Here is a 57,671-nt window from a genome sequence, read left to right on the forward strand (position 1 = left end):
ACGATGCTTGGCTATACCGAGGAGGAGATGAAGGCAAAGCTCGACGATATCATTGCGTTTGCAGAGATCGGTGACTTTATCAATCAGCCGGTTAAGACGTATTCCAGCGGTATGTTTGCCCGCCTTGCCTTCGCGGTTGCGATCAATGTGGATCCGGATATTCTGATTGTCGATGAGGCCTTAAGCGTCGGAGACATTTTCTTCCAGTCCAAGTGTTACCGGAAATTTAACGATCTGAAAGAAGCAGGAAAAACGATCCTTTTCGTTTCCCACGATATGGGCAGCGTCATCAAGTACTGTGAGAGATGTCTTCTGATTAACAAAGGAAAACAGGTGATGGTTGGAAAATCGTCGGAGGCAGTCGATGTCTACAAGAAGATTCTTGCCAACCAGTACGATGACGAGACAAAAGAAGAGGAAGAGACCGAAGAGAGTGCAGAACAGACCGAAGAGAGAACCGAAGCAGATGCATCCGGTGCCGTATCGGCAGAAAAGCCGAAAAAAGGCCTCTGGAGAGAACGCCTGATTGCGAATGCGCAGCTGGTAGAGTATGGAGACAAGGCTGCGGAGATCGTGGACTTTGCGATTATCGACCACAAAGGTATGATTACATCTTCTGTGGATAAAAACCAGAGATTCCGCATCAAGATGAAAATCAAGTTCCATGAAACGATGGAGCATCCGATTTTTGCCTTTTCGATCAAAGACCGGAAGGGAACGGAGATTACCGGAACGAATACGGCGCTGGAGGATTACACAAAAGACGTGGTGGAAGCAGGAAAGACCGTCACGGTATGCTTTGACCAGATCATGCCGCTGCAGAGCGGACAGTATCTGATGTCGTTTGGATGTACCAGCTACCATCTGGAAGAGCTGGTGATCCACCACAGACTGTACGATGCTTGCTTCCTGGAAGTCTTCTCCATGAAAGACACCGTAGGATTTTTTGATATGAACTCTACCGTGACCTACGAGTAGGATGCGGAGGATAAACGACGGGGGTTATATGAAAGAAACAATAGGAAATGTTCTTTTGAACCTGGATTATTATGACGGCGAAGATGCTTACAGCGACGGCAGCATTGAGGACCGGCTGCTGGAGATCGTCAAGACGACGCCGAAAGAGGATTACCAGAAGGTAATCCTCACAGAAAAAAGCTGGCCGATTTTTTATCACCTTTCTCCAGAACGGGAAAATATTCTGGACTGGTATGAGTGGAAAGACGATGCTTCCGTATTTGAAGTCGGAGCCGGCTGCGGAGCCATTTCCGGCGTGCTCTGCAGAAATGCAAAGCGGGTAGTGGCAAACGATCTGTCGAAGCGGCGCAGTACGATCAATGCCTACAAAAATCAGGATGCGTCCAACCTGGAGATTATGGTTGGAAACTTTAATGTTGTTGCAGAAAAAATGGAAGAACGCTTCGATTACGTGACACTGATCGGTGTTCTGGAGTATGCAAAAAGCTATATTGGAAAGGATAATCCGTATCCGGAATATCTGGAAAAGATCAATCGTCTCTTAAAACCGGGCGGAAAAATCCTGATTGCGATTGAGAACCGTCTGGGACTGAAGTATTTTGCCGGCTGCAGGGAAGACCATGTGGGCCGGGAATTTGCCGGAATTGAAGGATATCCGGGGATCGATTTTGTCGAGACATTCAGCAAACCGGAGCTGGAGCAGATGCTGCAGGAAAACGGTTTTTCGAAGTTTAAGTTTTATTATCCCTATCCGGATTACAAATTTCCGGCGGTCATTTATTCGGATGAATATCTGCCGAAGCCGGGTGAATTGAGAAAAAATCAGCGGAATTTTGATGCTGACAGGATCACACTTTTTGACGAAGGCAAAGCATTTGACGGAATCCTGAAGTCCGGTCTGTTTCCGGTTTTTTCCAATTCCTTTCTGATTGAAGTGGAGAAAAAGGAGTAAACGTATGAGGAAAGTTCTGTATACGAAATTTTCGAGAGAACGTCGGAACGAATTTCAGATTATGACCCGGATTACAGAAGAGGATGGGATCCGGCGTGTGTGGAAGCTTCCGCTGCAGAAAGAGGGAGAACTCCACATCCGGCATATGTATGAAAACTATAGAAAGCTGGAGCATCTGTACACCTATGCGGGCGTACAGATCTGCCCATGCGAACTGGATGAAGAAAAATGCGCGCTTGCATTTCCTTTTGTAGAAGGGGAAAGTCTGGAAACGCGCATTTCCCGTCATGGAAAAGAAAAAGATTTTGCATCGCTGAAAAAGGATTATGAACTGCTGTATCAGATCATTGCATCGGCAAAAGGGCAGAAATCCTTTGTGGAAACCGATGCGTTCTGTGAGGTGTTCGGCCATCCGGCATTGAAAGAAGGGCTTGCCGCAGCGGAGATTTCCAATATTGACATGATTCCAGGCAACCTTCTTCTGGATGGAGAAAAGGTCTGGGTGGCAGACTACGAGTGGGTATTCCCGTTTGCCGTACCGATTGCATTTATCTATGCGCGGAGCGTCTTTTTACAGGAGGCGGCGAGTGCACTGACGAAGGAAGAGCAGGAAGAACTGTACGCCATTGGCGGTATTTCCATGGAAGAGATTCCGGTATACTACCATATGGAAGAGTGCTTCCAGGAATTCGCGGCCGGAAAGGGTGAGCCAAATGCGCTCGCCACGTTCTATGGAAAACTGCACCGGCACAATTATCCGCTTTCTATCTGGGAAAAAGAAAAAATGATGTACCCGGTTGTGCTCACCGAAACAGCACCGGAGGAGAGAGAACTCTATTATGAGGACTGCTTCGGCTTGGATGAGCAGAAGGTGATGATGCTTGAAAAGGCAGACGCGGACGGAGAGCTTTCCCTTCAGCTGATGCAAGAGGGGGCTGTCATTAAAATCCGTTCTCTCGCGGGCGTATGCAGCGATGGAAAGACGGAACGTATCGCTTTTTCGCACAACGCCGAGCTTGAGATTATCGACGACTATTATTTCCTTGGAACGCCGGTTCTGAAATTCCGGAATGCCGGTTATGAACAGATCCGGATTGATTACCGGATTTACTACAAAGGCGATGGCGTTACGTCCCAGTTTATTCAATATATCCGTCAGAATAAAGATCTGAGGGATGAACTGAACGGGGAGATTTATCGGAAAGGCCAGCTGCAGGCAGAAATCGAAGCAGAAAAAGCGGCACTTGCACACAGGGAAGAAGAACTCCAGGAAACGAGAAAACAGAAGCAGTTTCTGGAGGAAGAGCTGGAGCGGATGCGCCAGCGTAAGGTTGTGCGTATGGCAGATAAAGTGCAGCATGTGATAAAAAGGAGTAAATAACTATGGATGTATCCATTGTCATTCCTACCAAAAATGGTGGGCATCTGTTTGAAAAAGTGCTGGATGCCGTTTTCAAACAGAAGACAGAGTATGAATATGAAGTAATTTGCGTGGATTCCGGGTCAAAGGACGGAACTCTCGATGTGATCCGCAAATATCCATGCCGTTTGTTTCAGATTGAGCCGTCCGAATTTGGACATGGAAAAACGAGAAACTATGGTGCTTCCAAAGGAAACGGAACGTATATCATCTTTATTACGCAGGATGCGCTTCCAGCGACCGATACCTGGCTGCAGAATTTCATTGATGCCATGAAGATGGACCCGGAAATCGTGGGAGGATTCGGGATTCATTATCCGTATCCGGACTGCAATCTGCTTGACAAGCGTGATCTGGACGGCCATTTTAAAGGATTTGGAGAAACTAATACGATTTTCCACCTTGATGATCCGGAACGCTACGAAAGAGAAGAAGGATATCGTCATTATCTGGCGTTTTTCTCCGACAATAACTCCTGTATCCGAAGAGATATTTTTGAAAAATATCCGTATGAGGATGTCAACTTTGCCGAGGATCAGATCTGGGCGAGAAAGATGATTGAACTCGGATTCAAAAAAGTATACTGCCCGTATGCGCCAGTATATCATTCCCACAATTTCAAACTCAGAACGTATTTCAAACGGTATTATGATGAGCAGAAGGGATTATATGAAGTTCATCAGTATATGATTGCACAGAAATGGACGCAGCTTCCGGGCATGCTGTACCGGCAGGTGAGAGGGGACTGTGTGTATATCCGTCAGCAGCCGCTCAGCAAAAAAGAGAAAATCCACTGGGCATTTTATTCCCTGTTTCGCAATTTTGACCGCTTTGTGGGCGGCTATCTCGGCGGAAAATACCATCTGTATTCCAAACGGAAACAACAGTTCCTGGATCGTCACATTTCGCAGCAGTACGATCAGAGACATGCATAGAAGAAAGGAAAAAGAAACGTGAAAAAACCAAATGTGGCATACCGTGCGTTACGGTATCTGAAGAATCATGGATTAAAAGAAACGATTGAGCGCGCAAAACAGGGCAATGAGCCGGCTGTACCGCCGAAGAACAACGTCATCGGATTTTACAGATTTGTCGTAGACAACGATCCGATCCCGTTCAATCAAAAAGAGTATGAGAAACATAAAAACGACAAGAAAAAGATCCTGAATTGGGTTGTACCGGAAATGGGACCTGGTTCCGGCGGTCATACCACCATTTTCCGTTTTATTTCCAACCTGGAGCGCCTCGGTTTCCACAGTAGAGTTTATCTCTACATGTCCCCGAATTTTCAGGATAATGCGTCCATCCGCAAATTCCTAAAAGAGTACTTCCCGCTTCTTGTGCCGGAAGTAGAAGTTTACTGCGATGTATCCCAGATGAAATTTGCACATGCAACCGTAGCAACCTCCTGGACCACCGCTTACTACGTAAGAAAATTCCAGAATACGATTTCGAAGTTTTACTTCGTACAGGATTTCGAGCCGCATTTCTATGCACACGGTTCGGAGTATGAGTTTGCAGAGAACACGTACAAGATGGGATTCCGAGGAATCACAGCAGGAGACTGGCTGCGGGATATCATGAGAAATGAATACGGCATGCAGGCAGACAGCTTCCATTTCTCCTACGATGACAAGGTATATCAGCCGAAGGAAAAGCAGGACAACGAGAAGAGAGTTTTCTTCTATGCCCGCCCGGTTACCCCGAGACGTGATTTTGAGCTCGGTATGCTGGCACTCAATGAGCTGTGCCGCAGAATGCCGGAGATCGAGGTTGTTTTCGCGGGATGGGATGTCAGCGGCTATGAGATTCCGTTCAAACACAGAAATTTAGGTGTCGTAACACCGCAGGTGCTGGCAGATTCCTATGCGATCTGTGATATGTGCCTTGTTATTTCGAATACCAACCTTTCCCTCGTACCGTTCGAGGTTATGGCCTGCAACTCGGTCGCTGTCTGCTCCAAGGGTGCAAACAGCAGTTGGATGGTAAATGAGGAAAACTCCATTCTGGTTGACTATGATCCGATCCAGATCGCAGACAGAATGGAATATTACTTCAACCACCCGGATGAGCTGGCTACAATCCGCAAAAAGGGAATGGATTTCGTAAAGGGAACCTCCTGGTACAAAGAAGCCGAAAAAGTTTACGCAAGTATGCTAAAAGGAATTGAGGAAGATGAGAAAAAACTGCAGTAAGGATGTGAGCAGAGAACGCAGAATCGAGATTCTGTTTGTATTCGGCGTATTCCTGTTTTACTTTTTGTGGTCCTGTACGCAGCGATACAATTTCTCGTCGGATGAATCAATGCGGTATCAGATTCCACAGTTCATTTATGAATATGGGAAGCTTCCGCGGGGTGACGAACCGCTGATTCGGAATGAGGATTGGGGGATTTCCTATGCATTCAATCCGATTCTCTCCTATATGGCATCTGCAGTTTTGATGAAGGGGATGAGCCTGTTTTCCACGGATGAGTGGATGCTGCTCATTTCCGCCCGTTTTGTAAATGTTCTGCTGGGAGCGCTTACTGCCTGGGTGGTCTTAAAGACGGCAAAGCTGTTGTTTCCAAGACGCTACGCATGGATGTTTACGACTCTGGTGGTTTTCCTGCCGGGCAATGTGATTTTATATTCCTATGTCAACTGCGACGCGCTTGCAATGTGTTCGACGGCCATTATCTTTTATTCCTGGGTAAAGGCGTACAAAGAGGGATGGAGCTGGACCACGTGTGCGGTATCGGCCGTTGGAATGGGAATCTGTTTCTTGTCGTATTACAATGCGTATGGATTTATTCTGATGACGTTTTTCTACTTTGTGGGAACGATGCTGACGGACCAGTCGAAACCGGTCAAAGAACGATGGAAAGAAATGATCCAAAAAGGTCTTTTTATTTTGGTGATCGTCTGTGTCATTGCTCTGTGGTGGTTTATTCGAAATGCTATTCTCTATGGAGGAGATTTTCTGGGACGCCAGGCATCGAGCGCAAGCGCGGAACTGTATGCAAGATACCAGTACAAGCCGTCGCACAGCAAGACCTTCCAGAAAAAAGGAGGCTCCATGTTGCATATGATCTTCTATAAGCCGAGTTTTCTGGAACATGACTGGCTGGTAACAGTGCTGTACAGCTTTGTCGGCGCGTTTGGCTACAATAAGATTTATCTTTCCACGATGATTATTGTTCCGTACCTCTGCTGTCTTCTTGTCGGTCTCATTCTGATGCGGAACTGTTGCCAGAGAGACTTTTTCTTCTGGAATGCAGACGGCACGCAGACGGCTCTTACCGGAAAAACGAAGAGAAAATGGAGTAAACTGGGATGGTTTACCTGGGCTAATGTGTTTGCCCTGCTGATCCCGAATTATCTGAATGCGTATTACTCCTACAGTTCTGATTTTCAGCCGCAGGGACGATACAGCATGCCGATGCTGATTCCGCTGATGTATTTCGTGACGAAGGGTGTGCAGGCGTTCCTGAAACGGGAGAAAAAACTACAGAAGTATGAAAAATTGTTCTGTATTCTGGTCTGTGTGGCGGCAGCGGCATTAGCGGCATTTACTTGGGCGAGAATCATCTATCCGATGTACTTGCAGAACTACTACGGATTGCGGTAAGCGGAACAGAGAAAGAAAGCGGTGAAACGTTTGGAAAAAATTTCAGTGCTGACAGCAAAATTAAAAAAAGCTGTTGCAGAAGAAGGAATCGGCGGTCTGGCTGGGCGTACGAAAGGGTACCTTGCGCGGGCAAAAAAAGAAAAAGAGTTTCAGAGAGAAAAATCCCGGGTCTACCGGGATATTCTCTTTATCAGTGGCTGCAATGAACAGCTGCCGCATCCACACCGGTACCGCGTGGTGCATCAGATGGAGCAGCTGGAGGCAGGCGGATATACGTGTGATACGGTTTATTTTCAGGAGCTGAAGCCCTGGATGGTACGTTGCTACGGCGCGTTCGTGATTTTCCGCTGCCCGATGACGGACACCCTGCGGGAATTTGCCACAATGGCAAAGCAGATGAACAAGCCTCTGTGGTACGATGTGGATGATCTTGTGATCGATACGAAATACACCGATCAGATTCCGTTTCTCGACCGGATGCAGCCGGAAGAACGGCAGGCATACGATCAGAATGTCCGAAACATGGGCGAGCTGCTTTCCCTCTGCGATGCGGCGGTTACGACGACAGCGGCGCTGGCAGAAGAACTGAAGCAGTACGTACCGGAGGTGCTGATCAACCGCAACTGTGCGTCAGATGAGATGCTGCTACTGTCCGAGGCGGTGTTAAAAGAAAAACAGAAAAAGAACGAAGCAGATGGAACGGCGAAAAAAGTACGCCTTGGCTATTTCAGCGGCAGTGCGACGCATCTGGACGACATCGAGATGATCGTTCCGGTGTTGAAACAGTTGCTTGGCAAAAATCCGAACCTGGAACTCCTCATCGTGGGAATTCTGGAACTCCCGGTGGAGCTGAAACTGTTTGCTTCCCAGATCCAGATGGAGGGCTTTGTCGATTACCAAAAACTGCCGGAGCGGATTGCGTCGGTGGATATCAACTTGGCTCCGCTTACCGATACGATTTTTAACCGTGCGAAATCGGAAAATAAATGGGTGGAAGCGGCTCTGGTGCAGACTGTGACAGCAGCCAGCAATCTCGGCGCTTTTGCTGAGATGGTACAGGATGGAGAAGACGGCGTACTCTGCCGAGACGAAGCGGAGTGGTTGGAAAAACTGCAGTGGCTGATCGACGACGAACCGGCACGAAAAGCCATTGCCGGACGGGCATATGGCCGGTGCAGCCGCGAGTGTGTCACAATCTTTCATGCCACCGGGATTTGCGAGTGGGTGGAGCGCCACTGGAATCTACGCTGTGCCTTTGTGCTTCCAGCGATGGAGATCAGCGGAGGCATCCGCGTTGCACTTCTTCATGCGGAAATGCTGGTAAAAGCAGGAGCGCAGGTCAGCCTCTTTACTCTGGAAGGGGAGGCGGAGTGGTATCATGAGGGTGATTTCCATTTTCCGGTGCTGTCGGCCGAGCGAGAGAAACTGCAGGGAACGCTGGATCTTGCGGTAGCGACGATGTGGAATACCGCAGAGTTCGTCGAACAGTCCAGCAAGATCCGAAAGAAAAAATATCTGGTGCAGAATTTTGAAGTTGGATTTTATCCGCCGGGAAGCCCGTACCGGATCGCAACTTCGGCGACTTACCGGATGAGGAGCCCGATGGAGTACGTAACCATTTCCAAATGGTGTCAGAACTGGCTGCGGGAGGAATACCATACCGAAGCAGCCTATCTTCCGAACGGCATCGATCCGTCCTTCTATCCGAAACGGGGGCGGGATCTGCAGGGAAAAATTCGGATTCTGATCGAGGGAGACTGCAGCGCGGAGCATAAAAACGTGGACGAGAGCTTCCGTATCGTGGAACAGCTGGATCTGGAAAAATTCGAGATCTGGTACATGTCCTACAATGGAAATCCGAAATCCTGGTACCGCGTGGACCGCTTTTTACACCGGGTTCCATATGAAAAAACACCGGAAGTCTATGCGGCGTGTGATATCCTGCTGAAAACAAGCCTGCTGGAAAGCTTTTCCTATCCGCCGCTTGAGATGATGGCGTCCGGCGGCTACGTCGTTGCTGTGCCGAACGGTGGCAATCTGGAATACCTGAAAGATGGGGAAAACTGTATTCTCTATCCGCAGGGAAATCTCGCGGAGGCAAAAGCGGCGATTGAGCGTATTCTGACAGATGCGGAACTGAGGAAAAAACTGGATACGGGAGCAGAAGAGACGGTAAAGGAAAGAAACTGGAAAAGAATCGAACCACAGATTTTAGAACAGTATCTTGGAAAATAAATAAGCAACAAAAAGGGCTGTCGCACTAGCAAATATTTCTGGCGGTAGCTCTGCGTTATACCCAAATGGCATCGAAATCGGTTGCGTTTTCGATGCCATTCTTTACTTCTTATAGGAAAGTTCGACTTCCGTCGAACTCTTGAATCAGGATCACCCGTTGGACGGGAGGTCCTGATTGCTTATAAATTAGAAGATCAGTGTCGTTTGTTTCGGTTATTGCGGCGTCTGTTTCTGCGTTTCCGTCTCTTTTTCGCGTTGTTGATCACGACAATGATCAGAATCAGAAAAGCGACACCGTTCAGGCCAAGCAGAATATAGAGCAGTGTGGAGAAAAAAGAAATTTTCTTGGTTTCTTCCGGTGTTGGAATATCTGTGCTGTCGGTTTCTTCTGATGAATCGGAGGAAACCGAAGAACTGTCGGAAACAGTACCTGGAGCGGAAACCTCGGCTGTTCCGATGAAGTGATCATCGAAAAAATACTGGCGGGTGTACGGTTCCTCAACGGAAGCGCCGTCCGGATCGGTGTAGGTTGCAGTTTCAATTTTCGCATCCTTTGGAAGCGTTACCACACCGGAAAGACTTTCCTTTTTTGCGTTCTTCAGGGTATAATGTGTAAAATTATCATAACCGAAATCAAGTACGGTACGGGTATCGTTGATATAATCGAGGTTATCACAGGTTAAAACAACGCAGACCAGCGTCATATTGCCTCGCTTGGCAGCGGTAACGAGTGTGTTGTGTGCCTCATCGGTATAACCGGTCTTTCCGGCGAAAGCACCCTTGTATCCCCACTGACCGTCCTGGAACAGCAATGCGTGGTGGTTCTGAAGATCACGCGGTGTCGAGGTCATATTGGTCGGCTGAATTGTGTAGGTCAGATCGGACTCGATGCGGCAGAAGGTCTCGTTTTTGATGCACTCCTGCATAATGAGTGCCATATCGTGTGCACTGGTGTAGTGGTTCGGATCTGGCAGACCGTTTGCATTGACAAAATGGGTATTCGTGCAACCAAGTGCAGCGGCGCGTTCGTTCATCATGGCGGCGAAACCTTCCTCGCTTCCGGCAATGTCGATGGCAAGCTGTGTGCAGACCTCATTTGCCGAGGCAAGAAGAATCGCGTGAAGAGCATCCTCCACTGTGATCGTTTCGCCAAGCTGAACGTTGATGCGGGCATTTCCCGGAATGGATTCGCTGACAGCATGTTCGCCGAAGGTAACGGTGTCGGTCATCTGCTTGTTTTCAATGATCAGCAGAGCCGTCAGAATCTTGGTGATGCTGGCAGGATAGCGCTGCTCGTCCATGTTTTTATCGTATAAAACAGCACCAGTATCGGCATCGAGTAAACAGACAGCGCCGGAATTGTTTTCCGGTCCTTCGGGCCAGGTGGTGACTGTTTTTTTATCGGTTGTGGCAAAAATCGTCTGCGGGAGGCAGGACGCGGCAAAAACAAAAGCAAGCAACAGGCATAAAAATGTGCGGGCTGCAGAATTCTTTCTAATCATAACTCACTCCTTCTGATCCAGCGGGTACAGCTGCATAAGACTGTCCGGGCAGCGGATCTCTCTAAAATGTATTAGACACACTTTTATTATTATAACATAAAGCGAGCAGGGAAGAAACACATAATTTCTTAATATTTTCAGTCGGGATTTGCAAAATGCAGTAAAATAGAGTATAATGCGAACGAGTTCATACGGAAAAAACAAAAAACCTGAAAAACAAAAACCCCAAGGAGTTAAAAAAAGTGTCAGATATGAAATGGCTCCGTTTTATACGGAAATTGAAACCTTACAACATACAGAAGGGACTGCGTTACCTGAAACATTATGGCCCAAAGGAATTCCTGATCCGTCTTTCGGAGAGGATGGAGCCGGAGGAGGTTCCGTACGGACCGTGGCGGGAGCAGTACTGCGCAAAAGAGGAGGACCTGGCGTGTCAGAAAAATCATAAATTTTCTTATTGTCCGAAGATCAGCGTTGTTGTTCCGGCTTACCGTACGCCGGAAATTTTTCTGCGTCAGATGATCGAATCCCTGGAAAAACAGAGTTATGAAAACTGGGAACTGGTGATCGGAAATGCCAGCCCGGAGGATGAGACGATGGCGCGCATCCTGAAAGAGTATACCGGAAAAGATCCGCGCGTAAAGAACGTTCCGATTCCGGAAAATATCGGCATTGCAGAGAATACAAATGCAGCGCTTGCCGCAGCAGCGGGAAATTTCGTCGGTTTTATGGATCACGACGATCTGCTTGCGCCGGATGCACTCTTTGAAATTGCCATCCGTCTGGAAAAAGATCCGTCCATCGATGCTTTTTATACCGATGAGGACAAGGTACGGACCGATCTGTCCGAGTATTTCCAGCCGCATTTCAAACCGGATTTCAATCTGGATCTGCTGCGGTCAAACAATTATATCTGCCATTTCTTCGTTGTACGGCGGGAGATTGCGGAGAAAACCGGCGGCCTTCGTCCGGAATACAATGGGGCGCAGGATTATGATTATATCTTCCGCTGCACGGAAATGGCGGGAAAAATTGTACACATTCCGAGAGTTTTATATCACTGGAGGGTCCACAGCGCTTCCACCGCAGACAATCCGGCAAGCAAGCTGTACGCGTATGAGGCTGGAAAAAAGGCAATTGAGGGAAACCTTGCGCGCTGCGGCGAAGAGGGAACCGTCACACTGCGTTCGGATTATGGCTTCTACGATGTAGATTATAAACTGCAGGGAACGCCTCTGGTTTCGATTCTGATCCCGAACAAGGATCAGGCCGATACGTTACGCACCTGTCTGGAATCCATTAAGAAGTGCATGTATCCATCCTATGAGATTCTGATTATTGAGAACAACAGCACTGAGGAAGCAACGTTTTCCTATTACAAAGAACTCGAAGCACAGGGCATCCGTGTCCTGAAGTATCCAAAACAGGGCTTTAACTATTCTGCGATCAATAATTTCGGCGTCAAAGAGGCAAAGGGAGAGTATCTCCTGTTTCTCAATAACGATATGGAAATCATCACACCCGATTTTATGGAAAAGATGGTATCCAATCTGCAGAGACCGCAGATCGGGGCGGTCGGCGCGAAGCTGTATTACCCGGACAACACGGTGCAGCATGCGGGTATCATCATCGGTATCGGCGGCATTGCGGGCCACGCCTTTTTAGGACTGGCGCGCGGAAGAAGCGGCTACCTGCATAAGGCATCGCTCCAGATGAATGTGAGTGCGGTGACAGCAGCGTGCATGATGATGAAAAAAGAGGTCTTTGAGGAGGTCGGCGGCTTTGAAGAAGAACTGTCCGTCGCTTTCAATGATGTTGATCTGTGCCTGCGCATTGGAAAAGCAGGTTATAAAATCGTATACAATCCGCACGTGGAGCTGTACCATTATGAATCGAAATCCAGGGGAGCAGAGGATGACGAGAAGAAGGTGCGCCGCTTCCAGTCGGAAATCGAATTTATGCGCAGCCGCTGGATTGGGCTGTTAAAGGCAGGAGATCCCTGCTACAATCCAAATTTAACGCTGGCATCGTGGAACTATGGACTGCGTGCCGATGGCAGGGGAGTAAAACCATGGACAAAGTAGCAGTTGTAATACCAAATTATAATGGATACCGATATCTGGAGACATGCTTTGCGGCGCTTGCAAAGCAGACCTTTACGGAATTTACCACATATTTCGTGGACAATGGTTCACAGGATGAGAGCTGTGCGTTTCTGCGGGAACACTACCCGGAGACGAAAATCATCCAGCTCGATGATAACTATGGCTTCAGCCGTGCGGTCAACGAAGGCATCCGCCAGTCGAAGGAGCCGTATGTGATCCTTTTAAACAACGACACCGAAGTGTTCCAGGACTTTGTCGAGCGCCTTTATGAGGGAATCTGTAAAAGAAAGAATGCGTTTGCATGCAGCGCAAAGCTGATTTCCTATCAGGAGCGTGATAAAATCGACGATGCGGGAAATTACTATAATATGCTGGGATGGGCATTCGCAAGAGGAAAAGGAAAACCGGTCAGTGAATTTGAAACGTCCGACCGGATTTTTGCGGCCTGCGCCGGAGCAGCGATCTACCGCCGGGAATTTCTGGAAAAGACAGGACTTTTTGACGAAGAACATTTTGCTTATCTGGAAGATACCGACATCGGCTATCGTGCGCGGCTTTTGGGCTACGAGAACTGGTATGAGCCGTCCGCGAAGGTTTACCACGTCGGAAGCGGAACGAGCGGCTCCCGGTATAACCTCTTTAAAATCCGTTATTCTTCCAGGAACAATATTTATCTGATCTATAAAAATATGCCGGTTTTACAGATTTTGCTTAACCTGCCGGCCTTTATCCTCGGCTTTTCGGCAAAACTGGTCTTTTTTGCATCGAAGGGATATGGAAAAGAATATCTGGCAGGAATCAAGAATGGTTTTTTCATCTGCCGGAAGCCGGAAAACAGAGCAAAAAAGATCCGTTTTGAGTGGAAGCGCCTCGGCACGTATTTTGTCATCGAATGGGAGCTTTTTATCAATGTGTTCCGGAGATTTCTGGAGAGGGCATAAGGATTCTTTCAAAAGATTACGAAAAAGTTAAAAAGTTTACGGAAATAAGAAGAATGTTAGAAAAATATGATTGCTCTTTTTTGGAACTTATTGTATAGTTAGGGGTAGGGAATTTTTAAATCCCGAAAAAAACAGATAAGGTGAACGAATTTGATCAACGATAATCAGAAATATTTTGACCGGATGCACGTTCTGATCGATGCCCTGGTGCTCGCACTTTCCTACGTACTGTCCTGGTACTGCTATGTGCGGCTGGGCGTTATGAATAATCATCCGGAGAGGGGAATTCTACCGCCGGCGACGTATATGATGGCACTGCTCTATATCGTGCCCGGCTATCTGCTGCTTTACTATGCATTCAATCTCTATGCATCCAAGCGTTTTCAGGGAAGACGTCTGGAATTTGCCAATATCTTAAAAGCGAATACGGTTGGATTTCTGGTCTGGCTGGCCAGCCTTTACATGGTGCGCCAGGTTCACTTTTCCCGTGGTATGCTCTGCATCTTCTTTGTGCTGAATGTGACACTGGAAACGATCGTAAGAAATCTGATCCACTATATCTTAAGCAATATGTGGAAACACGGCCGCAACCAGAAGCAGATTCTGATGGTCGGCTACAGCCGTGCGACCGAGGAATACATTGACCGGATCATTGCAAACCCAGAGTGGGGCTATCTCGTCCGCGGAATCCTCGATGACCATGTCAAAGCGGGAACGATGTACCGCGGTGTCAAGGTTCTTGGAAGAATCAACAATCTTTCAGTCATTCTGCCGGAAAACAAACTGGATGAAATTGCCATTACCCTTGGCCTGAACGAATACTTCCGCCTGGAGGAGATCGTTGCCATGTGTGAAAAATCCGGCGTACATACCCAGTTTGTGCCGGATTACCACAACATCATTCCGACAAAGCCGTACACAGAAGACCTGCAGGGACTTCCTGTCATCAATATCCGCTATGTGCCGCTTTCCAACACGTTCAACGCGATGCTGAAACGGATTGTGGATATTTTCGGCGCGTTCGTGGCGATCATTCTGTTCTCACCGGTGATGCTGTTTTCCTGCATCATGATCAAGCTGACCTCACCGGGTCCGCTGATCTACCGTCAGACACGCGTCGGACTGCACAACAAACCGTTTGAAATGTACAAGTTCCGTTCGATGGAAGTTCAGACGGAGGAGAAAGAAAAGAAGGCATGGACCGTGAAGAATGACCCGCGTGTGACGGGATTTGGAAAATTCATGCGCCATACCAGCATTGATGAGCTTCCACAGCTCTTTAACATCTTAAAAGGAGATATGAGCCTGGTCGGACCGCGGCCGGAGCGACCTTTCTTTGTGGAAAAATTCCGGGAGGAAATCCCGCGTTATATGGTAAAACATCAGGTGCGTCCCGGTCTTACGGGGTGGGCACAGGTGAATGGATACCGGGGAGACACTTCCATCCGAAAGCGTATTGACTGTGATCTGTATTATATTGAAAACTGGACGCTGGGACTTGATTTTAAAATTCTGTTCCTGACCTTTTTCAAAGGATTTGTGAATAAAAACGCTTACTAAAAGATAAGGGGAAAAGAGATGTCGAAGAAGAATTACAAAAAGAGCAGAAAATACAAAAAAATGCGCCGCAGAAAAATAATTTTCGGAATTGAAATCACCGTTCTGCTGATTCTTTCCGGAATTCTGTTCGTCTACGCATGGATCAACCGTTCGATGGATAAGATGAATCAGGATACGCTGGACAGCTCCCAGATTCAGATCAACAGTGAAGTAAAGGCAAATACCGATCTCTCACAGATGTCCGGTACACAGGTCATCGCGCTGGTCGGCGTGGATGCCAGAGGTGTGAAAGGCTCCGAGCTGGCAGAAAGCATGAACAGTGACACTATTATTCTCTGTTGTATTGATCACGACAAGCAGGAAATCCGTATGGTGTCGATTATGCGTGACACCTGGATGAATATGGCGAAATATACCGATGAATATTATGAGTTTGACAAAGCCAATTCCGCCTATAACCGCGGCGGTCCGGAGAGTATGCTCTCCATGCTGAATACAAACCTTGACCTTGCACTGACCGATTACGTTACCGTAAACTTCAAGGCACTCGCCGATGCGATTGATGTCTTGGGCGGTCTCGACATCGAGATGACAAATGCAGAGTGTGTTCATGCAAACAACTACAACAGAGAGGTATCGGAAGCACAGGGCGTAGAGTATGAAGCTATTCCGTATGATGAGGACCTTGGGGATGATTACAGCGAAGTACGTCATGTCAGCGGTGCACTTGCAACCTCCTATGCGCGGATCCGTTACGGCGGCGGCGACGATGCGAAACGTACGAGCCGTCAGCGAATCGTCATCAATCTCATGGTACAGAAGATTAAACAGAATCCGACCAAGATTCCGGAGATTCTGGATAAAGTGATGGGAAATGTCAGCACCAGCCTTACCAAAAACGAAATTCTGGAGCTTGGCATGCATGCAGTAACGTACAAAATGGGAACATCTTATGCATATCCGTTCCAGCTGTGTTATGGAGAAAATGTAGAAAGCGCACTTGGCGTTGATGTCGTAATTCCGGTTACACTGGAACACAATGTAAAGGAACTGCACGCTTATCTGTATCCGGCGATGAGCTATGATCCATCTGCAGCCGTGATAGAGTACAGTGACTATATTGCAAGAGAGAGCGGCTACGATGATGATATGATTGAGTATGTACTGAATCAGGGACCGGGCGCTGCAACAGATTCTGTGGTAGCAGGAGATTAAAATACAGGGAGAATACGACAAGATGAGTCAATATACCGTTGATGTCATGATACCAACGTATAAACCAGGGCAGGAGTTCGCAGAACTTCTGCCCCGCCTTTTAAAACAGACTTACCCGATCCGTTCGATCCGGGTCGTGAATACGGGGAAAAAGTTCTGGAATCCGGCGTGGGAGCAGCTTTCAGACAAGATTATGGTGGAGCATATTCAGCCGAGCGAGTTCGACCACGGCGGAACGAGAAGGGAGATGGCAGAAAGTTCAGATGCGGATCTTCTACTTTTTATGACCCAGGATGCCATGCCGTACGATAATGCGTGCGTGGAACATCTGGTGGAAAAATTTTCACTGCCGCATGTGAAGGCGGCCTATGCGCGGCAGCTTCCGCGGGATGACTGCCGTACACTGGAACGGTTTACGAGAGGCTTTAACTATCCGGACGAGAGTGATATCAAGGATGCCGGTGATCTGCCAAAACTTGGTGTTAAGACTTTTTTCTGTTCCAATGTCTGTGCAATGTATGACCGCAGGACATATGAAGAGCTGGGTGGATTTGTAGAAAGCACCTTGTTTAACGAAGATATGATCTATGCCGGGCATCTTGTGCAGGCGGGCTATGCGATTGCCTATGCGGCAGATGCGAAGGTGGTACATTCCCACAATTACGGTTGTCTGGCACAGCTTCACCGCAATTTCGACCTCGGTGTATCCCAGGCACAGCATCCGGAGATCTTTGATGCGTATCCGTCTGAGAGTGAGGGAATCCGTATGGTGAAAAAATCGGCATCCTACGTCTGCAAAATTCATAAGCCGTGGCTGCTCGTCACTTTATTCTTTCAAAGCGGATTCAAATATGTGGGCTACTTCCTCGGAAAACGATACAAAAGCCTTCCGGACAGTGTAATCCGCTGGTGTACCTCAAACAAAACATGGTGGGAATATCACGGAAAGATACGAAAAAAACGAAATAGAAGATAAGTGAAAGTAAAAAACAAAAATAAAAAGATCTTGTAAGTAAATACGAAATGCTCCATAAGGTTGACAGAGAACGGAGCAGAGTGGTAAAAAAGTAAAGAACAAGAAATTAGAAGGCGGCATAACCTGAAAACAGAACAAGGGTGCCGCCTTTTACTGTTAGGAGGAAAAAATCTATGTGTGGAATTGTTGGATATATTGGAACCTGCCAGGCTGCCCCGGTGCTGCTGGACGGATTGTCAAAGCTGGAGTACCGCGGATACGATTCGGCCGGAATTGCTGTATACGATGGAAACAAAATTCAGATGCAGAAAGCAATGGGCCGTCTGAAGGTGCTTGAGGAAATGACACAAAATGGAGCGACACTTCCGGGTACCGTAGGAATCGGACATACGAGATGGGCAACGCATGGGGCACCTTCCGATCTGAATGCACATCCGCATTTCAATAAAGACCACTCGATTGTCGTTGTACACAATGGAATTATTGAGAATTATCTGAAATTAAAGAAAAAACTGATGTCCAAAGGATATGAGTTCCTTTCGGAGACAGATACCGAGGTAATTGCCCATATGCTGGATTACTATTATAACGGCGATCCGCTTGCAACGATCACAAAGGTTATGCACCGTATGGAGGGATCGTATGCACTGGGTATCCTGTTCCGCGACCATCCGGATGAGGTGTATGCGGTCCGTAAAGACAGCCCGCTGATCGTTGGTACAAGTAAGAGCGGAAACCTGATTGCATCCGACGTTCCGGCTGTACTGAAATATACAAGAGATGTCTATTTTCTGGAAAATGAGGAGATTGTCAAGCTGACCCGAGACGGCCTTCATTTTTACAATATCGATGAGGAGGAGCTGCAAAAGGAGCCTACGCACATCGAATGGGATATGAATGCCGCAGAGAAAGGCGGCTATGAGCATTTTATGCTGAAAGAGATGCATGAGCAGCCAAAAGCCGTAAAAGATACGCTGACCCCACGCATCAAGAATGGTGACGTAGTGATCGAGGAGCTTGGCATGACGGACGAAGAGATCCGTGCAATCAGCAAGATCTTTATTGTTGCCTGTGGTTCTGCATATCACACCGGTGTAACCGCAAAATACATCTTCGAAAAGCTGGCAAGAATCCCGGTTGAGGTAGATCTGGCAAGCGAATTCCGCTACCGTGATCCGATTCTGCCGGAAAATACGCTCGTGGTCATCGTCAGCCAGTCGGGTGAGACGGCCGATACCCTCGCGGCTCTCCGCCTTGCAAAAGAAAAGGGCGTGCGTACCCTTGGCATCGTAAATGTAGTTGGAAGTTCGATTGCAAGAGAGGCAGACAATGTCATGTACACCTGGGCCGGTCCGGAGATCGCTGTTGCGACAACGAAAGCGTACAGCACACAGCTTATCGCGCAGTATCTTCTGGCGATGAAGTTTGCCAAAGTACGCGGAACCGTTTCACAGAATGACTTCGATGCAATGATCCAGAGCCTTGAGCGCCTGCCGGAGCAGATTTCCCTGCTGCTGTCCCACAAGGAGAACGTACAGCGTTTTGCCAACCGTTATCTTGCGGCAGAACACGTCTTTTTCATCGGACGCGGCATCGACTATGCAATCTCGATGGAGGGCTCCCTGAAGCTGAAAGAGATTTCCTACATCCATTCCGAGGCGTATGCAGCCGGTGAGCTGAAACACGGAACCATTTCCCTGATTGAGGACGGACGCCTTGTCGTAGCCGTGCTGACCCAGCCGGAGCTCTACAAGAAAACGATCAGCAATATTCAGGAAGTGAAGACACGAGGCGCGTTTGTTATGGCGGTAACGACCGTTGGCAATACAGAAGTGGAAAAAGTAGCCGACTACGTAGTTTACTTGCCGGAGACAAATCCGATTTTTGCAAACTCCCTGGCGATCATTCCGCTGCAGCTCTTTGGCTACTACGTATCGATCGGCAGAGGCCTCGATGTGGATAAACCGAGAAACTTGGCGAAATCCGTTACGGTAGAATAAAAACCGCAGCATAAAATTCCTCTTTTTTCAAAATTATCACAGTTTCAACACAATTCTAACGTACAATAGGCAGTAGAAAATGAAGAAAGAAATAAGAGCACTGTGTATTGGTGCCTGAGATAGAAAAGAGAAAGAGGGATCAGCCATGAGTGAAGAATTCAAAAAAGAAGAAATAAATGGTGAGGCAGCAGAGGAAACCAAAGCTGCAGAGCATACAGAAGAAGTAAAAGCAGAAACGACAGCAGAGCAGAGTGCGGCAGAGACGGAAAAACCGCAGGAAACCGCAGAAGCGCCGAAGGCGGAAGAAAAGAAAAAGACAACCTACAGCTGGGTGAATCCGAAAATCAGCGGAAAGACCGGCGAGGAGAATAACAGCGCTTCCTACACCGGAAAACCGGACCCGTCGGAGGCAAAGGCAGAGCAGACATCTTCTGCAAAGACAGAACATTATCAGTACCAGTCACAGACACAGAGTGCTCCGAAGCAGGAAAAACCACAGTTTTCTGCCGTTCCGCAGCCGCAGGATCACAAAAAGAAAGCGAAAAAACCAATGTCAGCCGCAAAAAAATGGGGCATGACACTTGCCATGGCAGCGTGCTTCGGACTCGTGGCAGGCGGTGTTTTCATTGGGACTGCAGCAGTCGGTACGAAAGTGATCGGTACAGCAACAGAGCAGAAGCAGGAAGTTACAATTCCGACGACCACCACAACAACGGCAGCAGACAGCAGTGATACCTCCGATACCGTAAAAGCAACCGGCGAGATGTCCGTGAAAGATGTTGCATCGAGTGCGATGCCGTCTCTGGTAGCAATTTCTACGACAACGGTGGAAGAAGTTGAGACATTCTTCGGAACCACAAGCCAGGAAGTTCCTGCAAGCGGAACCGGAGTTATTGTCGGACAGAACGACGATGAGCTCCTGATTGCGACAAACAACCACGTTGTCAGCGGTGCAACGTCTCTTTCCGTCAGCTTTATCGACGATGAGACGGTAGAAGGCCAGATCAAAGGTACCGATGCGGACAATGACCTTGCTGTTGTTGCAGTAAAACTTTCCGACATCAAGGACGAGACAAAGAGCCAGATCAAAATTGCCGTGATGGGAAATTCCGATGACCTTGAGGTCGGTGATCAGGTTGTGGCAATCGGAAATGCACTGGGAACCGGCCAGTCCCTGACGAGCGGATATATCAGTGCAAAAGACCGTACGATCTCCAGTCAGGATGAGAGTACCGGCGAGACGATTACTTCTGAGGGACTGATCCAGACCGATGCAGCCATCAACCCTGGAAACAGCGGCGGCGCCCTTCTGAACATGAACGGTGAGCTGATCGGCATTAACGAAGCAAAATACAGCTCCACACAGGTCGAGGGCATGGGCTTTGCGATCCCGATTTCGAAAGCGGAGCCGATTCTGCAGAACCTGATGAACCTGACAACAAGATACAAAGTCAGCGATGATGAGGCTGCTTATATCGGAATCAACATGGCGGATGTCAGCGCAGATGTTTCCCAGAACTACGGTATTCCGACCGGTGTCTGCATCATGAGCGTTGTGGACGGCAGCCCGGCAGCCGATGCGGGCTTCAAGAAAGGCGATGTTATCACCACGTTTGATGGAAGAAGCATCTCGAACGCCAAAGGCTTAAAAGAGACACTGACCTATTATGCGGCAGGCGAGACTGTAGATGTCACCGTACAGCGCGCGGATAACGGTGAGTACAAAGAAGTAACACTGACGCTGACCCTTGGCTCTGCAGCAGATATGCCGCAGACGAGCGGAAGCAGCAACGGAACCACAAACGATGGAACCGGAAGATCCGATCAGAATGACCAGGGTATTCAGAATCCGTTTGGCAACAGATAAAAACTCGAAATAACTATTTCCTAAGAGAAAAAAGACGGACAGCACAGGAATATGAACGCCTGGCTGTCCGCCTTTTTCTGCATTTTTTGATATAATTTTTTGAATTCGTAAAATTCTTAAAAAAGTTGGTAATTTTTAAGAAAGTTTTTACTTGTGACCCTATGGCTTTTGGGCTATAATCAAGCTAGACCAAGCGATCTATTACAGAAAGGAATTTGAAAAATCATGTCAGAAGAGAAAGACAGAGTGGACGGTACCGCGGACGAAACGAAGGCGGAAACAAAAAGCTCTGACCATCATACAGAAGATACTTATGAAAAAGTCTGCTTCATGTGCCGCAGACCGGAGAGCAAAGCCGGAAAGATGATTACCCTTCCGGGAAACATCAATATCTGCCCGGACTGCATGCAGAAGAGCTTTGATACCATGAACCAGAACCCGGGCCAGATCAATGAGATGATGAATAATATGAACAACATGCCGAATATCGGCATGTTCGATCTCTCCGGGCTTTCCAACCAGATCCCGAACCGGCAGCGGGTAAAGAAAAAAGAAGAAAAGAAGAAAACAAAAGAATTTTCCATCAAGGACATTCCGCCGCCGCACCGGATCAAGGCGATGCTTGACGAATACGTCATCGGCCAGGAACGTGCAAAGAAAGTCATGTCGGTTGCCGTTTACAACCATTACAAACGTGTCTTTGCACCGCAGGACGGAAATATCGAGATCGAAAAATCCAACATGCTGATGATCGGACCGACCGGTTCCGGAAAAACGTATCTGGTGCAGACACTGGCACGCCTCTTAGATGTGCCGCTTGCCATCACGGACGCCACATCCCTTACCGAAGCGGGTTATATCGGCGATGATATTGAAAGCGTGGTATCTAAGCTTTTAGCGGCCGCAGACAACGATGTGGAGCGCGCGGAGCACGGTATTATCTTCATCGACGAGATCGACAAGATTGCGAAAAAGAAAAATACAAACCAGAGAGACGTCAGCGGAGAAGCCGTACAGCAGGGAATGCTGAAGCTCCTCGAGGGCAGCGACATCGAAGTTCCGGTGGGAGCCAACAGCAAAAATGCGATGGTTCCGCTCGAGACCGTCAATACCAGAAACATTCTCTTTATCTGCGGCGGTGCCTTCCCGGATCTGACGGACATCATCAAGGAGCGTCTGAACAAGACAGCTTCCATTGGCTTCCAGGCGGATCTGAAGGACAAGTATGATGGGGATAAGAACCTGCTGTCACAGGTGACCTTAGAAGACCTTCGGACTTTCGGTATGGTGCCGGAGTTCCTTGGCCGTCTGCCGATCGTATTTACGCTGGAGAGTCTCAATGAGGATATGCTGGTCGAGATCTTAAAAGAACCGAAAAATGCGATCCTGAAGCAGTATAAGAGACTGCTCGAACTCGACGAGGTGAAACTGGAATTTGATGATGATGCACTTCGCTCTATTGCAAGAAAAGCGCTGGAAAAAGATACCGGTGCGAGAGCACTCCGTTCGATCATCGAGGATTTCATGCTGGATATCATGTATGAGATTCCAAAGGACAGCAGCATCGGAGAGGTTATCATCACAAAAGACTATATTGAAAAGACCGGCGGGCCGACGATTCTCCTGCGCGGCCAGGAAGTTCCAAAGTTAGAGCAGAAATAAGGTAACTGGAAAACACAGCGGAGCAGACGTGAAACTGGCGTTTTCTTGAAATAAGAGATAAGAAAGAGAGGGTTTTAACTATGGCAGAGGATTTTTTTGGAAATTTAAGTAAAACACTGAAAAAAACAGTGGATACTGTGGGAAAGAAAACAGATGAATTCGTAGAAATTCAGAAGATCCGCACCCGTCAGCATGCGCTCGAGGATCAGATTGAGAAGAATTACCAGGATATCGGACAGATCATCTACAACCGCTATTTGAACGGCGAAGCATTCGACGAGAATCTTGCCGGCTTCTGCAAAGATATCACCGATCTGGAAAAAGAGATTGCAGACTGCAAGGAAGATGTGGCAAACAAGAGAGGCCGCATCGTATGCCCGGCCTGCGGCGCAAGTGTTCCGAAAGATGCAGCTTTCTGCATGCGCTGCGGTGCTGCTATGCCGGAGAAGGAAGATGAGCCGGAGGATGCCGAGTTTGTACACGTAGAACCGGAAGAAAAAGCAGAAGAAACCGAAGCAGCAGCGCCGGAAGAAGAGCCTGAAAAAGAAGCAGAGGTACCGGAAGAGGAATGATCTGGATCCTGCTGCCGGGAGCGGTTTTCCTTGCAGACGGATGCCTGAAAAAGAAGGCAGAAGAGGAGTTAAAGGAAAATGAGCAGATCCCGGTCTGCAAAGGACATATTGTCCTGCGGAAATGTCATAACCGCGGCGTAGCGGGCGGCGGCTTCGCGGACAGCACGAAGAAGGTGGAAATTCTCACCTTCTTTTTGCTGTCCGGACTGTGGGCGCGTCTCGGAGCGCTGGCGGGCAGACGTAAGTGTAAGGCGAAGAAGCTTGGGCTTGCGCTTACGATTGGCGGCGGCATGTCGAACTGGTATGACCGGCATAAGAGAGGTTACGTGACCGACTATGTCAGCTTCCGGTTTGGACCGGAGAAGTTCCGCAGACTTGTGTTCAATGTTTCTGATTTCTGTATTTTCTTCGGACTTGCGCTGCTGACGGCAATTTCCTGCCGGGAGTCCAGGTGATGCAGGATCTCACGAAAAGCCCTGCGGATGGCGGGCTTTTCGGGGCAAAAAAGAAAATTTGAAATTTTTTGAAAAAATTTGAAAAAAGCTGTTGACAGATTCGGAATCATCTGGTAATATATGTTTTGTTGAGCGGCACATGAGAGCTGCAAGACAAGAAATGCAGGAGTGGCGGAATTGGCAGACGCGCAGGCTTCAGGTGCCTGTGGTCGCAAGATCGTGTGGGTTCAAGTCCCATCTCCTGCATTATTTTTCGCTTTGCGTATCAAGAATTGGTCCGATGGACCAATTCGGATTACCCTGCCTGGAATGATGCAGAAACTTCCCGGCAGGGTCTTTTTATTTCTGTGCGGAGAAGATGTGCAGACGGGGAAAGAAAAACAGACGAATCTCAGACAGTGTAAAATTGTTTAAAATTATCGCTATTATCCATATTTTTCATAAAATCAAAAAAATTAAAATTTTTTCAAAAAAGGTGTTGACTTTTCTTTAGAAAGCTGTTATTATCTATCTTGTCAAGCGGACAACCGCTAAGACAACTAAGAAATGCAGGAGTGGCGGAATTGGCAGACGCGCAGGCTTCAGGTGCCTGTGGTCGCAAGATCGTGTGGGTTCAAGTCCCATCTCCTGCATTATTTTTTTGCTTTGCGTATCAAGAATTGGTCCGGTGGACCAATTCGGATTGCCCTGATGGGAAGTGTGGAAACTTTCCGTCAGGGTATTTTTATTTTTCCAGAAAAGAAATTTCCGTAATTCGACAAAAATAGTTGAAATGTTTCCCTGGTTGTGATAGAATCTGAAAGATTAAAGTATGAGATGCATATTTCATACAAACTCAAAACCGAACGAAAAAGAAAGGAAAACGGTGGAATGATGAAAGCTTTTCTAATCTTAGAAGACGGGCATGTCTTTACCGGAACCAGCATTGGTTCACAAAAAGAAGTGATCAGTGAAATCGTATTTAATACATCCATGACTGGATATCTCGAAGTGCTGACCGACCCATCCTATGCGGGACAGGCAGTATGTATGACGTATCCTCTTATTGGAAACTATGGAATTTGTTATGATGATCAGGAGTCCTTAAGACCCTGGCCGGATGGCTATATTGTAAGAGAATTATCCCGTCTCCCCAGCAACTTCCGTTGCCAGGACACCATTCAGAATTTCCTGAAAAAGTTCGATATTCCCGGAATCGCCGGAATCGATACTCGTGCTCTCACCAAAATTCTTCGTGAAAAAGGTACCATGAACGGTATGATCACGACCAACGAAAATTATCACCTCGATGAAATTATTCCAAAATTAAAAGCGTATAATACCGGAAAAGTTGTAGAAAAGGTAACCTGCTCTGAAAAATCAGTTTTAAAAGGAGAAGGCTTTAAAGTTGCACTTCTGGATCTTGGCGCAAAGAACAACATCGCACGTTCCTTAAATGAGCGCGGATGCGAAGTGACCATTTATCCGGCGCTTACTACAGCAGAAGAGATCCTCGCCGCAAATCCGGACGGAATCATGCTGTCCAACGGCCCTGGAGATCCGAAAGAATGCGTATCCATTATCAAAGAGATTAAAAAACTGTACGATTCCAATGTACCGATCTTTGCAATCTGTCTTGGACATCAGCTGATGGCACTGGCTACCGGCGCAGATACCCACAAGATGAAATACGGCCACCGCGGCGGAAACCACCCGGTCAAGGATCTGGCAACCGGAAGAGTTTACATTTCTTCCCAGAACCACGGCTACGTCGTAGATACCGATACCCTGGATCCGAATGTGGCAGTTCCGGCCTTTGTGAACGTCAACGACGGCACCAACGAGGGACTCAAATACGTCGGCAAAAACATCTTTACCGTACAGTTCCATCCGGAGGCATGCCCTGGCCCGCAGGATTCCGGATACCTGTTTGATCGATTCCTTGAGATGATGGGAGGTAACAAATAATGCCAAAGAATCCGAATATTAAAAAAGTTCTGGTTATCGGTTCCGGTCCGATCGTCATCGGACAGGCAGCAGAGTTCGACTACGCAGGAACACAGGCGTGCCGTTCCCTGAAAGAAGAGGGAATGGAAGTTGTTCTTCTGAACTCCAACCCGGCAACCATCATGACCGATAAAGACATCGCAGACCGCGTTTACATCGAGCCGCTGACCGTAGAAGTGGTAGAGCAGCTCATCCAGAAGGAAAAACCGGACAGCGTTCTTCCGACTCTGGGAGGCCAGGCAGGACTGAACCTTGCGATGGAACTCGAAGAAAAAGGCTTCTTAAAAGAAAACAACGTACGCCTGATCGGTACCACAGCACAGACCATCAAAAAAGCAGAGGACCGTCAGGAATTCAAAGATACCATGGAAAAAATCGGCGAGCCGGTAGCGGCATCCCTGGTTGTCCATGATGTACAGGCTGGTATCGATTTCACCAACAAGATCGGTTATCCGGTTGTACTGCGTCCGGCTTACACCCTCGGCGGAAGCGGCGGCGGTATCGCTTACAACGAAGAAGAGCTGATCGAGATCCTCTCGAACGGACTCCGTCTTTCCCGTGTCGGCGAAGTACTCGTTGAAAGATGTATCGCCGGATGGAAAGAGATCGAGTACGAGGTAATGCGGGACAGCGTAGGAAACTGCATCACCGTCTGCAACATGGAGAACATCGACCCGGTCGGCGTTCACACCGGAGACAGTATTGTCGTAGCACCGTCCCAGACCCTGGGAGATAAAGAGTATCAGATGCTGCGTACTTCCGCACTCAACATCATCACCGAGCTCGGCATCACCGGCGGATGCAACGTACAGTATGCGTTGAATCCGGACAGCTTCGAGTACTGTGTTATCGAGGTAAATCCGCGTGTCAGCCGTTCTTCCGCACTGGCTTCCAAAGCGACCGGTTATCCGATTGCAAAGGTTGCTGCAAAGATCGCACTTGGCTACACTCTGGATGAGATCCCGAACGCCATTACCGGAAAAACCTACGCAAGCTTCGAGCCGATGCTGGATTACTGTGTTGTAAAAATCCCGCGTCTGCCGTTCGATAAGTTTATCAGTGCAAAACGTACCCTGACCACACAGATGAAGGCAACCGGTGAGGTTATGAGTATCTGCAACAACTTCGAGGGCGCGCTGATGAAAGCCATCCGTTCCCTGGAACAGCACGTAGATTCCCTGATGTCCTATGACTTCAGCCACTTGTCCAAAGACGAGCTGATCGAAGAGCTTCACATCGTAGATGATATGAGAATCTGGAGAATCGCAGAGGCGATTCGTCAGGGCATCTCCTACGACGAGATCCACGAGATCACCAAAATCGATGTATGGTTCATCGATAAGCTGGCTATCCTCGTTGAGATGGAGCAGGCATTACAGGCCAAAGAGCTGGATGAGGATCTTCTGCGCGAAGCAAAACGCCTTGAGTTCCCGGATTACCTGGTGGCAAAACTGGCAGGAAAGACCGAAGAAGAAGTAAAAGCGTTAAGAAAACAGTATGATATCACCGCAGCTTACAAGATGGTAGATACCTGTGCCGCTGAGTTCGCAGCAACCACACCGTATTACTATTCCGTATACGGCGGCGAAAACGAAGCTGTCGAGACAAACGACAGAAAGAAAGTCCTCGTCCTTGGTTCCGGCCCGATCCGTATCGGACAGGGTATCGAGTTTGACTTCTGCTCCGTACATTGTACCTGGGCATTCAAGAAAGAGGGCTATGAGACCATCATCATCAACAACAACCCGGAGACCGTCAGCACCGACTTCGATATCGCAGATAAACTGTATTTCGAGCCGCTGACACCGGAAGATGTAGAAAATATCGTCAACATCGAGCATCCGGACGGAGCCGTTGTACAGTTCGGCGGCCAGACCGCGATCAAGCTGACCGAAGCACTCCTGAAAATGGGTGTGCCGATCCTTGGAACATCTGCAGAGAACGTAGATGCCGCAGAGGACCGTGAGCTGTTCGATGAGATCTTGGAGCAGTGTGAAATCCCGCGTCCGAAGGGACACACCGTATTCACCGCAGAAGAGGCGAAAAAAGCAGCCAACGAGCTCGGCTATCCGGTACTCGTCCGCCCGTCCTACGTCCTTGGAGGACAGGGTATGCAGATCGCCATCAGCGATGAGGACGTCGATGAATTTATCGGCATCATCAACCGGATCGCACAGGAGCATCCGATCCTGGTTGATAAATATCTGCAGGGCAAGGAGATCGAGGTTGATGCAGTCTGCGACGGCACCGATATTCTGATTCCTGGTATCATGGAGCACATCGAGCGCGCCGGCGTTCACTCCGGAGACAGTATCTCCGTTTATCCGGCACAGAGCATCAGCCAGCATGCAAAAGACACTATCGTAGAGTATACGAAACGTCTGGCAAGATCCCTGCATGTCATCGGTATGATCAACATCCAGTTCATCGTATGCGGTGAGGATGTTTACGTCATCGAGGTCAACCCGCGTTCTTCTCGTACCGTGCCATACATCAGCAAGGTAACCGGAATCCCGATCGTGCCGCTGGCAACGAAAGTCATCCTCGGCCACACGATCCGCGAGCTTGGCTACGAGCCGGGACTGCAGAGAGAGGCAGATTACATTGCCATCAAGATGCCGGTATTCTCCTTCGAGAAGATCCGCGGCGCAGATATCGCCCTTGGACCGGAGATGAAATCCACCGGTGAGTGCCTTGGTATTGCAAAGACCTTCAACGAGGCTCTTTACAAAGCATTCCTCGGCGCCGGAATTAACCTGCCGAAATATAAAAACATGATCATCACCGTAAAGGATGAGGATAAAGAGGATATCGTTCCGATCGCACAGAGATTCCAGGCTCTCGGCTACAAGATCTATGCGACGAGAAATACCGCGAAAGCCCTGAACGAGAACGGCGTCAATGCGATCCGCACCAACAAGATCGAGCAGCCGTCCCCGAACCTGATGGACCTGATCCTCGGCCACAAGATCGATCTCGTCATCGATACTCCGTCCCAGGGTGTTGAGCACTCCAAAGACGGATTCGTCATCCGCCGGAACGCGATCGAGACAGGTGTCAACGTACTGACCTCTCTGGATACCGCAACCGCACTCGTAACCAGTCTGGAAAATACAGATGTGAAGAAGCTGACCCTGATCGATATCGCAACGATCGACAAGAGATAAGCATGATAGAAGCATAAAGCAAAGAAAAGCTCTCTGCTGCAGAAACAAAGCGGCAGAGAGCTTTTTTGGCCGAATGTGGGTTTGAATGGATTTTACAAAAAAAGAAAACGTGACGCGCTTGTGTTTTTAGCATAAGTATGATAGATTTTTAATAGAATGCCAGAAAAGGGCATCCAATTCAAAAAGAGAAAGGTACATATCGTATGAACATCATTGAGTGGTTAAAGGTTATCCTGCTGGGTATCGTAGAGGGCATTACCGAGTGGCTTCCAATCAGCAGCACCGGCCACATGATTCTGGTAGATGAGTTTATTAAGCTGAATGTGACAGCTGATTTCAAGAATGTTTTTGAAGTTGTCATCCAGCTCGGTGCAATCCTTGCGGTTGTCGTCATCTATTTCTGGGATCTCTGGCCGTTTCATGGTAAAAGTAAAGCCAGAAGCCGGAGCTATTTTGCCAATCCAAGCGACAACAAGGTATTTGGCGCTGTTCAGAACTTTGTAGACAGTTACTGTTATCTGGACAAAATCATCATGTGGTTTAAGATTGTTGTATCATGCCTGCCGGCAGCTGTCATTGGTCTGGCATTCAACGACTGGATCGAGGCACATCTGATGAATTACGTGGTTGTAGCCCTGATGCTGATTATCTATGGTGTGTTATTCATCGTTATTGAAAATTACAACAAGACGAGAACTCCGTCTGCAACGAAAATCAAAGAAATTACCTGGAAAAATGCACTGTATATCGGTGTTTTCCAGCTCCTTTCCATCGTACCGGGAACTTCCCGTTCGGGGGCAACCATCATCGGCGGTATCCTGCTGGGATGCTCGAGAGAGCTCGCATCGGAGTACACGTTTTTCCTTGCCGTTCCGGTTATGTTCGGCGCGAGCCTTTTAAAACTGGTAAAACACGGCTTTGCCTTTACCGGTGTTGAGGTGGCGATCATGATCGTCGGCATGCTGGTGGCATTTGCGGTATCGATTTTTGCCATCAAATTCCTGATGCAGTACATCAAGAAGCACGATTTCAAAGCCTTCGGCTGGTACCGTATCGTACTCGGTGTGATTGTGCTGCTGTATTTCGTAATCAAAACCGTAATTTTGAAAGCATAAAATCGAACAATTCCGAAAATTTACCGGGAAAAATAGAAGAAGAAGTATCGTAAAATGAAAAAAATTGTGCGATACTTCTTTTTTTACGCGAAAATTACAAAAAACCCTGTAAAAAGTAACCAAAAGCTGATATAATAAAACATAACAGGGGCACAGACGATACAGTTCACCCGCGCCATTCGCAAAACTGCGCTTTCAGCGCTTTCCGCTGCTGCGCAGCTCCTTTTGCTCATTTCTCGGCGCTCCCTTCGTGTGTTCTTGCAAACAAATTTTCATGCAAGCATGAAATTTGCCCGCCAGAACACACGAGTGAACTGTAAATTAAAAAAAATACCGAAAATTTGCCATATTTTTATTGACTAAAGATATTCTTATGGTAAAATAAATGTGTGCGCCCGAGAATATCTTTCTTTTCGGTGCAATCAGTATAGGGTGAACGTATCATCCAGGGCAATCTGGAAATACTTTACTATAACCTATCAAAATTACAAGTAGGAGGAAAAGTAACAATGGCAAAATGGGTTTACATGTTCACTGAAGGTAATGCAGACATGCGTAACCTTCTCGGTGGAAAAGGCGCAAACCTGGCTGAGATGACAAACCTGGGACTTCCTGTACCACAGGGATTCACGGTAACAACCGAGGCTTGTACACAGTACTATGAGGATGGCAGACAGATCAACGACGAGATCATGGGTCAGATCATGGAAGCAATCGATAAAATGGAAGGAATCACAGGAAAGAAATTCGGAGACGCTAAGAATCCGCTGCTCGTTTCTGTACGTTCCGGAGCAAGAGCTTCCATGCCAGGTATGATGGATACCATCCTGAACCTTGGTCTGAACGAAGAGGTTGTTGAAACTCTGTCACAGGCTTCCGGCAACCCACGTTGGGCTTGGGACTGCTACAGAAGATTCATTCAGATGTTCTCTGACGTAGTTATGGAAGTTGGTAAAAAATACTTCGAAGAGCTGATCGACAAGATGAAAGAGGAGAAAGGCGTAAAACAGGACGTAGATCTTGACGCAGATGACCTCAAAAAACTGGCTGAGCAGTTCAAAGCTGAGTACAAAGCTAAAATCGGTGAGGATTTCCCGACCGATCCTAAGGTACAGCTGATGGAGGCTGTAAAAGCCGTATTCCGTTCCTGGGACAACCCGAGAGCAAACGTTTATCGTCGTGACAACGACATCCCGTATTCCTGGGGTACCGCTGTTAACGTACAGATGATGGCATTCGGAAACATGGGAGATGACTGTGGTACAGGTGTTGCCTTCACCCGTGATCCTGCTACAGGAGAGAACGGACTGTTCGGTGAGTTCCTTACCAACGCACAGGGCGAGGACGTAGTTGCCGGTGTTCGTACACCTATGCACATTTCTGAGATGGAAGAGAAATTCCCGGAAGCTTTCAAACAGTTCAAAGAAGTTTGCAAAACTCTGGAAACACACTACAGAGATATGCAGGACATGGAGTTCACTGTAGAGCACGGTAAACTGTACATGCTGCAGACACGTAATGGTAAGAGAACAGCAAAAGCTGCTCTGAAAATCGCTTGCGACCTTGTAGATGAGGGAATGAGAACAGAGGAAGAGGCAGTTGCAATGATCGATCCTCGTAATCTTGACTCTCTGCTTCATCCGCAGTTCGATGCAAAAGCACTGAAAGAGGCTACTCCAATGGCAAAAGCACTGGGAGCATCTCCGGGAGCTGCTTGCGGTAAAATCGTCTTCACAGCAGATGATGCTGTTGAGTGGGCTGAAAGAGGAGAAAAAGTTGTTCTGGTTCGTCTTGAGACATCCCCAGAAGATATCACAGGTATGAAATCTGCACAGGGTATCCTGACTGTTCGTGGTGGTATGACCTCTCACGCAGCTGTAGTTGCCCGTGGTATGGGAACCTGCTGCGTATCCGGCTGCGGTGATATCGTAATGGACGAGGCAAACAAGAAATTTACACTGGCTGGAAAAGAGTACCACGAGGGAGACTGCATCTCTCTGGATGGTTCTACAGGATGCATCTATGACGGACTGATCCCGACCGTAGACGCTACCATCGCTGGTGAGTTCGGAAGAATCATGGGCTGGGCAGACAAATACAGAACCATGAAAGTTCGTACAAACGCTGATACTCCGGCTGACGCTAAAAAAGCTCGTGAGCTTGGAGCAGAAGGTATTGGTCTTTGCCGTACAGAGCATATGTTCTTCGAAGGCAACAGAATCGATGCATTCCGTGAGATGATCTGCGCTGAGACCGTAGAAGAGAGAGAAGCAGCACTTGCTAAGATCCTTCCGGAGCAGCAGGGAGACTTCGAGAAGCTGTATGAAGCTCTGGAAGGCAACCCGGTTACCATCCGTTTCCTGGATCCGCCGCTTCATGAGTTCGTTCCGACTGAGGAAGAGGACATCAAGAAACTGGCTGACGCTCAGGGCAAAACTGTTGAGCAGATTAAAGCAATCATCGCTAGTCTGCACGAGTTCAACCCGATGATGGGTCATCGTGGATGCCGTCTTGCTGTAACTTATCCGGAAATCGCTAAGATGCAGACAAGCGCAGTAATCCGCGCAGCCATCAACGTGAAGAAAGCTCATCCGGATTGGAATGTAAAACCGGAAATCATGATCCCACTTGTTGGCGATATCAAAGAGCTGAAATACGTTAAGAAATTCGTAGTAGAGACCGCTGACGCTGAAATCGCAGCAGCAGGCAGCGACCTTGAATACGAAGTTGGTACCATGATCGAGATCCCGAGAGCAGCTCTGACTGCAGATGAGATCGCAAAAGAGGCAGACTTCTTCTGCTTCGGAACCAACGACCTTACTCAGATGACTTACGGATTCTCCCGTGACGATGCTGGTAAATTCCTGAACGCTTACTATGACGCTAAGATCTTCGAGAACGATCCATTCGCAAAACTTGATCAGGACGGCGTTGGCAAGCTGATGAAGATGGCTATCGATCTTGGAAGACCGGTTAACTCTTCTCTGCACGTAGGTATCTGCGGTGAGCACGGTGGAGATCCGAGCTCCGTAGAGTTCTGCAACAAACTGGGTCTGGACTATGTTTCCTGCTCACCGTTCCGTGTGCCGATCGCCCGTCTGGCAGCAGCTCAGGCAGCTATCGCTCAGAAGAACGCTTAATTTAAGCAGAATCTGTCCGAATCAGGATTTTCATGCAGTAGCATGATTTGTGTTCAAACGTAAGGAGACCCCGGCGGTCTGTAGAAATACAGGCGCCGGGGTCTTTTTTAGCAATCGTTTAAAATCAAAGTGGGAGGGAAAACGGATGCAGAATGAAACAGCCAAAGAAAACCTGCTGCGGCAGATCCGGGAATACCGTCCGTACAATGAGCAGGAAGAGCGGGATCGGGCGATTCTGCTGAAATGGATGGAGAGCGGATGCGATATTTTGACGCGGGAAAATGAGACCGCACATCTGACTGTCTCCGCCTGGGTCGTAAGCCCGGATCGGAAGCAGGTGCTGATGGCGTATCACAATATTTACCATTCCTGGGCATGGCTCGGCGGCCACGCGGACGGAGATGCGGATCTTTGCAGCGTGGCGGTAAGAGAAGTGAAGGAGGAATCCGGGATTGAAGAGGTGAAGCTCTTATCGGATCAGCCATTCTCGCTCGAAATCCTGTCGGTGGACGGCCATGTGAAGCGCGGAAAGTACGTGACGGCACATCTCCATCTGAATGTGACATATCTCATGGAAGCAGATCCGGTACAGGAAATCCGCTGCAAGCCGGATGAAAACAGCGCAGTCGGCTGGATTCCGGTGGAGCAGATCGCAGAAAAATCGACAGAGCCGTGGTTTGTGGAGCGTGTGTATGGCAAGCTGTGTGAGAAAGTGAAAAGAGATTTCTGTGAAGTGTAATATGCAATCCGCGTATGAACTGCCATTTAGAATAAGCATTAGACAAATGAGCTGTTAGATGTCTAAAATAGAGACAGAAAGAAAAATGGCAGGAGGGGTTTTATGTTTACAAATCAGGATTTGAAAAAGCTGATTATTCCGCTTTTCCTAGAGCAGCTTCTGGTGGCTCTGGTCGGAATTGCGGACGTGTTTGTTATCGGATTTGTCGGAGAGGCGGCGGTTTCCGGTGTGTCACTGGTCAATGCGTTCAAAAGGTAGACTTAAGCTTCCAGAAAACGATCCTCTTTTTCTGACGACAGAAAAGTTGTTGGGAAAAGGGGATTTTTGGGGTAAAAGGGATTATTTCGGCGCGTTGAAAATCATGCCGGGGTATGGTAAAATGGACTCCGAAAAACAGCAAAAGGAGGACGTGACAGAAGATGAATGATATGAAGCGTCTGCTCTCGTATGCAGGTCCCTACAAGCGGGATATGATTTTCGGAGCAGTGCTGGTATTGGTAGAAACGTGTTTTGAACTTTTTATTCCGATTCTGATTTCCAATCTGATTGACATCGGCGTTGCGAACGGCGATATCCCTTACATTTACCGCAAGGGAATCCAGATGGGAATCTGCGCGCTCTGTGCGCTTGTGACCGGAATTTTATACGCGCACTTTGCGGCGCGGGCGACGTACGGCTGGGGAGCTGAGATCCGGAAGGCGGAGTATGAGAAAATGCAGCAGTATGCATTTTCCAACCTCGACCACTTTGCGGTATCATCCCTGATCACCCGTATGACGACGGATGTTACCGTCATCCAGAATATGGTAAGCGCCGGCTTCCGCCCGATCACGCGCGGACCGTCGCTTCTGATTATGGGAATCGGCCTTTCATTCTATATGAATCCGCGGCTGGCATTTGTATTCCTTGTATGTACCCCGCTTCTTGGCTTTATTCTCTCCCTGATTGTGCGGAGAGTTGCCCCGATGTACACAAAACTGCAGTCCATGGTGGACCGCCTGAACAATGTTGTCCAGGAGGGGCTGACCGCGATCCGTGCCGTCAAAGCTTTCGTGCGGGATGAGTACGAGGAAGACAAATTCAACGAGGTCAACACCGACCTGACCGCAGCGAGCGAGCAGACGTTCCACTACGCCGTGCTGAATCTGCCGGCATTTCAGGGCGTCATGTATACCGCGATCGTGCTGATTCTGTGGTTCGGCGGAAATATGATTCTGAAAAAACAGCTTGCCGTCGGAAACCTGACCGGATTTCTAAGCTACGTCATGCAGGTCATGAACTCGATGATGATGATTGCAAACGTCTTCCTGCTCCTGACCCGTTCCATGGCGAGTGCACACCGGATTGTCGAGGTGCTCGATGAGAAAATCGTGCTCACCTCGCCGGAAAATGGTGTAGCAGAAGTGACAGAGGGCAGCGTGGAGTTTGACAACGTATCGTTTAAATACAAAGAAGAAGCAAAAGAGTACGCACTCTCCGATGTTACGCTGAAGATCAAAGCTGGTCAGACGGTAGGAATCCTCGGAGGAACAGGTTCTTCGAAAACGACGCTGGTGCAGCTCATTCCGCGTCTGTATGATACCAGCCGCGGCACCGTCCGCGTCGGCGGAAAGGATGTGCGCGCGTACGATCTTGCCGCTCTCCGCGATGCAGTCAATATCATTCTGCAGAAAAACGTGCTGTTCTCCGGAACCGTGCGTGAAAACCTGAAATGGGGCAATGTGGATGCATCCGATGAGGAGATCTGGGAAGCATGCCGCGCGGCGTGTGCGGATGAATTTTTGAACCGCATGCCGGACGGCCTCGACACCGTGCTCGAGCAGGGCGCAAGCAACCTCTCCGGAGGCCAGAAGCAGCGTCTCTGCATCGCGCGTGCGCTGATCGGAAAGGCAAAAATCCTGATCTTCGATGATTCGACAAGTGCGGTCGACACGGCAACGGAGAAAAAGATCCGCGAGGCACTGGCGGCGCGGAAGAATGTCACAAAAATTATCATTGCGCAGAGAGTAACATCCGTCATGAATACGGATCAGATCATCATTCTTGATGACGGAAAAGTACACCGGATCGGCACGCACGCTGAACTGCTGGCGGATGACCCGATTTATCAGGAAATTTACGCCTCACAGATGAAAGGAGGAGACGAAAATGGCAGCGAGAGCTTATAGCGGAAAGAAACCAAAGAACCTGAAACACACGCTGCGCGTCTTCCTGTCTTATCTGGGACGGCACAAAAAAATGCTCGCAGTCGTAGCGGTACTGGTAACAATCAGCGCGGGAGCCAACCTCTTTGGAACGTATATGATCCGCCCGGTTGTCAACGGACTGGCGGACGGAGATGTGCACACACTGCTGCGCGGCGTGCTGATTACGGCACTCATTTTCGGGTGCGGCGCACTCGCAGCATACGGCTACACGCAGACCATGGTAAAAGCAGCACAGCAGGTTGTATTTGATATCCGCCGCGATCTGTTCGAACACGTCCAGACACTGCCGCTGCAGTTCTTCGACAGCAGACGCCACGGCGATATCATGAGTCTTTTCACGAACGATATCGACACGATGGCAGATGCCCTGAACAACAGTTTTGCGATGGTTATCCAGAGCTTCATCCAGATTGTGGGAACACTGACCTTGCTGTATATCCTAAACTGGCGGCTCTCGCTGATTGTAACGGTGTGCTACGGTATCATGTTCTGGTATATCAAGTTCAGCGGAAAGCGCAGCAAGGGTTATTATACGAAGCAGCAGAACAGCCTCGGAGAACTGAACGGCTATATTGAGGAGCTGATCACCGGACAGAAAGTCGTCAAGGTGTTCCACCACGAAGAAGAGAGCTTTACGGAATTCTGCAAAAAGAATGAGGAGCTCCGGAAAGCGGGAACCGGCGCGCAGGGGTATGCGGCGACGATGGTTCCTGTCGTTGTCAGCATTTCGTATGTCAATTATGCGATTGTGGCAGTGCTCGGCGGCCTTCTCGCCCTGCACGGAAAAGCCGATATCGGAAGCCTGGCAAGCTACCTTGTCTTTGTCCGCCAGGCGGCGCTTCCGATCAACCAGTTCACCCAGCAGAGCAACTTCCTTCTCTCAGCGCTCGCCGGTGCGGAGCGTGTCTTCGACGTGATGAGCCTGGAGCCGGAAATCGATGAGGGAAAAGTGGAACTGGTCAACGTAAAAGAAGAGAACGGCGCACTTGCCGTCTGCGAAGAGACAACAGGCCGCTGGGCATGGAAGCGCCCGGACGGAACGATGACGGAATTAAAGGGCGATGTGCGTTTTGAAAACGTGGATTTCGGCTACACGGCAGACCGTCTGATCTTAAAGAACATCAGCCTGTATGCCAAACCAGGCCAGAAAATTGCTTTTGTCGGTTCCACAGGAGCCGGAAAAACGACGATCACGAACCTGATCAACCGTTTCTACGACGTCCAGGGCGGCGCGGTTGTCTACGACGGCATTGACGTAAAAGATATCGAAAAAGACGCTCTGCGCCACTCCCTCGGTATCGTTCTGCAGGATACCCATCTGTTCACGGGAACCGTAGCAGAAAACATCCGTTTTGGAAAACTCGATGCCACGCAGGAAGAAATTGAACATGCGGCCAAAATTGCGAATGCGGATTCCTTCATCCGCCGTCTGCCGAACGGCTACGACACGATGCTGACCTCCGACGGAGCCAACCTCTCCCAGGGCCAGCGCCAGCTTCTCGCGATTGCCCGTGCCGCCGTTGCCGATCCGCCGGTGCTGATTCTTGACGAGGCAACATCTTCCGTTGACACCAGAACCGAGGCGCTGATCGAAAAAGGAATGGACCAGCTCATGGAGGGCAGAACCGTATTTGTCATCGCCCACCGCTTAAGCACCGTGCGAAACGCCAATGCGATCATGGTGCTGGAGCAGGGAAATATCGTAGAGCGCGGCGACCACGACGCACTTCTGGCACAGAAAGGAAAATATTATCAGCTCTATCATGGAATGTTTGAGCTGAGTTAAAAAGAAAGGAGTAAAGAGTATGAGAAAATATAACCGTATTTTTCTGATCGTCCTGGATTCTCTCGGAATCGGGGCGATGGCGGATTCGGAGAAGTTTGGGGATGTCGGTGTCAATACCTTCGGCCACATCTGGGAGAGTCAGGGAGGCCTTGAAATCCCGAACCTGCGCCGCCTCGGCATGGGAAATCTCTGCGGTGTGACAGAGGATGAGGCAAAGGGTTACGCCAGAAGACTGAACGAGGCGAGCAACGGAAAAGACACCATGACCGGCCACTGGGAGATGATGGGAATTTACACGACAAAGCCGTTCGTTACGTTCACCGACCACGGATTTCCGAAAGAACTGATCGACGAGCTGGAAAAACGAACCGGCAGAAAGATCATCGGCAATAAGGCGGCGAGCGGAACGGAGATCCTCGATGAGCTGGCAGAGCGCGAGATCGAAAACGGAGAACTGATTGTCTATACCTCGGCGGATTCCGTACTGCAGATCTGCGGCAACGAGGAGACGATGGGACTGGAGACGCTGTATCATTACTGCGAGATTGCCCGTGAGCTGACCATGAAAGACGAGTGGAAAGTCGGCCGTGTCATTGCAAGACCGTACGTCGGAAAGAAAAAAGGAGAGTTCGTCCGCACCGCAAACCGTCACGACTACGCTGTCAAACCGACGGGAAAAACCGTGCTCAACGCGATGCAGGAGGCAGGATATGATGTCATCAGTATCGGAAAAATCAACGATATTTTCTGCGGCGAGGGCATCACGGAGAGTCTGAAATCCAAGAGCAGCGTCCACGGCATGGAGCAGACGATTGAGACGGCAGGAAAAGAGTTTACCGGACTGTGCTTTGTCAACCTCGTCGATTTCGATGCACTCTGGGGCCACAGAAGAAACCCGGAAGGCTACGGAAAAGAGATTGAAAAATTCGATGTGAACCTTGGAAAGCTGCTGGAGCAGTTAAAAGACGACGATCTGCTCCTGATCACGGCAGACCACGGCAACGACCCGACTTATACCGGAACGGACCACACCAGAGAACAGGTGCCGCTCCTTGCGTACTCACCGTCTATGAAGGAGAGCGGCCTTCAGGAGACGAAGGACACCTTCGCTGTGATCGGCGCATCCGTTGCAGAGAACTTCGGCGTAAAAATGCCGGAGGGAACGATCGGAACATCGATCCTGGAATCGTGGAAATAAGGAAGCGATGGCGTTTTCAGCTGAGGCGGTAAGAACCTTTCGAAAGTTTCACAAGCTGTCCTTCTTCGAGCAGCTTCTTTAAAACCCGCTGGAGCTGGCGGCGGCTGCAGTGGAGCTGCATGGCCATCTTTTCCACGCCGGAAAACGTCTGATCCGGACAGCGCTCTGAGAGATAAGAGAGGAAGGATTCCTCGAGCGTGGAAAAATTCGACTGGGAGCTGGAATAAAGCATCAGCTTTTCGGTGACAGAGTTTAAAAGATATCGTAAAAAGCGGTTGTCGTTCAGCAGAAGCTCTTTCGTGGAAGCGAGCGGCAGAACAATACAAAGCGCGGTGGTGCGTGCCTCGATCTGGTGCGTATCATCGCGTTTTCCGCAGAATTCCATATCGCCGATGCAGGTAAAGCCGTCGAGATAGCCGATCGGGTAGCTCGTGCCGTCGGCGCGGTTGGCGCTGATCTCGATGGAACCGTCCACGAGGAACGAGAGGTATTCCTCCGGATTCAGCGTGTCGAGCCGTTCGCCCTTTTCAAACTGATACAGAGAAAATGCGAGATCCGGGGTATCGAAAAGAGATGGGATCTCATGTTTCTGAAGATAAAAGTCCAGCAGAGCCGGATCAAAAATTCGTTTCATAGGAAAATCCTTTCACAGAAAAATTTTTTGGAAAACTTTTTCTTTATTGTGACATATGACACAAGAAAAAGCAAGAAAGTCTGCTAAGATAAACCAGAATGAAAAAGGTTACAGTTTGCTGGGTACCAGTGAACTGTAACCGAAAAAGAGGAAAGGGGAGTTTTCAAAATGGAAAACGAATTATTTGAGAAAACAAAAGTGTCCAAAGCATATATGACGCTCGCACTTCCGGTCGTGCTCGGCATGGTCGTGTCGCTGATCTATAATATGGTAGATACTTTTTTCATCGCGCGGACCGGAAACACGGCACTGATTGCCGGCGTATCGCTCGGCACACCGATTTTCACGCTGATGATTGCACTCGGTGACATCTTCGGCGTCGGCGGCAGTTCCGTCATTTCGCGCCTCTTCGGTAAAAAAGAGTACGAGGACGGAAGACGGATCAGCGTATTCTGCTTTTACGCAGCGATTGCTGTCGGCATTGCGGTCAGCATCATCCTGCTTGCCGCCAAACAGCCGATCCTTGGCCTGCTTGGCTGTGATGAGACGACGTGGCAGTATGCGGGGGACTATTACCAGTGGATTGCACTCGGCGCACCGTTTATCATCCTGCAGCTGACGCCGAACAATCTTCTTCGGACCGAGGGCTTCGCAAAAGCCTCGATGATCGGAACAATGCTGGGAGCCGTCGTCAACATCATTCTTGACCCGATCTTTATTTACACGCTCGGCATGGGAGCAGCCGGAGCAGCGATTGCAACGGTGATCGGCAACATCTGCGGTGATATTTTCTATGTTATCTTTATGATAAAGAAATGCCGCTATCTCTCCGTCGATTTCCGAAAACTGAAAATGACCGGAGCAGAGGTGCTCGCCGTTCTTGCCATCGGCATTCCGGCATCCGTCACAAACTTCATGCAGAGCATCGGCGTGACGCTGACGAACCGATTTTTGCAGCCGTATGGAACGGACAAAGTTGCAGCGATGGGAATTGCTTTGAAAATTATTATGATTTCTGTTCTTGTGATGGTCGGCTTCGCTTTTGGCGGACAGCCGCTGGTCGGATACAATTATGGAGCGAAAAATAAAAAACGTCTCAGTGAGACGATCCGCTTTGCCTTCCTCCTGGAAGTGCTGACCGGTGCCGGAATGGCGGTTGTGCTCGGTGCGGCGGCTCCGCTTCTCGTGGGACTGTTCTTAAAAGAGGCGGATGTCATTGCAGCGGCCCAGCAGATCCTCCGCGTCCAGCTCATTGGTATGCCGTTTGTTGGTATCGTACTCGCATCGACCTGTATTTTCCAGGCGATCGGAAACGGGGCAGGAGCAATGATTCTTTCAGCAGGACGTCAGGGCGTGATTTTTGCCATTGTAATTTTCTGCGCTTCAAAACTTGCCGGTTTTTCCGGTGTTATTGCCTCCCAGCCGGTTTCTGATTTTCTGACCGCATCGGTGGCTGTGATGATTCTGCTTCAGTGGAAAAAGAAAGAATTTGCAAAATAAGAAAGAACAGCAAAGCGGCTGCGGCACAGCGTTCCGGAACGGGAACCTGCCGCAGCCGCTTTTGGCGTGCGCAAAAAAACAGAATTCCTGCACAGGCGGCCGCTATGTCAAAAACACGTAAAAGTGATGAAAAAACGTCTCTTAATTCGGCAGTATTACGGGATTGCATTCTGAGAAAACAAGATATAAAATGGCATGAGATTCGACAAAAAGGGGAAGCAAAAACATACGACAATAGGGAGGACATCACATGGCAACAAAGAAAAGTGCAGTAAAAGATCTGACAAACGGCAGCCCGGTAAAACTGATTCTGGGGTTTGCACTGCCGCTGCTGCTCGGCATGCTGTTCCAGCAGTTTTACAGCATGGTCGATACGATTATTGTAGGAAAATTCTTAGGCGCGAAAGCGCTCGCGGCTGTTGGCAGTACAGGTTCGATCAACTTCATGATCGTGGGATTCTGTATGGGAGTCTGTAGCGGATTTGCAATTCCGGTTGCGCAGATGTTCGGGGCAGGAGACCGGAAAGCGCTGTGCCGGTATGTAGGAAATGGAGCCGTCCTGGCCGGTATTCTTTCCGTGGTGATGACCGTTCTTGTCTGCATCTGGTGCCGCGACATTCTGATTCTGATGAAAACCCCGTCCGATATTCTGGACGGTGCATACGCTTACATCTTTGTTATTTTCCTCGGAATTCCGCTTATGGTGCTCTATAACCAGACATCAGCAATCATGCGGAGCCTCGGCGACAGCCGCTCCCCACTGATTTTCCTCGGTATCTCTTCAATACTGAATATCGTGCTAGATCTTGCGCTGGTCCGCCCGATGGGAGTAGCGGGAACCGCGTGGGCGACGATTATCGCGCAGGGAGTCTCTGGATTCCTGTGTCTCTTTTATATGAAGAAAAAATTCACCATCCTTGCTTTTACGAGAGAGGACTGGAAGCTGCATAAGCATTATGTGCTTAATCTGTGCAATATGGGAATCCCGATGGGACTGCAGTATTCAATCACCGCGATCGGAAGTGTTATTTTGCAGACCGCTGTCAACGGCCTTGGTTCCACTGCGGTTGCATCTGTTACGGCTGCCGGTAAAATTTCCATGTTCTGCTGCTGTCCGTTCGACGCGCTCGGCTCCACTATGGCGACGTATGCCGGACAGAACGTCGGTGCGAAGAAGATGGATCGTGTCAACACCGGTATTTTGACAAGTTCCATTATTGGAAGCGTGTATTCCGTGGTCATTTTAGGAGTCATGTTTCTGTGGTCCCGCCAGATTTCGCTTCTCTTTGTAGATGCATCTGAGACGGTCATCCTCGACCAGGCGCGTCAGATGCTGCTGATCAACATGGTATTTTACATTCCGCTGACCCTTGTCAATGTCGTACGCTTTACCGTGCAGGGCATGGGCTTCAGCAAATTTGCAATCCTTGCCGGCGTCTGCGAGATGATCGGCCGTTCGGTGGTAGCCTTTTTCCTGGTTCCGTATTTTGGTTACACCGCAGTCTGCTTCGCAAGCCCGGTGGCATGGATTCTCGCCGATCTGTTTCTCGTTCCGGCGTACCTGTACTGCGCAAAAACGCTTCGTTCTCTTTTTGAGAAAAATGCGCAGATGATGTAAGCCGTGCCGCAAGATGGACAAGCTGTTTCAATTCTGGTATAATGGAGCCTGGATTTTAGGAAAGCTGAAAAAGAATCCCATAGAAGAGAGGAAGATATCCTATGAAACAGTCGGTATTAGAATATAAGAAACTTCTGGAGCAGGAAGGCCTTCTGGTGGAATTTGCAGAGCCGGAAGGAAAAGAAGGAGAGGACAGACCCGTTACCCTCGTAACGTATTTTTCGGGCGGAGCGGATCAGGGAACGCTGTTTCTCTGCAAAGGAGCTGCATTCAAAGAGGCATACTTAAAAGACGCCGTAAACCGCGGTGCTGTTGCCTATGTAAGTGAAAAAAAATACGAAGCGGGAAAAGAAATTCCGGCGCTCATCGTCAACGATGCCAGAAAAGCACAGTTTGTGCTGGGTGAGGCGTTTTACGATTATCCGGCAAAGTCGCTGCATGTCACGGCGCTGACCGGAACAAAAGGAAAGACAACGACAGCCTACTACCTGCAGTCGATGCTCGATGCCTGCCTGAAAAAACAGGGCGGAAACGGATGTGCACTGTTAAGTTCGATTGAATATTACGACGGAAAGACGAGAGAAGCATCAACGCTCACCACGCCGGAATCCCTGGAGCTGTGCCGTCATATGCGCAATGCCGTAGATGCAGGCCTTTCCCATATGGTGATGGAAGTATCCTCCCAGGCGCTCAAATACGAGAGAGTCGGAAACACGCATTTTGATACCGCCATTTTCCTGAACATCTCCAAGGACCACATCAGCCCGACGGAGCACAAGGATTTTGATGATTATTTCCAGTCGAAATTAAAGATCTTCGACCGCTGCACCTGCGCCTGCGTGAACCTGGACAGCGACCATATCGGGGAAATCCTGAAAGCTGCGGCAAAATGTGAGCGCGTCGTTACGTTTGGATCGAAAGAAAATGCTGTAATCCGCGTGAGTGATATCAAGCCGGGCAGAGGAAAATTCTATTTCCATGTGGCAGGACCGGATTTCTCGGAAGATTTTACCCTGCCGGTGCACGGAGCCTTCAATGTGGAGAATGCCGTAGCTGCCATTGCGGCTGCCTGGTCGATGGGAATCCCGGTTTCGCTGATCAAGGAAAGCCTCCTTGACGTCACCGTTCCGGGAAGGATGGAGACGTATGAGAGCAGCGCGGGCGAGGTCACGGCGATCGTGGATTTCGCGCACAATGGCCTGAGTTTTGAAAAAATGTTTGATACCGTAGCACTCGAATACCCGGGAAGCCGCGTAAGCGTTGTGTTCGGAACCCCGGGCGGAAAAGCATTCAACCGCAGAAAAGATATGGGTGAGATTTCCGGAAAACGGGCGGACCGGATTTTCCTCGTACCGGATGATCCGGGAAACGAAGATCCGCAGGCGATCTGTGAGGAGATCGGCGGGTACATAGCAAAGGAAGGTGCATCCTTCCAGATCCGCATGGACCGCGGAGAAGCAATCCGGGAGGCGATTCTTGGCGCCGTACCGGGAGAGGTTGTTCTGATCCTTGGAAAAGGCGCGGACGTGACGATGCACGTCGGAAACGGAAATGTGCCGTACCGGTCAGATGCCGTCTATGCAAAAGAGGCGCTTGCCGAATATGGAAATGCATTTGCCGAAGCGGCAACGGCTCGTGAAACAGAAGAATAGAAGCAAAAACAGAAAAAAACAGAGCAAAAAAGACACGGAACAGAAAAATCCGTGTCTTTTTTGCGTCTGGCGGCAGCAGAAATGAAAATCAGACAGGAAATTTGGCGGATACATCCTACAAAATGTAGAAAAGAAGGACAGAAACTAGCCCGTATGACGAAAAGTTGTTAAAAATATAACGAACGAAAGTTAGACGTGTGAAACTAAACACAGAAAGCAAAAACCCGGGAACCATGCGGAAAAAGACGAATTCTGCGGGATGAAGGACAAAGCTGTAAGTTTTTGGAAAGAATTCTTGTGAAAAAGAACAAAAAATGGTATAATTGTATTGAAATATATCCAGAACACCCCTTCTGGAAGCGTACGGGCTCAGTGAGAAAAAAGATTTCACGAAAATGCTCGAAAAAAACACTTGTTAAATTCTTGTCATAGTGCTATGATAAGGAAAGTGAAAAATTTATCAATCACAAAAACCAACTAGGGGTATTTTAGAAAGGAGTATTTATGAGCAGCAAGATTACCATCATTGGAGCTGGAAGCGTTGGATCTACGATCGCCTATACACTGTCGAACGAAGACATCGCGTCTGAGATTGTTCTCATCGATATTAACAAGAAAAAAGTAGAGGGAGAGGTTATGGATATCGCGCAGGGTACCTGCTTCCGCGATCCGGTCTCCATCATCGCAGGTGAGTATGAGGATGCCAAGGACTCTGATATCGTAATTATTACTTCCGGTATTGCAAGAAAGCCTGGCCAGACCCGTATTGAGCTGACCCAGACCAACGTAAACATCTTAAAATCCATCACACCGGAAATCGTAAAAGCGGCTCCGAATGCCATCTACATCATTGTAAGCAACCCGGTTGATATCATGACCTACGTGTTTACAAAGATCTCCGGACTTCCGGAAAACCAGATCCTTGGTTCTGGTACCATGCTGGATTCCGCGAGACTTCGCTGCGGACTGTCTGAACACCTCAACATTGCCCAGAAAAACATCCACGCTTACGTATTCGGTGAGCACGGCGATACTTCCTTCATTCCGTGGAGCGGCGCTTACGTTTCCGGTGTCAGTCTGGACGAGTACTACGAGACCGTAGAAAAAATGGGCAGGAACGTAACCAAGATCGACAAAGATGCTATGCTGGAGTACGTAAGAACTTCCGGCGGACAGGTTATTGCAAACAAAGGAGCTACTTTCTATGCAGTATCTGTTGCAGTATGCAAACTGGTAGCAACCATTCTTTCTTCTTCCGATTCTGTAGCAACCGTATCTTCCATGATGCACGGTGAGTACGGCATCGAGGATGTATGCTTAAGCACACTGACCCTCGTTGGACCGAAAGGCGTACAGGGCAAGATTCCGATGCGTATGACAAAAGAGGAAGTAGAAAAACTCAAAGCAAGTGCCGACGCATTAAAAGCAGTTATCGCACAGATCGAGCACTAAGAGCGGGCAATAAGCTCAAAACATAAAATTTATGGCAGTGGCAGAAAGTGCGAAAGAGCGGTATCTCCCACTGCCTTAACGTGCGCCTGAAGAAATTTTCCGCCGGGTGTACATAAAAAGAGTACCGGAAACTTTTCCGGTGCCGGACAGAAGATACCGCAGGCAAAATGGAAACCAATAGGAGTAACAAGAAAGGAGCAATTCCATGACCTACAGTTATTTTCCGGGCTGTACGCTGAAGAACAAAGCAAAAGATCTGGATCACTATGCCAGAGAATGCGCAAAAGTTCTGGGATTTGAACTGGAAGAAATTGAAAACTGGCAGTGCTGCGGAGCTGTGTATCCACAGGCATCCGATGAAATCGCTACCAAACTTTCTTCGGTTCGCGCCTTAGCAGACGCCAAAGAAAAAGGACAGGATCTGATCACAGTCTGTTCCGCCTGTCATCACGTGATCAAACGCGTAAACGATGACATGGCGAATGTAGAAGACATTCAGACAAAAGTAAACAACTACATGGCTCTTTCCGAGCCATATCTTGGCGAAACGAAAGTACTTCATTATCTGGAAGTGCTGCGTGACGTCGTTGGATTTGACAAGATCAAAGAGAAAGTGGTAAACCCATTAAAAGGAAGAAAAATCGGCGCATATTACGGCTGTATGCTGCTTCGTCCGAGCACCACAATGCAGTTTGACGATCCGGAAAATCCGACAATCATTGAAGACTTTATCAAGGCCCTTGGCGCAACACCGGTCGTATATCCGATGAGAAATGAGTGCTGCGGCGGCTACATATCCCTCAAAGAAAAGAAAATGGCATCCAACATGGTAGACCAGATCATGGCATCCGCATCCTACAAAGGAGCAGAAGAACTGATCACTGCATGTCCGCTTTGCATGTACAACCTGCGCAATAACGGAACAAAAGAAGGTCTTCCGGTTACCTACTTTACCGAGCTTCTTGCAGAAGCACTCGGCATCAAAGAGGAGGTGCAGGCATGAAAATTGCAACATCCGATGAAATCCGTGCCATCGCCGGTGTGGATACCAGAAAATGTATGAAATGCGGTAAATGTTCCGCATCCTGTCCTGCTTATAACGAAATGGACATCCGTCCGCATCAGTTTGTATCTTACGTACAGAACGGCGATGTGGAAGCACTGATGAACTCCAAGTCCATCTGGAAATGCCTCTCCTGCTTCGCATGTGTAGAGCGCTGTCCAAGAGACGTAAAACCTGCCAAACTGATCGAGGCAGTTCGTCTTTCCGTGATCCGTCAGAGAGGAGAGAATTATCTTTCTCCGGATGAAATTCCGGCTCTTCTGGATGATGAGACTCCGCAGCAGCTTCTGATGAGTGCATTCCGTAAATATAGAAAGTAAAAAACAACCCATCCACAGAAAGGTGAGAGAAAAGTGCAAAGAATAGGAGTATTTGTCTGCCACTGCGGTACAAATATTGCGGCTACGGTTGATGTCAAAAAAGTTGTTGACGTCATCAGCAAAGAGCCGGGTGTTGTTCATGCAGAGGATTATCAGTATATGTGTTCCGAAACGGGTCAGCAGAAAGTGATCGATGCCATTCAGAACGAGCATCTGACCGGCGTTGTCATCTGTTCCTGCTCTCCGCGTATGCATGAAGGAACGTTCCGCAAAGCAGCAGAAAAAGCGGGCCTGAACCCGTATCAGCTGGAGATTGCAAACATTCGTGAGCAGTGTTCCTGGATTCATAAAGACATGGAAGAGGCTACCGAGAAGGCCGTAATTCTGGCCCGTGCAGCCGTTGCTAAAGTTATGCTGGATACCCCGCTTACCCCGGGCGAGAGCCGCGTTGTAAAACGTGCGCTGGTGATCGGAGGCGGTATCGCAGGTATTCAGACTGCACTGGATATCGCAGATGCAGGCTATGAAGTAGATATCGTAGAGAAGACCCCGAGTATCGGCGGAAGAATGTCACAGCTTGACAAGACATTCCCGACCCTCGACTGTTCTTCCTGTATCCTGACTCCTCGTATGGGAGAGGTAAACGCGCATGAGAAGATCAACATCTATACCTACAGTGAGGTAGAGAGCGTTGGCGGATTCGTCGGTGATTTCAAAGTAGACATCCGTAAGAAAGCAAGATACGTAGATATGGACAAATGTACCGGATGCGGACTCTGTCAGGAGAAATGTCCTTCCAAGAAGAACCTGAGCGAGTTCAACAGAGGCCTGTCCAACCGTACTGCAATCTACACACCGTTCGCACAGGCAGTTCCGAACGTACCGGTTATTGATACTGCAAACTGTATCCACTTCAAAACCGGAAAATGCGGTATCTGCTCCAAAGTCTGTGCAGCAGGTGCAGTAAACTACGACCAGAAAGATGAAGTAATCACCAGAGAGTACGGCGCAATCGTTGTGGCAACTGGTTTCGATACCATCAGTCTGGACAAGTTTGACGAATATTATTACAACCAGAGCAAAGACGTAATTACCTCCCTTGAGATGGAGCGTCTGATGAATGCTGCCGGCCCGACAGGCGGTAAAGTAGTACGTCTTTCCAACGGCGAGCATCCGAAGGATATCGTATTTATCCAGTGTGTCGGTTCTCGTGACGTGACTTGCAGAGGAAAGAGCTACTGCTCCAAGATCTGCTGTATGTACACCGCAAAACAGGCTATGCTGGTGCGTGACCATTATCCGGATGTCAATGTACATGTCTTCTACATTGATGTTCGTACCCCGGGTAAAAACTTCGATGAGTTCTATCGCCGTGCGGTAGAAGAGTTTGATGTAGACTACATCAAAGGCCAGGTAGGAAAAGTATCCGAGGCTCCGAACGGACGTCTTCTGGTACAGGGTTCCGACCTGCTTGACAACCGTCAGATCAAAATGGAAGCAGACCTTGTTGTCCTTGCAACTGCCATCGAGCCGAGCAAAGATGCAAGAAAACTGGCTACCATGCTGACCGCAAGTATGGATACCAACGATTTCTTTACTGAGGCACACGCAAAGCTGCGTCCGGTAGAGTCCCCGACCGCAGGTGTCTTCCTCTCCGGCGTATGCCAGGGACCGAAAGATATCCCGGAGACCGTTGCACAGGCAGGAGCTGCTGCTGTCAAAGTAGTCGGACTGCTGGCAAAAGACAAACTGACCACCAACCCGTGTACAGCAGAATCCAATCCGCTGTTCTGTAATGGATGTGCATCCTGTGAAAAAGTCTGCCCATACGGCGCAATTTCCTACGAAGACCGTCAGGTCAACGACCATGGAATCCGTGAAACCAGACATGTGGCAGTCGTTAACGGCGCACTTTGCCATGGATGCGGTGCATGTACCGTTGCATGTCCGTCCGGCGCTATGGACCTGAAAGGATTCTCCAATAGACAAATTCTCGCGGAGGTAGATGCAATATGCCGATAGATAACAACGAAAACAAAGAATTTAAGCCAGTCATCGTGGCATTCTGCTGCAACTGGTGCTCCTACGCAGGAGCAGACCTGGCAGGTTCCAGCCGTCTTTCCTATCCGGCAGACGTAAAGATCATCCGTGTTCCATGTTCCTGCCGTGTCAATCCGCTCTTCATCTTAAGAGCATTCCAGAAGGGCGCTGACGGAGTCATCCTCTGCGGATGCCATCCGGGAGACTGCCATTACAGCACAGGAAACTATTATGCAAGAAGACGTATGACCCTGCTGTTCTCCATGCTGGATTACATGGGCGTTGAGAACGGACGTACCCGTGTGGAATGGGTATCCGCCGCAGAAGGTGTGAAATTCTCCCAGACCATGAACGAGTTCATCAAGCAGGTTACAAGCCTTGGTAAGAATGTCAGATTGGAGGATTTACGATGCAAGAAAAATTAGTATCCCGCGCAAAAGAGCTTCTGTCTGACGGTACCGTAGTCCGTGTTCTTGGCTGGAGAAAAGGTGACACTGATTTCAGTGCAGAGCCTGCATTCTTCGAGACTGCCGAGAGCCTTTCCGAGTTTACCTACGACGGATTCTGCGGCGCAAACCTTAGCAAATACATGATTAAAGCATCGAAAGAAGAAGGAAAAACACTCGTTTTCTTAAAACCGTGTGATACTTACAGCTTTAATCAGTTAATCAAAGAGCATCGTGTGGATCGCGAGAAAACCTATATCGTCGGCATCGGCTGCGATGGAAAACTCGATATCGAAAAGATCCGTGAAGCAGGATGCAAGGGTATTACCGCTGTAACAGAAGACGGCGATACCATCAAAGTGGCAACTGTTTACGGCGACAAAGAGCTCGCAAGAGAGGATGTTATCCTGGAAAGATGCAAAGCCTGCAAGGGCGGAAAACACGTTGCCTACGACGAGCTGGCAGAGAACTGCGACGAAGAGAAACCGGCAAAAGAAGGCCGTTTTGAACTGGTTGAGAAGCTCGAGGCAATGGCTCCGGAAGAGCGTTTCGCATTCTGGCAGAACGAACTGTCCCGCTGTATCCGCTGTAATGCATGCCGTAACGTATGTCCGGCCTGCAGCTGTATCAAATGTGTCTTCGATAATGACCGTTACGATACCGCACAGAAAGCAAATACGACTACATTTGAAGAGCAGATGTTCCACATTATCCGTGCATTCCACGTTGCCGGACGCTGCACCGACTGTGGCGAGTGTTCCCGTGTATGTCCGCAGCACATTCCGCTGCACCTGCTGAACCGTAAATTCATCAAAGATATCGACGAGTTCTACGGAGAGTATCAGGCAGGCGCCGATACCGACAGCCGTGCACCGCTCACCAACTTCACACAGGAAGATGTAGAGCCAAGTATCGTTAAGGAAAGGGGTTAAGGGATGTATCAGATTAGCAGAGAAAAAATGCCGGAGCTCCTTGCCGCTGTTGCAAAGGAGATGGATCTTTTCCTTCCGGTACAAAACAATGGAATTACCAATTTCGGTTTCTGGACCGAGGACGCAGACGTGGATCTCGATACCTTAAAAACCGTAAAATCCCCGAAAGATGCCTTTTTCCCGCAGAGTGAAATTCTTTACTCCTGCTATCAGAAGGCAAATAAAACCAGCATTGAACCGGCTGCATTAAAAGACGCACCGTTTGCTATCTTCGGCGTTCGTCCGTGCGATGTCAGAGCGTTCGATGTTCTGGACCGCGTTTTCTTAAGCGAGCCTGCAGACGTTTACTATGCAGCAAGAAGAGAGCACGGCATCGTTGTTTCCCTGGCTTGTCATGAGCCGGAAGACAGCTGCTTCTGTAAAACCTTCGGCATCGATGCTGCAGAACCGGCAGCAGATGTTGCTATGTGGCAGGTAGCTGACGGTTATGCATGGGAAGCAAAAACCGAAAAAGGCCAGAAACTGACCGAGCTTGTAAAAGCTTACCTGACCGAGCAGGATCTTACCAAAGAAGTAGAGGCTGAGAAAGAAGCAATCCGTACTCTGATCGACAAGATGCCAAACAGCAACCTTTCCCTCGAGGGATGGGGCGTTGGCAAGACAAAAGAACGTTTTGACGATCCGAAGTGGAAAGAACTTTCCGATGCCTGCTTAGGCTGCGGAACCTGTACGTTCTCCTGCCCGACCTGCCAGTGCTACGATATCAAAGACTTTAACACCGGAAACGGTGTACAGCGTTACCGCTGCTGGGATTCCTGCATGTACTCTGATTTCACCATGATGGCAGCAGGAAACAACCGTACCACACAGCTGCAGCGTTTCCGTCAGCGTTTCATGCACAAACTGGTATACTTCCCGGACAACAACGACGGAATGTATTCCTGCGTCGGATGTGGACGCTGCGTAGAGAAATGCCCGCAGTCGCTGAACATTGTCAAAGTAATCAAACGCATGGGAGGTACCAAGTAAATGTGCAATTGTAGTTGTGGAAGCGAAGAAAAGAAAAACGCTTTGCTGCCGCAGGTCGGTATCATCACAGATATCCGCCGCGAAACACCGGACGTAAAAACATTCCGTATCGTTCGTCCGGACGGCACCAAGCTGTTTGAACATATGCCTGGCCAGTGCGCAATGCTCTGTGTACCGGGTGTCGGAGAGGCACTGTTTTCCATTACCTCTTCCCCGACAAACAAAGAGTACCAGGAGTTCTCCATCAAGGAGTGCGGTACTTTAACGAATTATCTTCACAACATGTCCGTAGGAGATGAAATCCTGGTTCGTGGACCGTATGGAAATCATTTCCCGGTAGAAACCGTATTAAAAGGACAGGATCTGCTGTTCATCGCCGGAGGTATCGGACTTGCTCCACTGCGTTCTGTTATTAATTACGTACTGGACAATCGTGATAACTACGGTACCGTAGATATCGTTTACGGTTCCCGTTCCAAAGACGATCTGGTACAGTTAAAAGAGATCCAGGAAGTATGGGCGAAAGCAAAAGATGTCAACGTGCATCTGACGATTGACCGTGAACAGGAAGGCTGGGACGGCCATGTAGGATTCGTTCCGAATTATGTGAAAGAACTGAACATGTCCGTTGACAAAACAGCTCTGATCTGCGGACCGCCGATCATGATCAAATTTGTCCTTCAGGGACTTCAGGAGCTGGGCTATGAGAAAACACAGGTTTACACTACTTTGGAGCTTCGTATGAAATGCGGTATCGGAAAATGCGGCCGCTGCAACATCGGAGATAAATATGTCTGCAAAGACGGCCCGGTTTTCCGCTGCGACGAGATTGACGAATTACCGAACGAATATTAAACGGAGGTTGAAGAAAATGCAGGAAATGGTAAATATTTACGTTTACGGCAAGAAGTATTCCGTACCTGGCGATCTGACCATTATGACCGCTATGGAGTATGCCGGATATCAGTTAAAACGCGGATGCGGATGCCGTCACGGATTCTGCGGTGCATGTGCGACCATCTACAGAATCAAAGGAAAGAATGAGCTGAAAACCTGTCTGGCATGTCAGACACAGGTAGAAGACGGTATGTATATCGCAAGCCTTCCGTTCTATCCGATCGACAAGAGAACATACGATATCGAAGAGATCAGCGCAGAGCAGAGAGTCATGATGGATCTGTATCCGGAAATCTACAGCTGCGTTGGATGTAATGCATGTACCAAAGGATGTCCGCAGAGCCTGAACGTTATGCAGTATATTGCATACGCACAGAGAGGCGACTTCAAGAAATGTGCAGAAGAGTCCTTCGACTGCATCGGCTGCGGAATCTGTGCATCCCGCTGTCCGGCTGGTATCTCCCATCCGATGGTAGGAGAGCTGGCAAGACGTCTGAACGGAAAATACATTGCTCCGAAGTCTGAACATGTAAAGAACCGTGTAGCAGAGATCAAAGAAGGAAAATTCGATGATCTGATCGAGCAGGTTATGCAGAAACCGATCGAAGAAATGCAGGAACTTTACAACAACCGTGAGATCGAGAAATAAGGAGGGAATTTCGAATGTATACACTGGCCAATATGCAGGACTCTATTAAAAAGGTAGAAGCTACCAGAGCCCAGAGAATGGCAACAGAGCCAAGAAGAATGACAGCGGATGAGAAAGATGCCCTTCTTGCAGCATATCATCCGGACTATAAAGAGGAAGGCTTCATCACCCTGAAAGTCGGCCCGAACAAAGGTGAGAAAGTTCCGACAGAGCTCGGCTATCTGCTGGAGTCCAACAGCCGTATCCTCGGTGTTGACATCGACCTTGACAAAGTAGATTATGACGTAGATGTACTGGTTATCGGTGCCGGTGGAGCAGGTTCTTCTGCAGCTATCGAGGCTCACGAGGCTGGCGCAAACGTTATGATTACCACCAAACTGAGAATTGGTGATGCAAACACCATGATGGCAGAAGGTGGAATCCAGGCAGCGGACAAAGAAAACGATTCCCCGGCACAGCATTATCTGGATGCGTTCGGCGGCGGACACTTTGCTGCAAGACCGGAACTGCTCCGCAAACTGGTTATGGAAGCTCCGGATGCAATCTCCTGGCTGGAAAACCTGGGCGTTATGTTTGATAAAGATGAGAATGGCCGTATGGTAACTACGCACGGCGGCGGAACTTCCAGAAAACGTATGCATGCATGCCGTGACTACTCTGGAGCAGAGATCATGAGAACACTGCGTGATGAAGTCATCAACCGCGGTATTCCGGTAATCGAGTTCTCTTCCGCAGTAGAACTGATCAAAGACGATAAGGGACAGGTTGCAGGTGCTGTTCTCCAGAACATGGAGACTGGCGAGTACCAGGTAGCAAAGGCAAAAACAGTTATCATTGCAACCGGTGGTGCAGGACGCCTTCACTACAACAACTTCCCAACCTCCAACCATTACGGTGCAACCGCTGACGGTCTGATCCTTGGATACCGTGCAGGCGCTCCGCTTCTGTATCAGGATACCATTCAGTACCATCCGACCGGAGCTGCTTACCCGGCTCAGATCTTCGGTGCTCTGGTAACCGAGAAAGTACGTTCTCTGGGCGCAATGCTCGTAAACGTAGACGGCGAAGCATTCATGCATCCGCTGGAAACCCGTGACGTATCTGCAGCAAGTATCATCCGCGAGTGCTCCGACGACCGCAACGAGGGCGTTGAGACTCCACAGGGCAAGGCTGTATGGCTGGATACTCCAATGATCGAGCTGATCCACGGAGAAGGCACCATTGAGAAGAGAATCCCGGCTATGTTCCGTATGTTCATGCAGTATGGCATCGATATGAGAAAAGAGCCGATCCTGGTTTACCCGACGCTGCATTATCAGAACGGTGGACTGGAAATCAACGGCGAAGGCTTTACCAACACCGTAAGCAACCTGCTCGTAGCAGGTGAGGCAGTTGGAGGAATCCACGGAAGAAACCGTCTGATGGGTAACTCTCTGCTGGATGTTATCGTATTTGGCCGTGATGCAGGAAAAGCTGCAGCAGCAAAAGCAAAAGACGTAACACTTGGAAAGATGAATCTGGATCATGTGGAGAAATATGCTGAGACCTTAAAAGAGGCAGGCATTGACACCGGTATGGTATCTCCGCAGCTTCTGCCGGATTATGCAGGAAAGAGACACCTGTAAAATGCAGTAACCGCGAAAAAGCGTGGCCCGGGGCAGAAATACTGTCCCTGGACACGCTTTCCGTGCTGAAAATCCATTGGATGATCGGTATGATAAAATAGCAAGGAAAGAAAGGTGGAGAATCCCATGCGTGAAATTCAGGCTAGTACCATTACGGATGTGGTAGAGAAACTTTGTATCGAAGCAAACTACCATCTTCCGGAAGACGTAAAATGTGCCATCACAGGCTGCCGTGCCTGCGAGGATGGCGAGATTGCAAAAGGTGTTCTGGACAAAATCGTAGAAAATTATGAGATCGCAGACGCACAGAACGTGCCGATCTGCCAGGATACCGGAATGGCATGTGTTTTCCTGGAAATCGGACAGGATGTGCACATCGCAGGAGGAGATCTTGCAGAGGCAGTCAACGAAGGTGTCAGAAGAGGATATGACAAAGGATACTTAAGAAAATCCGTTGTCAAAGATCCGGTCAGAAGAGGAAACACCGGCGACAATACACCGGCTATGCTCTACACCGAGATCGTTCCTGGCGATCAGATCAAAGTAACCGTAGGCCCGAAAGGCTTCGGAAGCGAAAATATGAGTATGATCCGTATGTTCAAACCGTCCGCAGGTCTTCAGGGAATCAAGGATTTCATCCTGGAAGTTGTTGAGACAGCAGGCCCGAACCCATGCCCGCCTATGGTAGTCGGCGTTGGTATCGGCGGAACCTTCGATAAATGTGCACTGCTTGCGAAAAAAGCACTGATGCGCCCGATCGATTCCGAGAACCCGGATCCGTTCTACGCAGATCTGGAAAAAGAAATGCTGGAGAAAGTCAACAAACTCGGCATCGGACCGCAGGGCTTTGGCGGAAAAACCACAGCCATCGGCCTCAATATCGAGACAATGCCGACTCATATTGCGGGAATGCCGTGTGCAGTCAACATCAACTGCCATGTTACCCGTCATAAAACGGAGGTGATCTGATCATGGAAAAACATATTCAGCTGCCTTTAACAGAAGAACTGGCAAAAACACTGCATGCCGGAGATACCGTATATCTGACCGGAACTATCTATACTTCCCGTGACGCCGGACATAAGAGAATGTGTGAAGCGCTCGCAAGAGGAGAAAAAATCCCGTTTGATCCGACAGACGCTACGATTTACTACGTAGGACCGACCCCTGCAAAACCAGGCCAGGTCATCGGATCTGCAGGTCCTACCACCAGCGGCCGTATGGATGCGTATGCTCCGACCATGATGTCCGTAGGCGCAAGAGGAATGATCGGTAAAGGCGCACGTCTTCCGGAAGTTGTAGAAGCCATGAAGAAATATCATGGCGTATACTTCGGAGCCATCGGCGGAGCCGGCGCACTGCTTGCAAAATGCATCAAAAAAGCAGAGCTGATCGCATACGAAGATCTTGGCGCAGAAGCACTTCGCCGTCTGGAAGTAGAAGACATGCCGCTTTTTGTTATCATCGACTGCGACGGAAATAATCTGTATGAGATGGGAAGAAAAGAATACTTAGAAGCGCATAAAGAAGACTAAAGGTTACATTTGTAACGACGAAATACAAGAGAGACCATAGACCCGTCTGATTATTTCAGACAGGTCTCAAGCTGAAAAGACATCAGGGCATTAACACTTGCAAGCGACTTTCGGCAGAAAAAGAAATGAAAGAGGAAGAAAAACATGACTGTAGAAATGATAAGCCACTTACTGGAAGCACTGATGATCCTGTGCTTTGGCCTGTCCTGGCCGCTGTCCATTTATAAATCCTGGACTTCAAGAACAGCAAAAGGAAAGAGCCTTTACTTTGAGGTGTTCATCTGGATCGGATATATTTTCGGTATTGCTAACAAATTTATCAGCTATATGAACAATCCGGACAAAGACTGGATCTTTTTCCTTGCATGGGCTTTCTATTTCCTGAACATTGCAGAGATCACCGTAGATATGGTGCTGTACTTCCGCAATGTAAAACTGGATAAGAAAAGAGAAGCAGAGAAATAAAGCAGCGGAATACAGTTAAACTTACAGAATCCCCGGCGGTGCGGCATTTGAGGCGGCATCGGCGGGGATTCTTATTTCTATACGATGACTCACACTGCGAAAAGAAAACATTGCGGGAACGCAGAAAGCAGGGTATACTTGTGTATAGAATCTGCTTGACTTAAAGTGCACTTCATAGTTTAAAATAAAGAAAGCTGGAGATTTGCGGTGTCAGAAAAGAGAAGGTTCTGACAAAGCAGAGGTTTCGGCTTTCTTTTTATGTTGTATCGTATTTGGGTGTGAAAAAAAGGAAAAAACGAAAACGAGGTGAATGCTTTGGAGGCAAGAGAGGTATTAGAAAAAGTAAAAAACAACGAAATCTCGATCGAGGAGGCAGAGAAATATTTCAAAAAAGAGCCGTTCGAGGAGATGGGATATGCTAAGCTGG

At 48.8% G+C, this 57,671-nt stretch carries 45 protein-coding genes, 2 tRNA genes and 1 pseudogene (2 of these 48 cut by a window edge); 46 read left to right on the forward strand and 2 right to left on the reverse strand.

Annotation, left to right across the window (positions count from 1 at the left end):
- The 7 genes in view from DWZ44_RS05255 to DWZ44_RS05285 are tightly spaced (at most 28 nt apart) and all read left to right on the forward strand, a layout consistent with a single transcriptional unit that may run on beyond the window.
- Positions 1 to 978: the 3' portion of an ABC transporter ATP-binding protein gene (locus DWZ44_RS05255; protein ID WP_117801715.1), read on the forward strand. 354 nt of this gene lie to the left of the window's left edge; the window shows 978 of its 1,332 coding nt (coding positions 355-1,332); the start codon falls outside the window, past its left edge; it ends in the stop codon at positions 976 to 978.
- 28 nt (positions 979 to 1,006) lie between these two features.
- Entirely contained in the window at positions 1,007 to 1,930 is a 924-nt protein-coding gene (locus tag DWZ44_RS05260) for a class I SAM-dependent methyltransferase (RefSeq protein WP_117804382.1), read from the forward strand.
- Between the two features lie 4 nt (positions 1,931 to 1,934).
- Positions 1,935 to 3,311: a hypothetical protein gene (locus DWZ44_RS05265; RefSeq protein WP_117804383.1), complete on the forward strand. Its 1,377-nt coding sequence runs from the start codon at positions 1,935 to 1,937 to the stop codon at positions 3,309 to 3,311.
- A gap of 2 nt (positions 3,312 to 3,313) precedes the next feature.
- On the forward strand, positions 3,314 to 4,285 hold the full coding sequence (locus tag DWZ44_RS05270) for a glycosyltransferase family 2 protein (protein ID WP_022462975.1): 972 nt from the start codon (positions 3,314 to 3,316) through the stop codon (positions 4,283 to 4,285).
- Between the two features lie 18 nt (positions 4,286 to 4,303).
- Positions 4,304 to 5,545, forward strand: a complete 1,242-nt coding sequence (locus tag DWZ44_RS05275; RefSeq protein WP_242991109.1) for a rhamnosyltransferase WsaF family glycosyltransferase — start codon at positions 4,304 to 4,306, stop codon at positions 5,543 to 5,545.
- The gene (locus DWZ44_RS05280; protein WP_117509230.1) at positions 5,526 to 6,959 is read left to right on the forward strand and encodes an ArnT family glycosyltransferase; all 1,434 of its coding nucleotides are present in this window, start codon (positions 5,526 to 5,528) and stop codon (positions 6,957 to 6,959) included. Before DWZ44_RS05275 ends, DWZ44_RS05280 begins: the two co-directional genes overlap by 20 nt.
- 21 nt (positions 6,960 to 6,980) lie before the next feature.
- Complete coding sequence (locus tag DWZ44_RS05285) at positions 6,981 to 9,194, forward strand: glycosyltransferase (protein WP_416388055.1); 2,214 nt, start codon at positions 6,981 to 6,983, stop codon at positions 9,192 to 9,194.
- A gap of 194 nt (positions 9,195 to 9,388) precedes the next feature.
- Here DWZ44_RS05285 and DWZ44_RS05290 read toward each other — a convergent pair whose 3' ends face one another.
- The gene (locus DWZ44_RS05290; protein ID WP_117509229.1) at positions 9,389 to 10,696 is read right to left on the reverse strand and encodes a D-alanyl-D-alanine carboxypeptidase family protein; all 1,308 of its coding nucleotides are present in this window, start codon (positions 10,694 to 10,696) and stop codon (positions 9,389 to 9,391) included.
- A 251-nt stretch (positions 10,697 to 10,947) separates the two neighbouring features.
- On the opposite strand from DWZ44_RS05290, the gene DWZ44_RS05295 reads away from it, so the two are divergent.
- From DWZ44_RS05295 to DWZ44_RS05400, 21 genes and pseudogenes are all read left to right on the forward strand, one after another.
- Positions 10,948 to 12,780, forward strand: a complete 1,833-nt coding sequence (locus DWZ44_RS05295) for a glycosyltransferase family 2 protein (protein WP_117509228.1) — start codon at positions 10,948 to 10,950, stop codon at positions 12,778 to 12,780.
- Positions 12,768 to 13,742: a glycosyltransferase family 2 protein gene (locus tag DWZ44_RS05300; RefSeq protein ID WP_117509227.1), complete on the forward strand. Its 975-nt coding sequence runs from the start codon at positions 12,768 to 12,770 to the stop codon at positions 13,740 to 13,742. Before DWZ44_RS05295 ends, DWZ44_RS05300 begins: the two co-directional genes overlap by 13 nt.
- Positions 13,743 to 13,892: 150 nt before the next feature.
- Positions 13,893 to 15,302: an undecaprenyl-phosphate glucose phosphotransferase gene (locus DWZ44_RS05305; protein WP_117509226.1), complete on the forward strand. Its 1,410-nt coding sequence runs from the start codon at positions 13,893 to 13,895 to the stop codon at positions 15,300 to 15,302.
- 18 nt (positions 15,303 to 15,320) lie between these two features.
- Positions 15,321 to 16,517 carry an LCP family protein gene (locus DWZ44_RS05310; protein ID WP_117509225.1) on the forward strand — a complete coding sequence of 399 codons (1,197 nt, stop codon included), beginning with the start codon at positions 15,321 to 15,323 and terminating at the stop codon, positions 16,515 to 16,517.
- Between the two features lie 22 nt (positions 16,518 to 16,539).
- On the forward strand, positions 16,540 to 17,493 hold the full coding sequence (locus DWZ44_RS05315) for a glycosyltransferase family 2 protein (RefSeq protein ID WP_117509224.1): 954 nt from the start codon (positions 16,540 to 16,542) through the stop codon (positions 17,491 to 17,493).
- Positions 17,494 to 17,666: 173 nt separating this feature from the next.
- Positions 17,667 to 19,493 carry a glutamine--fructose-6-phosphate transaminase (isomerizing) gene (gene glmS / locus DWZ44_RS05320; protein ID WP_117509223.1) on the forward strand — a complete coding sequence of 609 codons (1,827 nt, stop codon included), beginning with the start codon at positions 17,667 to 17,669 and terminating at the stop codon, positions 19,491 to 19,493.
- A 145-nt stretch (positions 19,494 to 19,638) separates the two neighbouring features.
- The gene (locus DWZ44_RS05325; RefSeq protein WP_242991108.1) at positions 19,639 to 21,360 is read left to right on the forward strand and encodes a trypsin-like peptidase domain-containing protein; all 1,722 of its coding nucleotides are present in this window, start codon (positions 19,639 to 19,641) and stop codon (positions 21,358 to 21,360) included.
- A 225-nt stretch (positions 21,361 to 21,585) separates the two neighbouring features.
- Positions 21,586 to 23,022, forward strand: coding sequence for an ATP-dependent Clp protease ATP-binding subunit ClpX (clpX, locus tag DWZ44_RS05330; RefSeq protein WP_055219393.1), 1,437 nt, complete (start codon positions 21,586 to 21,588; stop codon positions 23,020 to 23,022).
- A gap of 80 nt (positions 23,023 to 23,102) precedes the next feature.
- Positions 23,103 to 23,594 (forward strand): zinc-ribbon domain-containing protein, encoded by a 492-nt coding sequence (locus tag DWZ44_RS05335; protein WP_117509222.1) that lies wholly within the window; start codon positions 23,103 to 23,105, stop codon positions 23,592 to 23,594.
- Positions 23,591 to 24,049, forward strand: coding sequence for a signal peptidase II (locus DWZ44_RS05340; protein ID WP_117509221.1), 459 nt, complete (start codon positions 23,591 to 23,593; stop codon positions 24,047 to 24,049). Before DWZ44_RS05335 ends, DWZ44_RS05340 begins: the two co-directional genes overlap by 4 nt.
- A gap of 162 nt (positions 24,050 to 24,211) precedes the next feature.
- A tRNA-Leu gene (locus tag DWZ44_RS05345) sits at positions 24,212 to 24,295 on the forward strand.
- 302 nt (positions 24,296 to 24,597) lie between these two features.
- A tRNA-Leu gene (locus DWZ44_RS05350) sits at positions 24,598 to 24,681 on the forward strand.
- Between the two features lie 241 nt (positions 24,682 to 24,922).
- A complete protein-coding gene (locus tag DWZ44_RS05355; protein ID WP_055219571.1) occupies positions 24,923 to 25,996 on the forward strand; it encodes a carbamoyl phosphate synthase small subunit in 1,074 nt (357 codons plus the stop codon).
- Positions 25,996 to 29,202, forward strand: a complete 3,207-nt coding sequence (gene carB, locus DWZ44_RS05360; protein WP_022462958.1) for a carbamoyl-phosphate synthase large subunit — start codon at positions 25,996 to 25,998, stop codon at positions 29,200 to 29,202. Before DWZ44_RS05355 ends, carB begins: the two co-directional genes overlap by 1 nt.
- A 203-nt stretch (positions 29,203 to 29,405) precedes the next feature.
- Positions 29,406 to 30,317: an undecaprenyl-diphosphate phosphatase gene (locus DWZ44_RS05365; RefSeq protein WP_117804384.1), complete on the forward strand. Its 912-nt coding sequence runs from the start codon at positions 29,406 to 29,408 to the stop codon at positions 30,315 to 30,317.
- A 509-nt stretch (positions 30,318 to 30,826) separates the two neighbouring features.
- Entirely contained in the window at positions 30,827 to 33,457 is a 2,631-nt protein-coding gene (gene ppdK / locus DWZ44_RS05370) for a pyruvate, phosphate dikinase (RefSeq protein WP_022462956.1), read from the forward strand.
- Between the two features lie 145 nt (positions 33,458 to 33,602).
- Positions 33,603 to 34,196 carry an NUDIX hydrolase gene (locus DWZ44_RS05375; RefSeq protein ID WP_117804385.1) on the forward strand — a complete coding sequence of 198 codons (594 nt, stop codon included), beginning with the start codon at positions 33,603 to 33,605 and terminating at the stop codon, positions 34,194 to 34,196.
- A gap of 102 nt (positions 34,197 to 34,298) precedes the next feature.
- Positions 34,299 to 34,442: pseudogene (locus DWZ44_RS05380) on the forward strand (MATE family efflux transporter); the annotation flags it as partial.
- A 182-nt stretch (positions 34,443 to 34,624) separates the two neighbouring features.
- Positions 34,625 to 36,364 (forward strand): ABC transporter ATP-binding protein, encoded by a 1,740-nt coding sequence (locus DWZ44_RS05390; protein ID WP_334294013.1) that lies wholly within the window; start codon positions 34,625 to 34,627, stop codon positions 36,362 to 36,364.
- Positions 36,345 to 38,189, forward strand: a complete 1,845-nt coding sequence (locus DWZ44_RS05395) for an ABC transporter ATP-binding protein (RefSeq protein WP_055219380.1) — start codon at positions 36,345 to 36,347, stop codon at positions 38,187 to 38,189. The genes DWZ44_RS05390 and DWZ44_RS05395 overlap by 20 nt, the downstream gene beginning before the upstream one ends.
- A 19-nt stretch (positions 38,190 to 38,208) precedes the next feature.
- On the forward strand, positions 38,209 to 39,387 hold the full coding sequence (locus tag DWZ44_RS05400; protein WP_117804386.1) for a phosphopentomutase: 1,179 nt from the start codon (positions 38,209 to 38,211) through the stop codon (positions 39,385 to 39,387).
- A gap of 16 nt (positions 39,388 to 39,403) precedes the next feature.
- On the opposite strand, the gene DWZ44_RS05405 is transcribed toward DWZ44_RS05400, so the two are convergent.
- Positions 39,404 to 40,021 carry a hypothetical protein gene (locus DWZ44_RS05405; protein WP_055219376.1) on the reverse strand — a complete coding sequence of 206 codons (618 nt, stop codon included), beginning with the start codon at positions 40,019 to 40,021 and terminating at the stop codon, positions 39,404 to 39,406.
- Positions 40,022 to 40,189: 168 nt separating this feature from the next.
- On the opposite strand from DWZ44_RS05405, the gene DWZ44_RS05410 reads away from it, so the two are divergent.
- From DWZ44_RS05410 to larB, 18 genes are all read left to right on the forward strand, one after another.
- Entirely contained in the window at positions 40,190 to 41,521 is a 1,332-nt protein-coding gene (locus DWZ44_RS05410) for an MATE family efflux transporter (protein WP_117804387.1), read from the forward strand.
- Positions 41,494 to 41,796: a hypothetical protein gene (locus DWZ44_RS18060; protein WP_147326094.1), complete on the forward strand. Its 303-nt coding sequence runs from the start codon at positions 41,494 to 41,496 to the stop codon at positions 41,794 to 41,796. Before DWZ44_RS05410 ends, DWZ44_RS18060 begins: the two co-directional genes overlap by 28 nt.
- A complete protein-coding gene (locus DWZ44_RS05415; RefSeq protein ID WP_055219374.1) occupies positions 41,772 to 43,139 on the forward strand; it encodes an MATE family efflux transporter in 1,368 nt (455 codons plus the stop codon). Before DWZ44_RS18060 ends, DWZ44_RS05415 begins: the two co-directional genes overlap by 25 nt.
- Positions 43,140 to 43,240: 101 nt before the next feature.
- A complete protein-coding gene (locus tag DWZ44_RS05420) occupies positions 43,241 to 44,791 on the forward strand; it encodes a Mur ligase family protein (RefSeq protein ID WP_117804388.1) in 1,551 nt (516 codons plus the stop codon).
- Between the two features lie 504 nt (positions 44,792 to 45,295).
- Complete coding sequence (locus DWZ44_RS05425) at positions 45,296 to 46,243, forward strand: L-lactate dehydrogenase (protein WP_055219369.1); 948 nt, start codon at positions 45,296 to 45,298, stop codon at positions 46,241 to 46,243.
- 205 nt (positions 46,244 to 46,448) lie between these two features.
- On the forward strand, positions 46,449 to 47,246 hold the full coding sequence (locus DWZ44_RS05430; protein WP_022461168.1) for a CoB--CoM heterodisulfide reductase iron-sulfur subunit B family protein: 798 nt from the start codon (positions 46,449 to 46,451) through the stop codon (positions 47,244 to 47,246).
- Positions 47,243 to 47,626, forward strand: coding sequence for a 4Fe-4S dicluster domain-containing protein (locus DWZ44_RS05435; RefSeq protein ID WP_055219367.1), 384 nt, complete (start codon positions 47,243 to 47,245; stop codon positions 47,624 to 47,626). The genes DWZ44_RS05430 and DWZ44_RS05435 overlap by 4 nt, the downstream gene beginning before the upstream one ends.
- Positions 47,627 to 47,659: 33 nt before the next feature.
- Positions 47,660 to 49,648, forward strand: a complete 1,989-nt coding sequence (locus DWZ44_RS05440; RefSeq protein WP_055265381.1) for a CoB--CoM heterodisulfide reductase iron-sulfur subunit A family protein — start codon at positions 47,660 to 47,662, stop codon at positions 49,646 to 49,648.
- Complete coding sequence (locus DWZ44_RS05445) at positions 49,639 to 50,091, forward strand: hydrogenase iron-sulfur subunit (protein ID WP_117804389.1); 453 nt, start codon at positions 49,639 to 49,641, stop codon at positions 50,089 to 50,091. Before DWZ44_RS05440 ends, DWZ44_RS05445 begins: the two co-directional genes overlap by 10 nt.
- Positions 50,076 to 51,044 carry a 4Fe-4S dicluster domain-containing protein gene (locus DWZ44_RS05450; protein ID WP_055265384.1) on the forward strand — a complete coding sequence of 323 codons (969 nt, stop codon included), beginning with the start codon at positions 50,076 to 50,078 and terminating at the stop codon, positions 51,042 to 51,044. The genes DWZ44_RS05445 and DWZ44_RS05450 overlap by 16 nt, the downstream gene beginning before the upstream one ends.
- A gap of 3 nt (positions 51,045 to 51,047) precedes the next feature.
- Positions 51,048 to 52,073 carry a 4Fe-4S dicluster domain-containing protein gene (locus DWZ44_RS05455; protein WP_117801696.1) on the forward strand — a complete coding sequence of 342 codons (1,026 nt, stop codon included), beginning with the start codon at positions 51,048 to 51,050 and terminating at the stop codon, positions 52,071 to 52,073.
- Positions 52,074 to 52,928, forward strand: coding sequence for an FAD/NAD(P)-binding protein (locus DWZ44_RS05460; protein ID WP_022461174.1), 855 nt, complete (start codon positions 52,074 to 52,076; stop codon positions 52,926 to 52,928).
- 16 nt (positions 52,929 to 52,944) lie between these two features.
- Entirely contained in the window at positions 52,945 to 53,619 is a 675-nt protein-coding gene (locus DWZ44_RS05465) for a 2Fe-2S iron-sulfur cluster binding domain-containing protein (RefSeq protein WP_055265389.1), read from the forward strand.
- A 14-nt stretch (positions 53,620 to 53,633) separates the two neighbouring features.
- Positions 53,634 to 55,244 (forward strand): FAD-binding protein, encoded by a 1,611-nt coding sequence (locus DWZ44_RS05470; protein WP_055265391.1) that lies wholly within the window; start codon positions 53,634 to 53,636, stop codon positions 55,242 to 55,244.
- 126 nt (positions 55,245 to 55,370) lie between these two features.
- Positions 55,371 to 56,213, forward strand: a complete 843-nt coding sequence (locus DWZ44_RS05475) for a fumarate hydratase (protein ID WP_055265393.1) — start codon at positions 55,371 to 55,373, stop codon at positions 56,211 to 56,213.
- 2 nt (positions 56,214 to 56,215) lie between these two features.
- Entirely contained in the window at positions 56,216 to 56,779 is a 564-nt protein-coding gene (locus tag DWZ44_RS05480) for a Fe-S-containing hydro-lyase (protein ID WP_117509210.1), read from the forward strand.
- A 144-nt stretch (positions 56,780 to 56,923) separates the two neighbouring features.
- Entirely contained in the window at positions 56,924 to 57,244 is a 321-nt protein-coding gene (locus tag DWZ44_RS05485) for a hypothetical protein (protein ID WP_022461179.1), read from the forward strand.
- A gap of 315 nt (positions 57,245 to 57,559) precedes the next feature.
- Positions 57,560 to 57,671, forward strand: partial view of a nickel pincer cofactor biosynthesis protein LarB gene (larB, locus tag DWZ44_RS05490; RefSeq protein ID WP_055219567.1) — the start only. The gene runs 641 nt beyond the window's last position; the window shows 112 of its 753 coding nt (coding positions 1-112); its start codon is at positions 57,560 to 57,562; its stop codon lies off the right edge, out of view.

It is taken from the genome of Blautia sp. AF32-4BH (assembly GCF_003460565.1).
Lineage (GTDB): Bacteria > Bacillota > Clostridia > Lachnospirales > Lachnospiraceae > Fusicatenibacter > Fusicatenibacter saccharivorans.

What these genes read in the sequence shown, in the direction of transcription:
- DWZ44_RS05355 (WP_055219571.1), top strand. Translation starts at nt 24,923, where the DNA reads ATGAAAGCTTTTCTAATCTTAGAAGACGGGCATGTCTTTACCGGAACC.
- DWZ44_RS05430 (WP_022461168.1), top strand. Translation starts at nt 46,449, where the DNA reads ATGACCTACAGTTATTTTCCGGGCTGTACGCTGAAGAACAAAGCAAAA.
- carB (WP_022462958.1), top strand. Translation starts at nt 25,996, where the DNA reads ATGCCAAAGAATCCGAATATTAAAAAAGTTCTGGTTATCGGTTCCGGT.
- DWZ44_RS05375 (WP_117804385.1), top strand. Translation starts at nt 33,603, where the DNA reads ATGCAGAATGAAACAGCCAAAGAAAACCTGCTGCGGCAGATCCGGGAA.
- DWZ44_RS05400 (WP_117804386.1), top strand. Translation starts at nt 38,209, where the DNA reads ATGAGAAAATATAACCGTATTTTTCTGATCGTCCTGGATTCTCTCGGA.
- DWZ44_RS05315 (WP_117509224.1), top strand. Translation starts at nt 16,540, where the DNA reads ATGAGTCAATATACCGTTGATGTCATGATACCAACGTATAAACCAGGG.
- DWZ44_RS05395 (WP_055219380.1), top strand. Translation starts at nt 36,345, where the DNA reads ATGGCAGCGAGAGCTTATAGCGGAAAGAAACCAAAGAACCTGAAACAC.
- DWZ44_RS05365 (WP_117804384.1), top strand. Translation starts at nt 29,406, where the DNA reads ATGAACATCATTGAGTGGTTAAAGGTTATCCTGCTGGGTATCGTAGAG.
- DWZ44_RS05265 (WP_117804383.1), top strand. Translation starts at nt 1,935, where the DNA reads ATGAGGAAAGTTCTGTATACGAAATTTTCGAGAGAACGTCGGAACGAA.
- DWZ44_RS05300 (WP_117509227.1), top strand. Translation starts at nt 12,768, where the DNA reads ATGGACAAAGTAGCAGTTGTAATACCAAATTATAATGGATACCGATAT.
- DWZ44_RS05410 (WP_117804387.1), top strand. Translation starts at nt 40,190, where the DNA reads ATGGAAAACGAATTATTTGAGAAAACAAAAGTGTCCAAAGCATATATG.
- DWZ44_RS05425 (WP_055219369.1), top strand. Translation starts at nt 45,296, where the DNA reads ATGAGCAGCAAGATTACCATCATTGGAGCTGGAAGCGTTGGATCTACG.
- DWZ44_RS05325 (WP_242991108.1), top strand. Translation starts at nt 19,639, where the DNA reads ATGAGTGAAGAATTCAAAAAAGAAGAAATAAATGGTGAGGCAGCAGAG.
- DWZ44_RS05435 (WP_055219367.1), top strand. Translation starts at nt 47,243, where the DNA reads ATGAAAATTGCAACATCCGATGAAATCCGTGCCATCGCCGGTGTGGAT.
- DWZ44_RS05465 (WP_055265389.1), top strand. Translation starts at nt 52,945, where the DNA reads ATGCAGGAAATGGTAAATATTTACGTTTACGGCAAGAAGTATTCCGTA.
- DWZ44_RS05485 (WP_022461179.1), top strand. Translation starts at nt 56,924, where the DNA reads ATGACTGTAGAAATGATAAGCCACTTACTGGAAGCACTGATGATCCTG.
- DWZ44_RS05415 (WP_055219374.1), top strand. Translation starts at nt 41,772, where the DNA reads ATGGCAACAAAGAAAAGTGCAGTAAAAGATCTGACAAACGGCAGCCCG.
- DWZ44_RS05480 (WP_117509210.1), top strand. Translation starts at nt 56,216, where the DNA reads ATGGAAAAACATATTCAGCTGCCTTTAACAGAAGAACTGGCAAAAACA.
- clpX (WP_055219393.1), top strand. Translation starts at nt 21,586, where the DNA reads ATGTCAGAAGAGAAAGACAGAGTGGACGGTACCGCGGACGAAACGAAG.
- ppdK (WP_022462956.1), top strand. Translation starts at nt 30,827, where the DNA reads ATGGCAAAATGGGTTTACATGTTCACTGAAGGTAATGCAGACATGCGT.
- DWZ44_RS05455 (WP_117801696.1), top strand. Translation starts at nt 51,048, where the DNA reads ATGTATCAGATTAGCAGAGAAAAAATGCCGGAGCTCCTTGCCGCTGTT.
- DWZ44_RS05290 (WP_117509229.1), bottom strand. Translation starts at nt 10,696, where the DNA reads ATGATTAGAAAGAATTCTGCAGCCCGCACATTTTTATGCCTGTTGCTT.
- DWZ44_RS05340 (WP_117509221.1), top strand. Translation starts at nt 23,591, where the DNA reads ATGATCTGGATCCTGCTGCCGGGAGCGGTTTTCCTTGCAGACGGATGC.
- DWZ44_RS05450 (WP_055265384.1), top strand. Translation starts at nt 50,076, where the DNA reads ATGCAAGAAAAATTAGTATCCCGCGCAAAAGAGCTTCTGTCTGACGGT.
- DWZ44_RS05470 (WP_055265391.1), top strand. Translation starts at nt 53,634, where the DNA reads ATGTATACACTGGCCAATATGCAGGACTCTATTAAAAAGGTAGAAGCT.
- DWZ44_RS05295 (WP_117509228.1), top strand. Translation starts at nt 10,948, where the DNA reads ATGAAATGGCTCCGTTTTATACGGAAATTGAAACCTTACAACATACAG.
- DWZ44_RS05335 (WP_117509222.1), top strand. Translation starts at nt 23,103, where the DNA reads ATGGCAGAGGATTTTTTTGGAAATTTAAGTAAAACACTGAAAAAAACA.
- glmS (WP_117509223.1), top strand. Translation starts at nt 17,667, where the DNA reads ATGTGTGGAATTGTTGGATATATTGGAACCTGCCAGGCTGCCCCGGTG.
- DWZ44_RS05390 (WP_334294013.1), top strand. Translation starts at nt 34,625, where the DNA reads ATGAAGCGTCTGCTCTCGTATGCAGGTCCCTACAAGCGGGATATGATT.
- DWZ44_RS05460 (WP_022461174.1), top strand. Translation starts at nt 52,074, where the DNA reads ATGTGCAATTGTAGTTGTGGAAGCGAAGAAAAGAAAAACGCTTTGCTG.
- DWZ44_RS05310 (WP_117509225.1), top strand. Translation starts at nt 15,321, where the DNA reads ATGTCGAAGAAGAATTACAAAAAGAGCAGAAAATACAAAAAAATGCGC.
- DWZ44_RS05270 (WP_022462975.1), top strand. Translation starts at nt 3,314, where the DNA reads ATGGATGTATCCATTGTCATTCCTACCAAAAATGGTGGGCATCTGTTT.
- DWZ44_RS05280 (WP_117509230.1), top strand. Translation starts at nt 5,526, where the DNA reads ATGAGAAAAAACTGCAGTAAGGATGTGAGCAGAGAACGCAGAATCGAG.
- DWZ44_RS05420 (WP_117804388.1), top strand. Translation starts at nt 43,241, where the DNA reads ATGAAACAGTCGGTATTAGAATATAAGAAACTTCTGGAGCAGGAAGGC.
- DWZ44_RS05405 (WP_055219376.1), bottom strand. Translation starts at nt 40,021, where the DNA reads ATGAAACGAATTTTTGATCCGGCTCTGCTGGACTTTTATCTTCAGAAA.
- DWZ44_RS05260 (WP_117804382.1), top strand. Translation starts at nt 1,007, where the DNA reads ATGAAAGAAACAATAGGAAATGTTCTTTTGAACCTGGATTATTATGAC.
- DWZ44_RS05445 (WP_117804389.1), top strand. Translation starts at nt 49,639, where the DNA reads ATGCCGATAGATAACAACGAAAACAAAGAATTTAAGCCAGTCATCGTG.
- DWZ44_RS05475 (WP_055265393.1), top strand. Translation starts at nt 55,371, where the DNA reads ATGCGTGAAATTCAGGCTAGTACCATTACGGATGTGGTAGAGAAACTT.